We start from the raw sequence: 46,151 nt of genomic DNA on the forward strand, positions 1-46,151 counted from the left end.
GTCAACATCGGCAATCCCGACGGCCCGGCGCTGACGTTCGAGGTCGGCCGCCACCAGGGTTCGGCCGGGCGCCCGCCACTGACGACGTCGATACCGATCTACAACCCGGCCAGCGGGCCGAGCGCCCGGACGCCCCACAGCCAGCCGCAGCAGTTCGGCCAGCACTGGCCGGGTCAGCCGCCCCAGCGGTCGGGGCCGGTCCGCCAGCAGCCGCATCAGCCAGGGATGAGGCCGATCCACCCGCCCAGCGGTCCCCAACCGGTTCATCCCCCGAGCGGGCCGACGCCCATGCAACCGGCCAGCGGCCCGCAGCCGGCGCCGAAGATCTACCGCCCACCCACCGGGCAGATGCCGCAGGCGCCCGCGGCGGAGCCGGAAACCGCCCGCGTCGCGGAGCCCGCGGCCGGCGAGACGGGCCGCGTCGGCGACTCCACCAACATCGCGACGTCGATGATGAAAATCCTGCGGCCGGGCCGCACGTCGGTGGAGTCCATGCCGGGCTCGATCAAGATCGGCCGCGCCAACGACAACGACATCGTCATTCCCGAGGTGTTGGCCTCGCGCCACCACGCCACCCTCGTCCCCACGCCGCACGGCACCGAAATCCGCGACAACCGCAGTATCAACGGCACGTTCGTCAACGGCTCCCGCGTCGAATCCGCGGTGCTGCACGACGGCGACGTCGTCACGATCGGCAACATCGACCTGGTCTTCGCCGGCGGCACGCTGGCGCGCCGGGACGAGACCGCGACCGCGACCCGCACGGGCGGGCTCGACGTCCGCGGGGTGACCTGGACGATCGAGAACAACAAGGTCCTGCTGGACGACATCTCGCTGGGTGCGCAGCCCGGGACGCTCACGGCCGTCATCGGCCCGTCGGGTGCGGGGAAGTCGACGTTCGCCCGGCTGGTGGCCGGCTACACGCACCCGAGCAAGGGCACCGTCTCCTTCGAGGGCCACAATGTGCACGCCGAATACGCCTCCTTGCGCAGCAGGATCGGGATGGTGCCGCAGGACGACGTGGTGCACGGCCAGCTGACCGTGCAGCAGGCCCTGATGTACGCCGCCGAGCTGCGGCTGCCACCCGACACCACCAAGGACGACCGCGCCCAGGTGGTGGCGCGGGTCCTCGAGGAACTCGAGATGACCCAGCACCTGCACACCCGGGTCGACAAGCTGTCCGGCGGCCAGCGCAAGCGCGCCTCGGTGGCGCTGGAGCTGCTGACCGGGCCGTCGCTGCTGATCCTGGACGAGCCGACGTCGGGCCTGGACCCGGCGCTGGACCGGCAGGTCATGACCATGCTGCGGCAGCTGGCCGACGCCGGGCGGGTGGTGCTGGTGGTCACCCACTCGCTGACCTACCTGGACGTGTGCGACCAGGTGCTGTTGCTGGCCCCCGGCGGCAAGACCGCGTTCTGCGGGCCGCCCAGCCAGATCGGCGCGGCCATGGGCACGACGAACTGGGCCGACATTTTCAGCACGGTCGCGGGCGACCCCGACGGCGCCAAGGCGCGTTACCTGGCGCGGACGGGCCCGCCGCCGCCACCGCCGCCCGCCGAGCAACCCGCGGAGATCGGCGATCCGTCGCACACCAGCCTGCTCCGGCAGTTCTCCACGATCGCGCGGCGCCAGGTGCGGTTGATCGTCTCCGACCGCGGCTACTTCGTCTTCTTGGCGCTGCTGCCGTTCATCATGGGCTCGCTGTCGATGTCGGTGCCCGGCGACGTGGGCTTCGGCAAGCCGAACCCGATGGGCGCCGCGCCCACCGAGCCCGGACAGATCCTGGTGTTGCTCAACGTGGGAGCCGTGTTCATGGGGACCGCGCTGACGATTCGGGACCTGATCGGTGAGCGCGCGATCTTCCTGCGCGAGCAGGCGGTTGGCCTGTCCACGTCGGCGTACCTGCTGGCGAAGGTCTTCGTCTACACGGTGTTCGCGGTCATTCAGTCCGCGATCGTCACCGTCATCGCGATCATCGGCAAGGGCGGCCCGACGCAGGGCGCCGTGGCGTTGGGCATCCCCAATCTGGAGCTGTTCGTCGACGTCGCCATGACCACCGTCGCCTCGGCGATGCTCGGGTTGGTGCTGTCGTCGATCGCCAAGTCCAACGAGCAGATCATGCCGTTGCTCGTCGTGGCGGTGATGTCGCAGCTGGTGTTCTCGGGCGGCATGATTCCGGTCACCGATCGCGTCGGGCTGGACCAGATGTCTTGGGCCACACCGGCCAGATGGGGCTTCGCGGCGTCGGCCTCCACCGTCGACCTGCTCACGCTGCAACAGGCGGTGCCGTCCGTGCCGCACGACTCGCATTGGCGACACACGCTCGGCGCGTGGTGGTTCGACATGGGCATGCTGGTGCTGCTCAGCGGCGTCTACCTGGGCTTCGTGCGCTGGAAGATCCGGCTCAGGTCCGGCTGACGGCCCCGCCCGGCATCGGGTGTGCGCCGGCGGCTTTTGGTGTGCGCTCGGGGCGGCGAAATCGCGAAATCCTCGCCCCAGACGCACACTCAAAGCACTGGGCGCACACTCGATGCTTACCTAGGCCCCCTTGCGGACCGCCTGCTCGGCCGCGGCCCGCATCCGGTCCGACAGCTGCAGCAGCGCGTGTTCGCCCACCCCGTTGGGCACCGTATAGGCGAGCTGCCGTAACTCAAGGGCGCAATCGTGCAACTCCTGACGGAGGCGGGTCTCAAGGGTGGGCATGACGTCTTCCTAAGCGAGGGGCCGAGCGAAACTGTCTGCAAAAAATTTTCGCAGCACGGGCCCGCATCCGCGACGGCGGCGAAGCGTTTTTACGGGAGATTGACAGCGTTTTTACATCCGGGTGTTCAGCGGTGAACGTAATCCAACGTGACTCGCAGCAGCGCGGCCCGCCGGTTGATGCCGTCCGGCGAAGCCGTGGTGCCGCCGTCGGTCGTCACGTAGGCGACGCGGCCAGGATCACCGGGGCCGCGCCCCCATGCCGCGCTGGACGGCCCGACGAGGGTTTCGTCGAACGGGTCGCCGGCGATGTGGCGGACCTCGCTGCCGTGCCGCGGCGTCAGCGGCACCCGGTCGATCGTGTTGGCCCGATGCCTTGTGACGTAGGCGAACCCGCCGTCTTCGTCGAGGCAGAAGTCGTCGGCGTTGTCGATGGCGGCGACGAACTGCGGCGGGCCGGCCGGATCGAGGCTGGAGGAATCGACGGGCACCCGCATGAACACCTGCTGCGCGGTGGAGGTGTAGTACAGGTGGCCGGTTTGCGGGCCGTACCGCACCCCGTTGACACCCGGCTGCGGCGGGGGAGGCACGCCGCTGTCCGGGTCGTCGCCCATGGTGTCGTCTGCCAGCCAGACCCGGGCCGTCGCCCCGCGGGCGGCGTCGCTGAGGTCGACGCGCCAGATGAGCCCGGCGAAGCAGTCGGCGATCGCCAAGACGTCGGGCCCGAGGACGCACGCGCCGTTGAGCGCGCGGACGCGCTCGTCGAACGTGAAGACAACCTGCGGCGATATCGGCTCACCGGGCGTCCACGCGGCGAGATCGATTCGCGCCAAATGCGATTCGTGAGTCGTATAGCCCTCGGTGAGGCAGACGATGAACACGTCGGGGGCGACCTCCGCGATCCCTGTGACCGGATGATCGAAGGTGTGCACCAGGACAGGCTCGACCACCTCGTCGGGCCTTGCGGGCGGAACCCACCAGAGTTGTTTGTGCACGACATCCGTGACGAGGATCGACTGGTCGGCGCGCACGGCGAGGTTTTCCGGGAACTGCCCCTGCGGCAAGAACGCGACGGGGGTCAGCGTGACCGCGGGCAACGGGGCAAGGGCCATGCTTACTGCTCCAGGCCTTCGGCGTCGGCCGGGACATCGAAGGCGTTGAGCGTCATACACACCATGGTGAACCAACCCAGCAGGACCGCGACGTCCACGATGCCCGCGTCGCCGAGCAACTCTTTGGCGCGCCGGTACATGCCGAGCGGCACGATGCGCGCGGCGATCAACGCCGATGCGAGCTCGTAGACCACCTGTTCGCGGGGATCGTCGAAAGACGTGGGCAGTCCGGCGATGATCGCTTCGACACGTCGCGGGTCCAGATGCCCGCTGCGTTCGCCGATGATCTCGTGCTCGTAGCTCGCGTAGGCGCTGCGCCAATGGGCGTTGACGACATTGGTCGCGATCTCGATCTCGGCCTTCGTCAACGTCGACTCGCGCTGGAAGTAGGCGCCGGTCGGCACGATCGTCTCGGACAGCCTGGGGTTGGCGAGCCAAATCTTGTGCGGCCCGGGAACCAGCCCCCGCAATTTGCGGGTGACGTCGTAGGCCGCCCTCATCTGAGGCGACATCTCTCCAACCGGTGTTTCGACGAACCGGCCGAACGTGCCGAAATCGGGTGTATCGCTCATGTCCGCCTCCAGGGTCCAGCGTTGCAGTGCGACGAGAAAGCGGTCGTCGTCAAGGCGTCCGCGTCGGGCACGGCCCGAATTGCCCGGCATGACAAGCACTACCCGGCCTGGGTTACAGCCAGTCGAACCGGGCCCACAAACAGTGGGTACGCCGGGCGTGACGTCAGGGCGAAATGCCGCACGGAATTTTGCCGTGGCGTTACGCTGACGCGGCCCCACCGAGGGGTTAGGTTGCCGGAATGGATTTCGAACTCGACGCCGGGCAACGCGCCTGGTTGGCCGAGGTTCGGGACTTCCTCCACCAGAACGTCACCGCCGAATTGCGGGCCGAGCTCGCCGCGCACGATCTGGAGCTGCCCGACGGCGAGGTGGCACGATTTCGCCGCAAGATCGGCGCGAAGGGCTGGTTCGGACTCAACTGGCCGCGCGAGTACGGCGGGCTCGGGTTGGGCGCCGTTCATCAACACCTGCTCATGAGCGAGTTCGAATATTGGGGCGTGCCCGGACCCGACCTGACCGTCACCTCGGTGGCGCCGATGATCATGCGCCACGGCACCGAGCGGAACAAGAACGAATGGCTGCCGCTGATCGCCAAGGGCGAAATGATCTGCGCGGTGGGCTATTCCGAACCCGACGCGGGAACCGACTTGGCCGGCCTGCGCACCCGGGCGACGCTCGACGGCCAGGACTGGGTGATCAACGGCACCAAGATCTGGAACAGCGGGGCGCAGCGCGCCACCCACGAATGGCTGTGCGTGCGAACCGACCCGAACGCGGTGCGGCACAAGGGGATTTCCGTCATCATCGTGCCGATCGACAGCCCCGGCATCGAAATCCGCCCGCTCTACGCGTGGTCGGGCTACCGCACCAACGAGGTGCATTTTCGCGACGTGCGGGTCCCGGTCACCCATCTGATCGGCGAAGTCAATCGGGGCTGGACCTACATCACCGGCGCGCTCGACCTGGAACGTGGCGCGCTGACCAATGCGGGCGATTTGCGCCGCGCCGTCGACGACCTGCATCGCCTCGCGCGAAGGCCCCGGCGCGACGGCACGGTGCCCGCCCACGACCCGGCGCTGCGGCGCCGGCTGGCGCTCGCCGAGGCCGACGTGGAGGTGGCCACCCTGATGGGCTACGAGGCCGCATCGATCCTGGACGGCGGCACCATTCCCACCGTCGAGGTCAGCGTGGAGAAGGTCTTCACCAGCGAGCTGCGCCAGCGCATCGCCGACCTGGCGCTCGATCTGCTCGGCCCCGACGGCCTGCTCGCCCATCGCGGCGAGGACGCGCCGCTGTCCGGCAAGTTCGAACGGCTGTACCGAGCCGCCCCGCTGATGCGTTTCGGCGGGGGCACCAACGAGGTGCTGCGCGACATCATCGCCCAGCGCGGCCACGGAATGCCCTCGTATGGACGTTAGGCCCAGCGCCGAGCGGCGCGAGTTCGCGTCGACGTTGCGCGCGCTGCTCGCGGCGGAGGACACCGTCGGCCTGGCGCGCGGGCTGCGCGAACCCGGAGCCGACCGAACCACCCCGGCCCTCTGGAAGGCGTTGTCCGACGCAGGAATATTCGGGCTTGCCATCGCCGAGCGATACGGCGGCTCCGGGGGCTCCCTGACGGATCTCGCCGTCTTCTATGCGGAGGCGGGTCGCGCCCTGTGCCCGACCACGGTGCACAGCTCCGTGGCGGCCGCGCTGGCGATCGATCGGCTGGCGTCGCCGGAGGCCAAGGCCGAATGGCTGCCGCCGCTGGCAACCGGCAGCGTTCGCGGCACGGCGGCGCTGTGGAGCGCCCGCGACGCCGCGGTCGTCTCGCCGGCGCTGTCGGCCGAACCCGACTCGGGCGGCGGCTGGCGCCTCACCGGGACCGCCGACTACGTCGCCGACGCCGACGTCGCCGACGCCATCGTGGTCTCGGCGGCCGCCCCCGGGCGAACGCTGGTCTTCGCCGTCGCCGCGCACGCGGCCGGGGTGACCGCGGAGCCGCTGGCCATGGCCGGCGGCCACCGGGCGTTCACCGTGCGCTTCCACGACGTGCTCGCCACGGCCGGCGCGCTGCTGGGTGAGGCCGAACCGCCGGCGCTGCGGCGCGTCGCGAACACGGCGGTGGCGCTGGGCTCCGTCGACCTGGTCGGCGTCGGTGAGGCGGTGCTGGACCGCACCGTCGATTACGCGAAGCTGCGTCACCAGTTCGGGCGCCCGATCGCGTCCTTCCAGGCCGCGCAGCACCTGATCGCCAACATGCACATCGCCCTGGCCGCCGCGCGATTGGCGGCGCATTCGGCGGTCTTCTGGCTGGGGCGCGGCCGGCTGGCGAGCAGGGAAACGGCGATCGCGCGCATGCGCGCCGCCACCGCGGCCCGGCTGATCACCCAGGACGCCCACCAATTGCACGGCGGGATGGGCTATGTCACCGAGACCGACCTGCACCTGTGGAGCGAACGGGCGCGGCTGGGCGCGACGCTCGGCGGCGGAGGCGACGTCGCCGCGGCATGGCTGGAAGAAACCTTGGAGGAGAGCGCCGGTGAGTGATGAGTCTTTGATCGACGCCGAATCGGCGGCGCGGGTGGGCACCGTCGCCGCATCGGCCGGCGGCGAGGTGAACCTGCGCGATTGGCAGCGGTGGGCGGCCGCCGTGGGTGACCACAACCCGCTCTGGTTCGATCCGGAATACGCCCGCGCCAACGGGTTTCGCGACATCATCTGCCCCCCGCTTTACCTGCAATACGCCGTCCTCGGCGTCACGCACCTCGACGCGCTGCGGCCCGACGGATCCTCCGGCGCCGTCTCCGGCAGCCTCGCGTTTCCCCGCGCCCCCAAGCGGATGGCCGGCGGCGAGAGCTTCACCTTCCACCTGCCGGCCTACCACCGCGACGAGATCGAAATGATCCGCACCATCGAGTCCATCGTCGAAAAGCAGGGCCGCTCGGGCCGATTCGTCCTGGTGACCTGGCACACGGTCTATCGCAACCAGCACCGCGAGCTGCTCGCCGAAGCCTCGACCTCGATGATCGCCCGTCCCTAGGAGCACGATGACCGACCAGCAGGTGTTCTATGACGACATCGCCGTCGGCGACCACATGCCAACACTGACCGTGACCGTCGACGAGACGCAGCTCTTCTTCTTCAGCGCCGCCACCTACAACGGCCACCGCATCCACTACGACAAAGAGTGGGCCCGCACCGTCGAAGGCTACGACGATGTGTTGGTCCAGGGCCCGCTGCAGGCGGCGCTGCTGGCCCGCGCGATCGGCGACTGGATCGGTGGGCGCGGCCGCCTGGTGTCCTTCTCGGTGCAGAACCGGGCGGTCGCGTATCCCGGCCAGCCGCTGAGCTTCGGTGGCGAGATCACCGGCAAGCGCCTCAGCGAAACCGGCTCGGGGCTGGTGGATCTCGCGATCGCCGGGCGCCGCGACGCCACCGTGCTGATGCCCGGAACCGCGACGGTCGAGCTGCCCCGGCGCGGGACGCCGTCGTGACGGGGCTGCGCGGCGAGGCGGCCATCGTCGGCATCGCCGAGCTGCCCGCCGAAAAGCGGCCGAGCGGGCCGCCCCGGTTCACCCTCGACCAGTACGCGCTGCTGGCGAAGCTGGTCATCGAGGACGCCGGCGTCGACCCGGCACGCGTCAACGGCCTGCTCACCCACGGCGTGGCCGAATCGGCCATGTTCGCGCCCGCCACGCTGTGCGAATACCTGGGTCTGGCCCTGGATTTCGGGGAACGCGTCGACCTGGGCGGAGCCAGCTCGGCGGGAATGGTCTGGCGGGCGGCGGCCGCCGTGGAGCTCGGCATCTGCGACGCGGTGCTGGCGGTGGTGCCCGGGTCGGCGGCGCAGCCGCAATCCGAAAGCCGGCCGCCACCCACCCCGAATTGGTATGGGGCGTCGTCGAACAACTATGGGTCACCCCAGGCCGAATTCGAGATCCCGTACGGCAACGTGGGGCAAAACGCTCCCTACGCCCAGATTGCCCAGCGCTACGCCGCCGAGTTCGGCTACGATCCCGCCGCCGTCGCCAAGATCGCGGTCGACCAGCGCACCAACGCGTGCGCGCATCCCGGCGCGGTCTTCCACGGCACCCCGATCACCGTCGACGACGTCCTCGCCAGCCCGATGATCGCCGACCCGATCCACCTGCTCGAGACGGTGATGCGGGTGCACGGGGGAGCGGGGGTGTTGATCGCCAATCCCGACATCGCCCACCGGGGCCGCCACCGCCCGGTGTGGATCAAGGGCTTCGGGGAGCATATCGCGTTCAAGACCCCCACCTACGCCGAGAACCTGTTGCACACGCCGATCGCCCGCGCCGCCGACCGGGCGTTCGCGATGGCCGGGCTCGGCCGCACCGACGTCGATGTCGCGTCGATCTACGACTGCTACACCATCACGGTGCTGATGAGCCTGGAAGACGCCGGCTTCTGCGCCAAAGGCGAAGGCATGGCCTGGGTTACCGACCACGACCTGACCCACCGCGGCGACTTCCCGCTCAACACCGCCGGTGGCCAATTGTCCTTCGGCCAGGCCGGGATGGCCGGCGGCATGCACCACGTCGTGGACGCGGCCCGCCAGATCATGGGGAGGGCCGGCGACGCGCAGGTGCGCGACTGCCACACCGGGTTCGTCACCGGCAACGGCGGCATCATGAGCGAGCAGGTCGCGCTGCTGATCCGGGGAGACTAGCGGTGATCCCCGAATATCCCGTTCCCGAGCCCACCCCGGTCTCCCGGCCCTTCTGGGACGGCCTGACGGAGCGCCGCATCGTCGTGCAGTACTCGCCGTCGCTGGGGCGTTACGTCTTCTACCCCCGCACCCTCGCCCCGGGGACGTTGGCGGACGACCTGGAGTGGCGCGAAATCGACGGCGCGGGAACGCTGTACACCTACACCGTGGCGCGCCGACCCACCGGGCCGCCGTGGGCGGACGCGGTGCCGCAGCTGCTCGCGGTGGTGCAATGGGATGCCGGGCCACGGATCAGCACCGAGTTGGTGGGCGTCGACGCGGCCGACATTCGAATCGGAATGCGGGTGACGCCGGTGTTCTACGATCTTGACAGCGGAATCACCTTGCTGAAGTACCGGCCGGCTTGACCGGCGCAACGGTGCGGCCGGAGGCGCACATGGACCATGGCATCGACGCCATCGACGACACGGTGCAGGCGATGTTGCGCGACTTGGACGCCGGATTCCCCCGTGTCGAGACGATGACCGGTCCCGAGGCGCGCGCCGCGGTCGCCACGCGACGGGTCCCCGCCACCAACATCGACGACGTCGGCAACACGATCGACCACATTGTCCCGGGCCCCGCCGGCGCCATCCCGGTGCGGATCTACCATCCGCACGGCGACCCGGGACACCGCCCGGGCATCGTGTTCTACCACGGCGGTGGATTCGTCTTCTGCGACATCGAATCCCACGACGGCTTCTGCCGGGCCCTGGCGCGCGGCAGCCAAGCGGTCGTCGTGTCCGTCGCCTATCGGCTGGCACCCGAGCACCCCGCACCCGCGGCCGCGCTCGACGCGTTCGCCGCCTACCGCTGGGTCATCGAACACGCCGACGGCCTGGGCATCGACGCGGCGCGGACGGCGGTGGCCGGCGACAGCGCCGGCGGGAACCTCGCGGCGGTCACCGCGATCCTGTGCCGCGAACGGGGCGTCGCCCGGCCCGCCGCCCAGCTGTTGCTGTACCCGGCCGTCGATCCCTCGTTCGGCACGGACAGCTACCACCGCTACGCCACCGGGTACTTCAACACCCGGGCCGCGATGCAGTGGTATTGGCGTCAATACCTCGGCGGCGAGCGGCTTTTCGACCCGCCCTGGTTGGTGGCGCCGGCGCGCGCGGACAGCTTCGCCGACCTCCCGGCCGCGGTGGTCGTGACCGCCGGCCTGGACCCGTTGCACAGCGAGGGATGCGAGTACGCGCGCCGCCTGCACACCGCGGGCGTGCGAGTCGTGCACCGCGATTTTCCCGGATTGTTCCACGGCTTCATGACGATTCAGTCGTTCCCGCCGGCCACCTCGGCGCGCGAACTGGTGTGGGGCGACCTGCGGGAGTTGCTGGACCTCGCCCGGTGCGAGGCGACATGACCGACACGGACGTCGTCGTCATCGGCGCGGGATTCGCCGGGCTCTATGCCGTGCACCGGGCCGTCTCGGCGGGCCTGTCGGTGGTCGGCATCGAGTCGGCCCCCGACGTGGGTGGCACCTGGTACTGGAACCGGTACCCGGGCGCGCGGTGCGACGTCGAAAGCGTCGACTATTCCTACTCGTTCGACGAAGCGTTGCAGCAGAGCTGGACGTGGAGCGAACGTTTCGCCGCGCAGCCGGAGATCCTCGCCTACCTGCGCCACGTGGCCGACCGGTTCGATCTGCGCCGGCACTACCGGTTCGGCGTCGACGTGACCGGGGCCGAATTCGACCGGGCGGCGGGCGGCTGGCGGGTTCATGCCCGTGATGGTTCGGGGAGCGGCGAGACGCACACCGCGCAGTTTTTGGTGTGCGCGACGGGCTGCCTGTCGGCGGTGAACCGCCCGGACATCCCCGGCGTCGACGATTTCGCCGGAGAGGTGTACTTCACGGCGGCGTGGCCCCGGGAGGACCCCGACCTGCGCGGCAAGCGGGTGGGGGTGATCGGCACGGGTTCGTCTGGCATTCAAGCGGTTCCGGTCATCGCCGGCCAGGCCGAGCGGCTCGTGGTGTTCCAGCGCTCGGCGAACTACAGCATCCCGATGCCCAACCGCCCCTGGTCGGCCGAAGAACAGCTGCGGATCCGGGAGGAGTACCCGGAGCGACGCCGGATGTCGGCCTATGCGTCCGCGGGCACGCCGCACGGCACGTATCACAAGAAGGCGCTCGACGCCGACCCCGACGAGCGGGTCGAAGCCCTGTGGCGGCGCTGGCGCGAGGGCGGGGTGCTGTTCGCCAAGACCTTCCCCGACCAGAATTCCGACCAGGCCGCCAACGACATCGCGCGGGAGTTCGCGGAGGAGCGCATCCGCGAGCTCGTCCACGATCCGGTCGTCGCCGCGGACCTCATACCGGTCGACCACCCGATCGGGACGAAGCGAATCTGCACCGACGCCGGCTATTACGCGACCTTCAACCGCGACAACGTCCGGTTGGTGAACCTGCGCCGCGAGCCCATCGACGCGATCGTCCCCGAGGGCGTGCGAACCGGTGCGGCGACCTATCCCTGCGACGTCCTGGTCTTCGCGACGGGATTCGACGCGCTGACCGGCGCACTGACCCGCATCGACCCGAGCGGGCCCCGGGGAGACCGGCTGCGCGACATCTGGGCCGACGGTCCCGTGACATTCCTCGGCCTCATGGTCCCGGGCCTGCCGAACCTGTTCACCATCAGCGGGCCCGGCAGCCCGTCGGTGCTGGCCAACATGGTGCTGCACGCCGAGGTGCAGGTCGACTGGGTGATCGAGCTGATGTTGACGGCACGCCGGCTCGGCCTCAGCGAGGTGGAGCCACGTCGCGACGCCGCCGAGGCCTGGACACAGCACGTCGCACAGGCCGCCGAGCAGACGCTGTTCCCCAAGGCGGCGTCCTCCTGGTACCTGGGCGCCAACATCGAGGGCAAGAAACGCGTATTCATGCCCTACACAGGGGGATTCGGCACGTACCGCCGGCATTGCGAGGCGGTGGCCGAGCAGAACTACGCCGGATTGGTCCTGACCGCGCGATGAGCCAACCGGGACCCGAAACCGTTCAGCAGCTCCTGCGGCGGCGCAGGAACGACGACAGCACCGCGATCGCCCACGGCGAGCGGACCTGGACGTGGCGGCAACACCTGGCCGAGGCCGAGGCCGAGGCCGCCGCGCTGATCCACCTCGCCGACCCCGCGCGTCCGCTGCACGTCGGGGCCCTGCTCACCAACTCGCCGGCGATGCTGCGCGCCATGGCGGCCGCCGCGCTGGGCGGCTACGTGTTGTGCGGCATCAACACCACCCGCCGCGGCGCCGGTCTGCTCGCCGACATCCGGCGCTCCGACTGCCAGCTCCTCCTCGTCGACGGCGAGCACTCGGGGCTTCTGGACGGGTTGGATCTCAACGGAATTCAGGTGATCGACGTCGGGTCACGGCGCTATGCCGACGCGGTGGCCGCGGCGCCGCCACTCGTGGCCCACCGCGAGGTCACCGCCGCCGACACCCTGATGATGATCTTCACGTCCGGCACCAGCGGCGACCCTAAGGCCGTCCGGTTCGCGCACGGGATGGCGATCATGTGCGGGGCCAGCCTGATCTTCCAGTACGACGTCACCGCCGACGACGTCTGCTACCTGGCGATGCCGCTGTTTCACTCCAACGGCATCGCCGCCGGGTGGGCCGTCGCCATCGGCAGCGGCGCCACCATGGTGCCGGCCAAGTTCTCGCCGTCGCGCTTCATCGACGACGTGCGCCGCCACAAGGTGACCTACGTGAACTACGTCGGCAAGCCCCTCGCGCTGATCCTCGCCACCCCCGAACGCCCCGACGATGCCGACACGACGCTGCGGGTCGCGTTCGGCAACGAGGCCACCGATCGCGACATCGACGAATTCGCAAGGCGTTTCGGATGCCGGGTCATCGACAGCTTCGGCTCCAGCGAGTTCGCGGTGATCGTCGTCCGCGAGGACGGCGCCCCGCCGGGGTCGATCGGCAAGCCGTACCCCGGGGTCAGCATCTACAACCCGCGGACGCTGACCGAGTGCGCGGTCGCGCAATTCGACGAACACGGCGCCCTGACCAACCTCGACGACGCGGTCGGCGAACTCGTGAACACCCAGGGCGCGGGCCCGTTCACCGGCTACTACAACGATCCGTCCGCGACGGCGCAGCGCATCCGGCACGGCATGTACTGGTCCGGCGACCTGGCGTACCGCGACGCCGACGGCTGGATCTACCTGGCCGGTCGCACGGCCGACTGGATGCGGGTCGACGGAGAAAACCTGGCCGCGGCGCCCATCGAGCGGGTCCTCGAGCGGCTGCCGCACGTCAGCCAGGTCGCCGTCTACGCCGTGCCCGACGAGCGTGTCGGCGATCAGGTGATGGCGGCGTTCGTGCTGCGCGACGGAACAACCTTGCAGCCCGAGGATTTGGAGAAGTTCCTCGCATCGCAACCCGACCTGTCACCGAAGGCGTGGCCGCGCTATGTGCGCATCAATGACGACCTGCCGGTCACGGCCACCAACAAGATCCTCAAACGGGAGCTGATCGCGGCCGGCGTCGACGCGCAGGGCGGCACGCTGTGGGCGCGCCGGCCGCGCGGCACCAGCTACGCCGTCGAGGCGCCCTAACCGGCCTCGGCCGGAGTGGGGGCCTCGCCGAACCGGGCCAGCACCAGCGTTCCGGACACCGCCACCACGAATCCCAGGACGACCAACCAGCCGAGACCGTCGCGGGCGCTGTCGCCCAGCCACACCACTCCGACGAGCGCGGGGGCGATCGTTTCGCCGACGACCATGGCGGCCACCGTCGTGGTCACCGACCCGCGATGTAGGGCGGAGGTGAGCAACAGGAATCCCGCGGCGCCGCCACCGGCCGCCGCGTAGAGGGCCGGGTTGGTGTAGAAGGCGGCCTTGCTCGGGTCGATCACCTCGATGAGCCGCACCCCGACCTCGACGACGCCGAAGCCGCTCCCGGCGCCGAACCCCAGGGCAAGCGCGCGTTCGCGATCGCGCAGCCGGCCCGCGGCGGCGCCGGCGACGAAGATCGCGGCGACCACGCCGATCAGCCCCCAGCCGAGCCCGGCCGGCGCGCGCCGGAAGTGGCCCGGTCCGGCCGCGCAGGCGAGCGCGGCCAGGCTCACGCAGACCACCCCGACGGCCGTCCACTCGGCCCGCGACAGCCGTGCCGACAGCACCCACGCGGACACGATGCCGGTGACCGCGATGGAGGCGGCCAGCGCCGCGGCGACGACATAGATCGGCACCAAACGCAACGCCAACACCTGGAGCGCAAACCCGAGGACGTCGAGACCGATGCCGGCGATGTAGCGCCACTGCCGCACGGCGCGCATCAGCAGCACGGCGTCGACGCCAGATCTGCTCGCGGCTTCCACCGATCGGGTAGCGACGGCCTGCAACACCGAGGCCGTGCCGTAACAGGTCGAGCAACCCAGCGCGAGCAGGAAGCCGATCAGCACAGGGGAGACAATACGAGACATCGACGGATTCGGCCCCGCCCACGGGGCGCACGAAGGGATTTCTCGGATGAACAGCGTCGAGGGCAAGGTCGTCGCGATCACCGGCGCGAGCAGCGGGATCGGCGAGGCGACCGCGCGGCTGCTGGCCGAGCGGGGCGCCCAGGTGGTCCTGGGCGCTCGCCGCGACGAGCGCCTCGACGACATCGCCCGCGAGATCCGCGCCCGCGGGGGAGGCGCGGTCACGTGTCCGACCGACGTCACGCGCCGCGAGGATCTCGAGCGCCTGGTCGGGACGGCAGCCGACCAATTCGGTCGCCTCGACGTCCTGGTCGGCAACGCCGGGATCAGCAAGATCGGTCCGGTGGCCGACCTGGACGTCGACGGTTGGTCGGCGATGATCGACGTCAATCTGCGCGGGGTGCTACACGGCATCGCGGCGGCCCTGCCGGTCTTTCGTCGCCAAGGTGGCGGCCACTTCGTGACGACCGTGTCGACTGCTGGGCTGAGAATCGTGCCCACCATGGCGGTGTACGGGGCCACAAAGAATGCCGTCAGGACCGTCATGGAAGGGCTGCGTCAGGAGTCGACCGACGGCGTGATCCGGACGACGTCGATATCGCCGGGCTTCGTCGACACCGAACTCGACGGTTCGATCGACGATCCGGCCCTGCGCGACCAAATCCGAAGCACCATGAGCGCCGTCGGGCTGCCGCCGGCGGCGGTCGCGCGCGCCATCGCCTTCGCTATCGAGCAACCCGACGACGTCGAGATCGGTGAGATCGTCATTCGTCCTACGGTCCAGGGCTAGCGCCGTTCGTGCGCGATGCGGCTCACCGCCTCGGCGATCTCCCCGGGGTAGTCCTCCTGCAGAAAGTGCTTGGCGGGCAGGAGGATTGGCTCCGCTACGCCGGTGGCGCGCTGGGCCTGCACGCCGTAACGGCGCCACGGAAGCATCGCGTCGCGCGCGCCCCACACGATTTGCACCGGGTAGGGCGTGTCGCGGACCGAGTCAAGGTAGCGCCGCTCTTTTGCGGCGGTCAGTTCGAAGCCGCGCATGATTTTCAGGAACGCCCGCCCGCCGTCGTCGCCGAAGAGCAGCGGCAACCAGCATGCGAGTTCGGCCGCCGGAACCCGCCGGCTCACCCCGACGAGCCGCATGATCGACGAGAAGGCGCCCGGCACGCGCATCGAGGCCAGCCACGCCTCGCCGACGCCGCGGTGCGCGAAAGGCTCCATCGGCCATGGCCGGTGAAAGGACGACACTTCGAGGATCGTGTTCAACAGCGTCAGCGACGCAACCCGTTCGGGCACCGCGGCGGCCACCTCGAGACCGATCGGGCCGCCGATGTCGTGCAGCACGAGATGGAACCGGTCGAGCTGTAGGGCGTTGATCGCCGAGAGCAGCCAGCGGCCGAGTCCGCTCCAGCTGTAATCGGCATCGGCGGGCCGCCCGGCGAATCCCAGCCCGGGCAGGTCGACCGCGATGCCGCGCAACCCCCTCGCGGCCAACTCCGGGATCACCTTGCGGTAGAGGTAGGCCGACGCGGGAACGCCATGCACACACAGCACCGCCGGCGCATCCCGCGGGCCCCCTTGATGAGCAGAGTCGAGTGCGAACGACGAGATCCCGTCGGCGCTGAACGTGCGACCCGACGATCGGTACCGCTCGAGCAACCGGGCGATCTCGGTGGTGGTCATGCCCCCTAGTCCTACCCTCATGCACGGACGTAACGCGATCCCGATTACGCATGGCCGCGATCAGCGATCGCGATGGGTGGGCGTGTCCGTCACTGCTCGGAGGTGATGTGCAGGCGCCGCGCGGTGTATTCGGCGTCGGAGATGGCGCCGGCGGCGCGCAGCGCCTCGAGTTCCCTGAAGCGCTCGGAAACCGGCACCGGTGGGTCCGGATACGAAAGCGAGATCGGGTCCGCGGGCCGCCCCGTGTCCTCGGCGCCCCATTCCGCGCCGAGGTTGATGAGTCGCAGCGCGAACAGCACGCCCGCCGCGGTGATCGGCAGGCCGAGGTAGAGCATCCACCCCGAGGACAGGCCGGCTCGGCTCAACGCGAAATAGCGCAACAGCAGCAACACAGCGACCAGCGCCCCGGACAGCAGGATGGCGGCCTTGGTCTTCATTCGCGGGTTCCTCCTTGCGATCCCAGAGTTCGTCTCGCAAGTGGACGACGCGACGGCCGCTACCGATCCCAACTGCGGTACAGGTAGTGCAGCACCAGCGCGGTGACCACCCCGTACCCGAGGTGCGGGATCAGATCGCTGATCCACCCGACGACGCCCCAGGTGCGCGGGTCGGTCACCCCGAGCACGGTCATCGGCCCGTTGGTGCCGATCAGGGCGATCGCCGTCGCGACCAGCGTGGCCGGCAGCAGGCCCGGGCGCCATCCCAGCGCGTAGGCCAGCCCCAGGATCAGGCCCATCCCGATGCCCGCGGCATACCCGGTGAGCGCACCGAGGCCGAGGAGCCGGTTGGCCAGGACGTCGCCGGTTCCCGGCACCGTCACGCCGAACAGCCTCGACATCGCTTCGACGGTACGTTCGGGCGTCGTGCTGGTCGGCCGGCCCCGCACCGCGATGTCCAGGTAGGTGATCACGTCGAGCGCGGTGGTGCCCGCCGCTCCCGCGGCCGCGCCGCTGAGCAGCCCGGGCCAAAGCCCGGCAATCCGCGTGGTCCGCATTCGCGACCGCCTCCCGTGCTGGCAGCTTGCATCGGGTTTGACTAAAGCACCCTGTGTCGCGGTGCGCATCCCGCGACCGCAACTTACAGTTGATAGCCATGACGAATGGCAAAGCCAGGGCGGCCGCGGTATGCGGCGGCGCGGCCCTGGTTTTCGCGGTCGGGTTCGGCACGGTCGGCGCGCAGGCCGGTGCCGGCGCGCCGCTGAGCAGCGCAATGAGCCCTTCGTCGAGTGGGTCGGCAACCGGCGGCGCCGGGGGCGGCGCCATACCCGTGCAGCCGGTCGGCGGGGGCGCCTGCATCGTCGGCCTCAATTGCGGCTGCATCCCGCACCGCACCTGCCCGACGCCGCACGCCCACCCGGGCAACGCCGGCGCCAACCAGCACAACGCTCCGGCCCCGCAGAATCCGTAGCGACTGGAGTTCCCGCCTAAACGGCGATGGGTTTTCCTATCATTCAGGGATGAGCGTCGGTGGGCTGGATACCGTGGGCTCGCCGGCGTTCGCCGATGAGGATGCGGCCCTGTTTCGCGCCGCCGGCTGGTGGTCGGATACGACCCTGTCGGACGCGGTGCGCCGCAACGCCGAATCGGGGCCGGATCGTCGCGCGTACGTCGACGATCTCGGCGCGTCGCTGAGCTGGCGTGAATTCGACGATGCGGCAAGCAAACTGGCGGAGGAACTGGCCGGGATCGGTGTGCGGCGCGGGGATCGGGTCGCGGTGTGGCACCGCGATTCCACCGCCATCCACGTGCTTTTCGTCGCGATCGAACGGTGCGGCGCCGTCGTCGTCGGCATCGGCGCCCGCGCCGGCACCCGCGAGGTCGCCGCGATCCTGAGCAGCTCGCAACCAAAGATCCTGATCAGCGACCCGGAGCGCGGCCCGACCGCGGCGCAGGCGGCCGGCGAAGCCTCGGTGTCCACCCTGATCGTGGACGGTGGTCCCGGCGCGCTGCGACTCGACACGCGCACGCGGCCCAGGGCGTTGGAGGCGGACGCCCAACTGGGACCCGACGACGTCTTTCTCATCAACTCCACCTCCGGGACGACCGGCCTGCCCAAATGCGTCGTGCACACCCAGAACCGATGGCACTACTTCCACCAGAAGGCGGTCGCCAACGGATCGCTGACGCCGGATGACGTCTTCTTGCCGGTGATTCCCACGCCGTTCGGCTTCGGCCTCTGGACCAGCCACACCACCCCGATCTATCTCGGTGCCACCGCGGTGATCATGCAGCGGTTCACCGCCCGCGCGGCGTGCGAGGCGATCGCGCGACACCGGGTGACCGTGTTGTGTTGTGTCAGCACGCAATTGACGATGCTGATGGCCGACCCGGCCAGCCGGGAGCACGACTTGAGTTCGCTGCGCGTCGTTTTCGCCGGCGGCGAGGCGCTGCCGTACCGGCCGGCCGCCGAATTCGAGGAGCTCACCGGCGCGAAGATCCTGCAGTTCTACGGCTCCAACGAGACCGGGATGCTCAGCGCCACCACGCTCGATGACCCACGCGAGCGCCGCCTGCGCACCGGCGGCCGGATCGTTCCGGAAATGGCGGTACGGCTCTTCGACGGGGACCGGGACGTCACCGAGACCGGGCGCGGCCAGCCCGCCTGCCGGGGCCCGGCGACCAGCCTCGGGTATCTCGGCGGCACCGACCACGACAAGCTCTTCACCGCCGACGGCTGGATGCGCATGGGCGACCTCTGCGAGATCGACGCGGAGGGCTACCTGACCGTGACCGGCCGTACCTCCGACTTCATCCTGCGCGGCGGCAAGAACATCAGCGCGACGCAGGTCGAGGACACCGTCTCGACCCACCCCGCGATCGCGGTGGCGGCGGCGGTTGCGATGCCCGATCCGCTGTTCGGCGAAAAGGTTTGTGTCTATACCGAACTCGTCGACTCCGCCACCCTCGACCTGCCCGGCCTCGTCGATCATTTGCTGGCGCTGGGAGTCTCCAAGGAACTGCTGCCCGAACGGCTCATCGTCGTCGATGAACTTCCCCGATCGTCCGGGGGCAAGGTCGCCAAGGGCCTGCTCCGCGAGGATATTCGAGCCAGGATGGAGGCCGATCATGAACGCTCCTGACGCACGGCGGGGTGGTCTCGAGGTGTGGGCGCCGTCGGTGGTGCCCCCGATCGGCGTCGAGCTGTCCGACGAACAGGCGCTGGCCATCGCGTTCCGCCACCTGGCCGCCATCGGGTTCGCGGAGAACATGGCCGGGCACATCACCTGGCAGCCCGACGGCCAAACCGACATGTTCGTCAATCCGTGGGGACTGTGGTGGCAGGAGCTCACCGCCTCGGACATCTGCGTCGTGGACGGCGACGCGCGGGTGGTGCGCGGTCGCTGGGATGTCACCCCGGCCATCCACATTCACACGGAACTGCACCGGGTCCGCGACGACGCCCGGGTGGTCATCCACAATCACCCGTATTACGTGTGCGTGCTGGCCGCGCTGGGCAGGCTCCCCGAACTGGTGCACCAGACCGGTTCGCTGTACCTCGACGACCTGTGCCTCGTCGATACGTACGACGGGGAAATCGACAGCCCCACCCGCGCCGCGGAGCTCGCCGCGCGCATCGGCGGCGCCAACCTCACGATTCTGGCCAACCACGGCGTGATCGCGACCGGCCGCAACCTGCAAGAGGCCGTCTACCGGGCGGCGTCGATCGAGCGGGTATGCAAGCTGGCCTACGACGTCATGCTCACCGGCAAGGACCCGGTGCAGATGAATTGGTCCGACATGGCGGGCATGCAGCGGTCGCTGATCGAACGCGCCGCCGACGTGTACTGGGCGGGGGCGGCGCGGATGACCATCAAGGCGGACCCCGATGTGCTCACCTGAGTGTGAAACGCGGTCGTTGACCGTGCGCGCAGGGCGGCGACACGCCGGGCTGCTGCGCCGCCGGCTCACCCCCAGAGCCGTGGTTGCACACTCGAAAGCCCAGCGCCGCAAGGAGATTGACGAGTGAAATCGATCGATGAGCTGGCCGGTGACCTTAACTTCACCACGGCCAAGACCGGCGAGCAGCGCTCCGTCACATTCCTGCCGGATCCGCCCCGGGCGCCCCGCCGCTACACCGTGATCTCGGTCGACGACCACATCGTCGAGCCGCCGGACACCTTCACCGGGCGGTTGCCGCGCAAGTTCGCCGACCGCGCCCCCAGGGTCGTCGAGACCGGCGACGGGGGACAGACGTGGGTCTACGACGGCCGGGAGTTGCCCAACGTCGGGTTCAACGCCGTGGTCGGGCGGCCCGTCGCGGAGTACGGATTCGAGCCGGTCCGGTTCGACGAGATGCGCAGGGGCGCATGGGATATCCACGAGCGCGTCAAGGACATGGATCTCAACGGCATCTACGCGTCGCTGAACTTCCCGTCCTTCCTGCCGGGCTTCGCCGGCCAGCGGCTGCAACAGGTGACCACGGATCGGGACCTGGCGCTGGCCTCCGTGCGCGCCTGGAACGACTGGCACCTCGAGGTTTGGGCGGGGTCATACCCCGAACGCATCATCCCCTGCCAGTTGCCCTGGCTGCTGGACCCCGAGCTCGGCGCGAAGATGATCCATGAGAACGCCGAACGCGGCTTTCACGCGGTCACGTTCAGCGAGAACCCGGCGATGCTCGGGCTGCCGAGCATTCACTCCGGCCACTGGGACCCGATGATGGCCGCGTGCGCCGAGACGGGCACCGTGGTGAACCTGCACATCGGCTCGTCCGGGTCGTCGCCGTCCACCACCGACGACGCGCCACCTGACGTGCAGGGAGTGCTGTTCTTCGCCTACGCCATCTCGGCCGCGGTCGACTGGCTGTACTCCGGGCTGCCCAGCCGGTTCCCCGATCTGAAAATCTGCCTGTCCGAGGGCGGGATCGGTTGGGTGGCTGGGTTGCTCGACCGCCTCGACCACATGCTCAGCTATCACGCGATGTACGGCACCTGGCAGGCGCTCGGCGAAAGCCTCACTCCCGCGGAGGTATTCACCCGGAACTTCTGGTTCTGCGCGGTGGAGGACAAGTCGTCGTTCGTGCAGCGCGACCGGATCGGCGTGGACAACATCATGCTGGAAGCCGATTACCCGCATTGCGACTCGACCTGGCCACACACCCAGCAGACGATTCACGAACAGATCGGCGATCTCCCGTCGGACGTGATCCGGAAATTCAGCTGGGAGAACGCGTCTCGCCTGTATCGCCACCCGGTGCCGGTCGAGGTTCAACGGGATCCCGAGGCGTTCTGACGCGGCCGTAACCCACCAATACCGAATGGCGGTGTGACGCCGAAGAAATGGCCGGCGCCCCGTCCTGAGCACAATGCGCAAAAGCTCAAAATCGCTTGTTGCGTGGCTATTGCGCACAAGCGAGTCAACGCCGGCGCGGATCCGTAGCTTCGGATGCAACAGGGTGTCGGGAGCCGCTCGACATCGCACCGAGCAGGAGTCCGCCGTGTTCACTGCGCCAGAACTGACTACGGGTACCAACGCTTATCGCGCGACCACCGAAGCGTCTTTACAGCTTTTGGACGCGAAGCGCGAGGGCTACGTCGAGCGCACGGTCATCACGAGCGACGGCGTGCGACTGGCGGTGCGGGACCACAACCCCACCGGTCGCGACCACACCGTGGTCCTGCTGCACGGTCTTTGCCTGACCCAGGCGAGTTGGGAACTGCAGGTTCGCCACCTGAAGCGGCAGTGGGGCAACCGGATACGGATCATCACCTACGATCACCGCGGCCATGGCGCTTCGACCGGTGCGGACATGCACACGTACCGGATCGACCGGCTCGCCGCCGACCTTGCCGACGTCCTGACCATCTTGCGCGTGAACGGTCCGCTCACGCTGGCCGGGCACTCGATGGGCGGCATGACGGCGCTCGCATACCTGGGCCGTCCCGCCGCCGAACGTCCGGTGGAGCCGCAGGGCCTCGTCCTGGTCGCCACCGCCGCGGGCCGGCTCGCCGAGCGAGGACTCGGCCGCCTGCTGGGCAGCCGCGCGACGGAGCTCGTGTTCGACCTTGTGCACCACCTGCCCCGGCGCGCGACGGACAAGGCGATCAAGGGTGTGGTGCGGCCCGTCTTCGACGGTGTGCTCAAGCTTTCCGGTGCCGACCGCGGCGGGGCCGCCGCACTCACGGCCTCCGCCATCCGCTCGGTGTCGTTGACGACCGCGGCCGGATTCCTGCCCAGCCTGAAGCGTTATGACCAGTACGCCGCGCTGGCCTCCATCGTCGCCAACACGATCGTCATCAGCGGGGGAGCGGACAAAACGACCCCGGCCGAGCACGCCCGGGACATCGCCGCGGGCATCCCGGACGCAACCCACCTGCATCGCCCCGGCGCCGGGCACATGCTTCTGGGCGAGCACCCGCGGTGCGTCGGCGCGGCGATCGACCGCGTCATGGGGATGCCGGCGCTGTCCGAACCCAGCCTGGCCAGCTGACGGCCGTCACGCTCCGAAGGCGAAGCGATTGAGCACGTCGTAATTGCCCATCGGGGTGGCGTTGACCAACCGCCACAGCAGCCGCAGCGGCGCCGACGGTATTCGTTGGTAGAGCGCCCCGACTTGGGACCGCTCGAGGAAGCGCAGCCGCGGGTTCCACCGCTCGATCTCGCGCGCGTCGCCGATGCCCCACTTGGTGATGCCCTTGGTGAGCACCTTGGACAGCCGCGGCGCCATCGCCGAGGCGGTGTCGAAGGCGAGCTCGCCGCCGCGGAACCGATCCGTGACGCGTTGCAGCAGCGCGCGCACCTCGGGCCCGGTGAGGTACATCAGCAGGCCCTCCGCGACCATCAGCGTCGGGCGATCGGTGGGCACCTCGTCCAGCCACGCCCCGTCGGTCACCGACGAGCCGATCATCCGGTAACCGTCGGCGTCGTCGTAGAGCTTGCGCCGCAACGCGATCACCTCCGGTTGGTCGACGTCGAACCACCGCACGCTGTCCGGCGGATCCAGCCGGAAGGCCCGGGTGTCCATGCCGCACCCGAGGTGCAGCACGACGGCGTCCGGATGGCGGCGCAGGAAGGCGGCGCTCCAGTCGTCGAACTGTTTGGCGCGCATGGTGACCAGGTACTGGTTGGACCTGGGCCACGAGGCGCGCCGCATCCGGGCCCAGTCGTAGTCGATGCGGCCCACCGCCTCGGCGGCCGCCTTGTCGTCGAGAATCGGTGCCGGCGAACCGCATTCGTACGCCCGCAGGTAAAGGGTGCACAGGTTCGTCCACTCCACCGAACCCCACCGCACCTCGCTGAAGTCGACCATGCCCGTCCGAGTCATCGCTGTTTTCCCTCCCGGTATTCGTTCCACATCCGCATCAGCTGGTCGCGGTAGTCCCGGGTGCAGAACTCGCAGAAATCGCGGAAGTCCTCGACACGCTGCCGCTGCTCGGCGCGGTCCTCTCCCAGCATGGACAGGGCGAAATCGGCGGGCTCGATGCCCAGCCGCATCAGCGACAGCTGCGTTTCCAGGACGCTGGTGAACCCGCCCGGTGTGACCCGGTAGAGGTGTTGCCGGTTCGGGCTCGGCAAGCGCTGCACCATGCCGCCCTCCAGCAGCTGGCGGGCGACCGTGCTGATCGATGCCTTGCTCACCGACAGCGCGGCGGCCAGCTCGGTCAACGACTGCTGGGGCGGATCGCAGATCAGCAGCCACCCGTAGACCCGGCCCATGGTGCGGGTGGCGCCGAGCAGCTCGAAGAACAGCCCGAGGCGGTCGACGAACTCCGACTCTTCCGGTGACATGGGCCTCGATTAGTTCGTTAAGTATGTACTTAACGTAAGCTACACCAATCGTCCGCCGAGGGGAATCGGAATCAGCGACCGATCAGAGTTCGGCTGCCAGCCGGCGCAGGATGTCGGTGGCGGATTCGGCGGTGGCGTGCCGGTACCCGGTGCCCGCCCACAGGTGGACGTACTCGGGTTTGCCTGCCGCGGCGGCCGCCTTGCGCATCCCGGTGGTCAGGTGGTGAATCGCCGGATAGCCCAGCGGCGCCTGGGCTTCGTGGGCGTCGATGAACGCGTTGCGCAGGCCGCGCGCGGGGCGACCGGTGAAGGCCCGGGTGATCACCGTCTCGGTGTATGCGGGGTCGGTCAGGGCCGCCTGGTGGGTGGCCGACGCGCCGCTCTCGGTGGCGCGCAGCAGAACGGTTCCCACGGCGGCCGCCGCGGCGCCCGCCCGGATCACCTCGGCCACGGCGGCCGGGGTGGCGAGCCCACCGGTGGCGATGATCGGCAACCCGACGGTCACCGCCACCTGCTTGACGAGATCGACGATCGGCACCGGCCGCACCGGCCGGCGCGGCGACAGCGTCCCCGAATGGCCACCGGCGGCGGCCGCCTGCACGGCGAGCATGTCGACCCCGGCTTCGTGGGCTTGCGCCGCCTCCTCGGGGGTCGTCACCGTCTGGACCACGACGGTGTCGGCGCGCTGCAGGGCCGAGATGACGTCGCGCGGAGGTATCCCGAAGGTGAACGACACCATCGGCACCGGGGCGTCGAGCAGCAGGGCGATTTTCTCGTCGAACCTGTCGGTGTCCTCGATAGGCTCCGCCGGCAGGGTAACGCCGAACTGGTCGGCGTCCTTTTGAACGATCGCCGCGTAGGTCCGGTAGCTGTCCGGATCGACCGGCAGCGGGTTGGGCGCAAACAGGTTGATGCCGAACGGGTTGCCTTCGGCGCGGGCCTGTTCGAGTTCCGCGGCGACGGCCTCGACGGTCTTGTAGCCGGCCGCCAGCATGCCCAGGGCACCGGCCCGGGTCGCGGCCGACACCATGGCCGGGGTGGTGGGGCCGCCCGACATCGGGGCGGCGACCAGCGGAATGGACATCCCGAACTGTGCCAGCATTCAACGACAATATCCGCGCCGCCGCAGCGTTCCCTCCCGGCGCCGGACCTGACAGGATGCTTCAGCGTGAAGCGACCCAACTTTTTAGTGATCGTGGCGGACGACCTCGGGTTTTCCGATATCGGCGCATTCGGCGGCGAGATCAACACGCCCAACCTGGATCGGCTGGCCTACGCCGGCGTGCGGTTCACCGATTTTCACTCCGCGCCGGCGTGCTCGCCCACCCGCGCGATGCTGTTGACCGGCACCGACCACCACATCGCCGGCATCGGCACCATGCTCGAGGTCGCGGCGCCCGGTTTCCAGGGCGCGCCCGGCTACGAGGGCTACCTGAACGACCGGGTCGTGGCGTTGCCCGAGCTGCTGCGCGACGCCGGATACCTGACGCTGATGTCGGGCAAGTGGCACCTCGGTGGCACCATCGAGACGTCGCCGTGGGCCCGCGGCTTCGAGCGCTCCTTCGCGTTGCTGCCCGCCGGCGCCAGTCACTACGGGCCGGGCGCGGGCGGCGGGTTCTCGCCGGTGGCAACGCTTTACACCGAGGACGACCGCTTCGTCGGCGTCGGCGACGACTTCTATTCGTCCGACTTCTACGCCGACACCCTGCTGCGCTACCTTCGCGAGCGCCCCGCGGAGGATGACCGGCCGTTCTTCGCCTACCTGCCCTTTCAGGCGCCGCACTGGCCGTTGCAGGCGCCGGGCGAATCCATTGCGCCGTATCGCGGCCGCTACGACGACGGCCCGGACGCATTGCGTGAGGCCCGGCTCGACGCGCTCAAGAAACTCGGCCTGTGCCCGCCCGACGTGGTGGCGCATCCGGTGGTCGCCGACGGCGCTCCCGAGTGGGACGACATGACCGACGACGGGCGCGCGCGCTCGGCCCGCAGCATGGAGGTCTACGCCGGGATGGTCGACCGGATGGATCACAACATCGGGCGGGTGATCGACTACCTGGCCGGCACGGGCGAGCTGGACAACACCGTGGTGATCTTCCTGTCCGACAACGGCGCCGAGGGGGCGATGGTCGAGGCGATGCCGCTTCGTGGCGCCGAGATCGTCGCGCAGATCGAAAAGTATTGCGACAACAGCCTGGACAACCTCGGCGGGCCCACCTCGTTCATCTGGTACGGCCCGCGCTGGGCGCAGGCCGCCACGGCGCCGTCGCGCCTGCACAAGGCGTTCACCACCGAGGGCGGGATTCGGGTGGTGGGCTTTGTCACCTGGCCCGGCTTTGCCCGGCAGGCCGAGATCGGCACGGCCTTCACCACCGTGATGGACATCGCCCCGACCGTGCTCGAGCTCGCGGGCGTCACCCATCCCGGCACCGCCTACCGGGGCCGCGCGGTCGAACCCATGCGGGGCCGCTCGCTGATCCCGTATCTGTCGGGCGACAGCGAGCAGGTCCACGGCGACGACACGGGCACCGGCTGGGAGTTGTTCGGCCGCCGCGCGATTCGGCAGGGCGATTGGAAGGCCGTTTATCTCCCCGCGCCGTACGGTCCGGGAGCCTGGCAGCTCTACGACCTCTCCGCCGACCCCGGCGAGATCGACGACCTCGCCGCCTCGCGGCCCGAGAAGCTGGCCGAGCTGCTTGCGCTGTGGGACCGCTACGTCGAGGAAACGGGCGTGATACTCGGCCCCGTCTCGGTGTTCGACGCCGGCGTATAGCTGCCGAGCGCTCACAGGAAACCGCAAGGCGGGTCGGTTATCTTCGGCGGGTATTTGTGACCGTGCCGGTCGGAGGGGTGGGCATGACGTCGGGTATCGAGAAGTCCATCACAGCCGTCGATCTCGACACCATGACGGCGGCGCGAGAGACGCTCGAGGACTACACGCTGCGATTCGCGCCGCGCAGCTACCGCCGGTGGTCCACGGCGGTGGTGGGCATCTCGGCCCTCGGCGGCATCGCCTACCTCGCCGACTTCGCGATCGGCGCGAACATCGGCATCTCCTACGGCACCGGAAACGCCTTGTGCGGCATCGGGATCTTCGCCGTCGTGATCTTTCTGACCGGGTTGCCGCTGGCCTATTACGCCGCGCGGTACAACATCGACTTGGATCTCATCACCCGCGGTAGCGGCTTCGGGTACTACGGCTCGGTGGTCACCAACGTCATCTTCGCGACGTTCACCTTCATCTTCTTCGCGCTCGAGGGCTCCATCATGGCCCAGGGCCTCCAGCTGGGCCTGCACCTGCCGCTGTGGTTGGGCTACGCCTGCTCGACCCTGCTCATCTTCCCGCTGGTGATCTACGGCATGAAAGTCCTTTCCCGGCTGCAGGTTTGGACCACCCCGCTCTGGCTGATCCTGATGGTGGTGCCCTTCGCCTACCTGCTGATCGGCCACCCGGACTCGATCGGCCAATTCTTCGCCTACGGCGGCCGGGCGGGTAACGGCCAAATGAACATCGGCTCAACATTGTTGGCGGCCGGCGTCTGCCTGTCGCTCATCGCCCAGATCGCCGAACAGATCGACTACCTCCGCTTCATGCCGCCCCGGACGCCGGCCAACGCCCGGAGCTGGTGGACCTGGATGCTGCTTGCGGGCCCCGGCTGGGTCGTCTTCGGGGCGGCCAAACAAGTCATCGGCCTGTTCCTCGCCGTCTATCTGATCTCCAACGTCGCGGGCTCGACGCCCATCGCCAACCAGCCGGTCCACCAGTTCCTGCTGATATACCGCAACTTCATGCCCGACTGGCTCGCGCTGACGCTGGCCGTGATCTTGGTGGTGATCAGCCAGATCAAGATCAACGTGACGAACGCCTATTCGGGCTCGCTGGCGTGGACCAATTCGTTCACCCGCGTCACGAAGCACTACCCCGGGCGCGTGGTGTTCCTCGGCGTGAACCTCGTCATCGCGCTGATCCTGATGGAAGCCAACATGTTCGACTTTCTCAACACCATCCTCGGTTTCTACGCCAACTGCGGCATGGCGTGGGTGGTGGCGGTGGCCTCCGATATCGTCTTCAACAAGTACCTGTTGAAGCTGTCGCCGAAGACACCCGAGTTCCGCCGCGGCATGTTGTATGCCATCAACCCGGTTGGCTTCGGTTCGCTGCTGCTGGCGGCGGGGCTGTCGATCATCGCGTTCTTCGGTGGCCTGGGCGCGGCGCTTCGGCCCTACTCGCCGCTGGTCGCGATCGTCCTGGCGCTGGTGATGCCCCCGATCCTCGCCGCCGCGACGAAGGGCAAGTACTACCTGCGGCGCACCAACGACGGGATCGACATGCCGATGTACGACGACGAGGGCAACCCGTCGGGCGAGCAGTTGAAGTGCCATGTGTGCCATCACGACTACGAGCGGCCCGACATGCTGGCGTGCCACACGCACGGTGCGCACGTCTGCTCGCTGTGCTTGTCCACCGACCGGGTGGGCGACCACGTGCTGCCCGCGCTTGGCTGAGCGCCGCCGTATGCTGGGGCGCTGATGGCCGAGACGACCACGTGCGCCATCGTCGGCGGCGGCCCCGCCGGTATGGTCCTGGGGCTGCTCCTGGCGCGGGCCGGTGTGGAGGTCACCCTGCTCGAGAAGCACGGTGACTTCCTGCGCGACTTTCGCGGTGACACGGTGCATCCGACCACCATGCGGTTGCTCGACGAGCTCGGCCTGTGGGAGCGCTTCACCCGGTTGCACTACAGCGAGGTCCGCAAGGCGAAATTCGAAGCCAATGGGCGCTCGGTGACCTACATCGACTTCGAGCGGCTCGGGCGCCTCGGGCAGCCGCACCCCTACATCGCCATGGTGCCGCAATGGGATCTGCTGAATCTGCTCGCCGAGGCCGCCAAAGCCGAGCCCGGCTTCACGTTGCGGATGCGGACCGAGGTCACCGGGTTGCTGCGCGACGGCGGACGGGTCGCCGGGGTGCGCTACGTCGGACCCGACGGCCCCGGTGAATTGCGGGCCGAGTTGACGGTTGCCTGCGACGGCCGGTGGTCGATCGCCCGTCGGGAGGCCGGGCTGCGCACACGCGAGTTCCCGGTGAACTTCGACGTGTGGTGGTTCAGGTTGCCGCGCGACGGCGATCAGGAATTCTCCTTCTTGCCCCGCTTCGCGCCGGGCAAGGGCCTCGGCGTGATCCCGCGCGAGGGCTACAACCAGATCGCGTATCTCGGACCCAAAGGCACGGACGCCCAGCTGCGCGCGCGAGGCATCGAGGCGTTCCGCCGCGACGTCAGTGCCCTGATACCGGAGGCGGCCGAATCGGTGGCGACGCTCACTTCCATGGACGACGTCAAGCACCTCGACGTCCACGTGAATCGGTTGCGTCGCTGGCACATTGACGGGCTGCTCTGCATCGGCGATGCCGCCCACGCGATGTCCCCGCTGGGCGGTGTCGGTATCAACCTGGCGGTCCAGGATGCCGTCGCGGCGGCAACGACATTGGCGGAGCCGCTGAGGCGGCACCGCGTCACCGATCGCGAACTGGCCGCCGTCGGCCGCCGCCGCGTGGTTCCCACCGCGGTGACCCAAGCCGTGCAACGGGTATTGGCGGCCAGGCTGCTCGGGCCGCTGTTGCGCGGCGCTGACCCCACCCCGCCCGCCGCGCTGTTCGCCCTGGTGGAGCGGCTGCCGTGGTTGTCGGTGGTGCCCGCCTATTTCATCGGCGTCGGGGTTCGTCCCGAGCACGCACCGGCTTTCGCCCGTCGCTGATCCGAAGTCTGATATTGCACAGTGCCGACCGGGCCGCCGAGTGTGGGCTCTATGCACGTCAACCGCCTCGAATGCATGCATAGGGCCCACGGTCGAACGGGGGTACAAGCGTGTGGCCGGGTGCTAGCGTCAGGTCCGTGTCTGGACACGGAAAGCCGATCCGGTTCGGGATCCTGGGCGCGGCCAACATCGCGCCCCTGGCGCTCGTCAACCCGGCGAAGGGAAACGACGAGGTCGAGGTGGCCGCCGTCGCGGCGCGCGATGCTTCGCGTGGGCAGGCCTTCGCGGATAAACACGGGATCGCCCGCGTGCACGACAGCTACGACGCGCTGATCGCCGACCCGGACCTCGACGCGATCTACATCCCGCTGCCGAACGGGCTGCACGGCAAGTGGACCCGGGCCGCCGTGGCCGCCGGCAAGCACGTCCTGTGCGAAAAGCCCTTCACCGCCAACGCCGCCGAGGCGCGTGAAATCGCCGAATTGGCAGCGAATTCCGACCGTGTGGTGATGGAGGCATTCCACTATCGCTACCACCCGCTGAGCCGGCGCATCGAGGAGATCATCGCCTCGGGCGAGCTCGGCGAGCTCAAGCGGGTGGAGGCGGCGCTGTGCTTTCCGCTGCCGAAATTCGCCGACATCCGCTACAACTATTCGCTGGCCGGCGGGGCGACGATGGACGCCGGGTGCTACGCGGTGCACATGGTGCGCACTTTCGGCGGCTCCACCCCGGAAGTCGTCTCGGCACAGGCGAAATTGCGCGACCCGCGGGTCGACCGGGCCATGACTGCCGAGGTGAAGTTCGCCGCCGGGCACACGGGCCGGGTGCGCTGCTCGATGTGGTCGTCGAGGCTGCTGGAGATCAGGGCCCGCGTGGTGGGGGAACGCGGCGAGGTGCGGGTGTTGAATCCCGTGCTGCCCCACCTCATCAATCGGCTGAGCGTCCGAACGCCCGCCGGCAGACGCGTGGAGCGGTTCCCGCGCCGCACCTCCTACGCCTACCAGCTCGACGCTTTCGCCGGTGCCGTGCTACGCGGCGAGCCGTTCGAGACGACCCCCGAGGACGCGATCGAGAACATGACCGTCATCGACGCCATCTATGGCGCCGCCGGACTTCCCGTGCGGGAACCAAGCTGAGCTTGCGGTGCGGGCTTTCGTCTGCCCCGCCTGTCGCGGCTTCGCACCGTTCGAGTCGCGGCACTGCCCGACTTGCTCGGCCGAGCTCGGATTGCACCTTCCGAGCCGCAGTCTGGTCGCGACCTCGTCGGGCACGGCCGTCATCGACGGCGACGTCTGGATTGCGTGCACCCGGGCCGCGAGCCTTGGCTGCAACTGGTTGGTTCCCGAGGATCCCGAATGGGGTGGCCCGCAGGGCAGATGCGTGGCCGATTCCCTCGTTCGCCGCGAGCCCGAGGCGGACGACACCATCGCGATGGAAAAGCTGGTACCTACCGGGATCGCCTTGCGGCGGTTGGTCTATCAGCTCATCGACATCGGGCTGCCCGTCGACCCGTACTGGCAGAGACAGGGTGGCGTCGCGTTCGATCTGCTGTCCAGCTACAGCGGCCGCGAGCGGGTGGTGATCGGGCACGCGAACGGGGTGATCAGCATCGATCTGGTCGAGTCACTCGACGCCTACCGCGAGTCGATGCGGGTGCGTCTCGGCGAGCCCTACCGCACCATGCTCGGTCATTTCCGCCACGAGGTGGGGCACTACTACCAGAACATCCTGGTGGAGACCGGCCCCGGCGCCGCGCGTTATCTCGGCGAGTGCCGCGAAATCTTCGGCGACGAGCGCGCTGACTATCAGGGCCAGATCGAGCGGCACTACCAATTCGGCGCCCCGGCGAACTGGACCGATTCCTATATTTCCGAATACGCGACGATGCACCCCTGGGAGGACTTCGCCGAGTGCTTCGCCCATTACCTGCACATCACCGGCACCATCGACACCGCGCGGGAGTCCGGCCTGGTATTGCGCGCGGACGGGGTCCGCTTCTCGATGCCGGGGGATGTCACTCCGCTCTCGTCCTACGAGGACGCCCCGATCGAGCGCTTGCTGGCGGACTGGAAGTGGTTGTCGCTGTGCTTCAATCGGGTGAACACGGCCATGGGCAAGGCTCCGCTCTACCCGTTCGACATTCCCCCGGCCGTGGTCTGCAAGCTGGCGTTCGTGCACAAGGTGATCCGCGAGACGGCACGTGCAGCGAAAGCCGATCGTTAATACCGTCAAGTCGGACGCGAGGAGACTCGGATGTGTCGATGGGTTGGATACCTGGGCAGCCCCATCGCCCCCAGGGAGTTGCTCCACGATCCGCCGCGCTCGCTGATCGAGCAGAGCCGCAGGCACGCGCCGAACATGGAGATCCCCAACGGGGACGGTACGGGCCTGGGCTGGTACGAGCACCGCGACGAGCCGGCGCTGTTCCGCAGCATCACCCCGGCATGGGGCGACGAAAACCTGTTGGAATTGGCGACGGAGATCCGCACCCGGCTGTTTGTCGCCCACGTGCGCGCCGGCACCGGGACCCCGGTGCAGCAGACCAACTGCCACCCGTTCCGTTACCGCAATTGGCTTTTCGTGCACAACGGACACGTCGCCGGATATCAGCGGCTGCGCCGCGACCTGCTACTGGCCGTGCACCCCGACTTATTCGGCAACATAGCGGGATCCACCGATTCGGAGCTGATGTTTCATCTCGCGCTGACGTTCGGCCTGGCGGACGACCCGATCGCCGGGATCGCCCGGATGGCAGGGTTTGTCGAAGCGACCGCCGCGGCCGCCGGCGTGGCCGAGCCGGCGCTCCAGATGACGGTGGGGGTGAGCGACGGCGTGCGCCTGTACGCGGTTCGTTACGCCAGCGGACCGGAGGCGAATACGCTTTTCGTGAGTGAAGATCCGGAGTCGGTGCGGATGCTCTACCCGGCCGAGGAGGCACCACGGCATTTCGCCGACGATTCCCGCGTGGTGGTTTCCGAACCGCTGACGCATCTGCCGGGGATGTGGCGAGAAGTGGCCGCGGGGACCGCGCTGATCATCGGCAGGGACATCGAGGAGCGAGCCTTTCGGCCGATGGCCGCCTGATGCGGGTCAGGAGACTTCGCACAGCAGGCGACGGGCGGCCTCGACGCAGGGGCGGATGCGTTCGATCGGGCTGACACCCTCCAGCGCCAGCGCTCGTCGGGGCACTTCGATTTCGATCACGGTCTCGGCCGGCAGCGCGGAAAGGATGTCGCGCAGCGGCAGTTCGCCCTCGCCGGGAACCATGCGCTCGAACATGGCCTCCTCCATGTAGTTATCCGCACGCGGCTGCAGCGTCGTGTCGTTGATTTGGGCGTAACCGATGATGCCGGGATCGAGGGCCGCGACCTCGGCCGCACCCCCGCCAGATCGCACCAAATGCATCGTGTCGATCAGCAAGCGGAATTCGGGGCGCCCCACGTGCCGCCGGGCGGCCAGCGCGGTCGGCAGGTCGCCGACCGTCAGGCCTGGTACCGGTTCGACGACGGTCTGGATGCCGCGTTGCGCGGCGAGCTCGGTCAGGATCGCGAACTGGTCGAAGCTGCGGCCGAGGTCCGGGTCGAGGCTGACGACGTTGATCCGCGGAACGCCGAGCTCGGCCAGCGCGTCGAGATCGCCTGCGAACGAGCCCATTTCGGCGTCGGGCATGACCAGGAACCCGTCGCCGAGCGAGATCGCCACGCCGCGGTGATCCATGGCGGCCAGCACCTCCCGCCGCAGACTCGGATCCTTCAGCGAGAACGTGGGGAACCCGAGCGGTATTAGGGGCAGCCCCCGCACCACCGCGGACATGTACCGGCAGCCGAGATCCGCGGTGAGTTCCACGAATTCCACTGGCGGGAGGCCGAACCCGCACAGGAAGCCTACGCCGAGCCGGTCCACCTCAGGCGGGCCGCCCCGCCAGTTGGGCCAACTGGTCGGCGGCCTGGGCGGTTTGGGTGGTGAGCGCGATCTTGCCGTACGTCACCTGTTCTTCGATGATCGGCGCTTCCAGCACGACGTCGTCGCGAATGAAGGCCACGTGGTCTTTGAGATGCGCGGCGGTGTACGCCGCCCATGCCGCCGACGACGACGGGTCCATCGTCAGACTCACCTCATAGAAGCCCGATGTCAGCGCCTTGGGCTGGTCCACGCGCGTGAGCGTGAGGCGCATCGCCTCCGGACCCAGCGTGTACACGGTCGTCTTGGCGAGGTCGCAGGTGACCAGAGCGTTGGCCGGCGCGGCGGGCGCGTGCGGATCCGTCGCGGGGCACTTGGCGGGCGGGGCCGGCTGGGACTTTTGCACGGGCCGAACGGGTAACGGCTGGATGCTCGCCGCGGGCGCCGCCGGCGCCGTCGTGGACGTCGTCGTTGTGGGCGAGGCGCTGGTGGTGGACGTGGCGGGCGGGGCGCCGTGCTGCGTCGAGTGGCAGCCACACAGCACGGCGCCGAGCACAAGGACGCTCGTGAGCCTGCGGGTGGTCATCACGCCATTGCACCACACGTTTATCGGAGCAACGGCTGACCCGACGCGGCGATGCGGCTACCTCTTTACCGACACTACGAATATAGAGTAGCGTCACGGTCTGAGAAAACGCGATGGATAAACGACGAAAGCCTAACCCCACCGAGCGCCGCCGCGACCTGTGTGATGCGGCGATTCACCTGTTGGCCCAGGACGGCGCCAAGGGGCTGAGCCACCTCAAGGTCGACCGCCGGGCCGGTGTGCCGGACGGCACCACCTCGTTCTACTTCCGGACCCGATCGGCGCTGCTGCGGGCGGTGGCCGAGCGGCTGGCCGAGCTGGACCTGGCCACCCTGCAGACGGTCGCCGACGACGGCTCCGCCGACCGCCCACACCACCCCTCGCCGTCACGGTTGTCCCAGGTCGTGATCCAGGCCGGCAGCGGACCGCAATTGGTGCGGACGAAGGCCCGCTACGAACTGACGATGCAGGCCGCCCGCGACCCCGCGCTGGCCGCGATCCTGCAGCAGGCCACGGACGGCTTCACCAAGCTGCACCGGGAGATCCTGGTGCAGCTCATGCCCCGCGGCGGAGAGCTGGAACCGGCCGTGGTCGAGGACCTGAGCAATATCACGCTCACCTTCATCAACGGGCTGCTGCTGCGGTTCGCCCACGGCGACCGCATCATCGACAGCCCCGAGCAACTCGACGGGATCCTGACCGCGATCGCGACGGGCCTTCTGAAGAGTTCGGACAAGGGACGGCTGACCCGGACCGGCGACGCCCCGACGGGCCGCCGGCGGGCGGTCGCCTCGGGTTGAGCGCGCCGCCATGTCTCGCCCCGCCGGCTCTTGCCAGGGCACCCGCCGTGTGGTTCTCTACGAGAATAGAGTGATGCGGCATTCACGGGCTTTAAGCGGAATGTACAAATCGACCGGACCGATTCCGGAAATGGCAGCGGCAGGAGAGATTTCGTGACGACGAGCACCGACAGCGACGTCCATTTCGACCCGTACGACGTCGACCTGATCGCCGACCCGTATCCGATGTTCGCCCGCCTGCGCGACGAGGCGCCGCTCTACTACAACGCCGAATACGACTTCTACGCGTTGAGCCGGTACGCCGATGTCACCAAGGCGCTCGTCGACCACGCCACCTTCAGCTCCGCGCGGGGCGCCATCCTCGAGCTCATCAAGGCCAACCTCGAAATCCCCTCGGGGATGCTGATCTTCGAGGACCCGCCGATCCACGACGTTCATCGCAAGCTGTTGTCACGCATGTTCACGCCACGGCGGATCGCGGCGCTCGAGCCCATGATCCGCGAGTTCTGCGCTCAGCTGCTGGATCCCCTGGTGGGGTCGGGGCGATTCGATTTCGTCACCGACCTGGGCGCGCAGATGCCGATGAAGGTCATCAGCTCGCTGCTGGGCATCCCCGACGACGACCAGGAGTACATCCGCGACCGCGGCAACGCCCAGCTCCGCACCGAGGCCGGCAAGCCCATGAGCGCGGCCCAGCACGGCCTGTCGGTGGGCGAGCAATTCGAGGCCTACATCGACTGGCGCGCCGACCATCCGTCCGACGACATCATGACCGAATTGCTCAACGTCGAATTCGTCGACGAAACCGGCACCACGCGGCGGCTGACCCGGGAGGAGATACTGGTCTACCTCAACGTGGTCGCCGGCGCGGGCAACGAGACGACCACGCGGCTGATCGGTTGGGCCGGAAAGGTTCTCGCCGAACACCCGGGCCAGCGTCGCGACCTCGCCGAAAACCCGCAACTCATCCCGCAGGCCATCGAGGAGTTGTTGCGTTACGAGCCGCCCGCGCCGCACGTCTCGCGGTACGTGACCCGCGACGTCAGCCTGCACGACCGGACTGTGCCCGAAGGCAGCGTGCTGATGATGCTGATCGGGTCGGCATGTCGCGACGAGCGCCAATTCGGCCCCGACGCCGCGGAATTCAACATCCATCGGTCGGCCCGCCCGCACCTGACCTTCAGCGTCGGCACCCACTTCTGCCTGGGTTCGGCGCTGGCGCGGCTGGAAGGCCGCGTGGCCCTGGAGGAGATCCTGAAAAGGTTCCCCGAGTGGGAGATCGACCTGACCAAGGCGCAGCTCAGCCCGACCTCGACGGTGCGGGGCTGGGAGTCGATGCCGGCCGTGGTGCCGCGATGACCGGGCGCGTGGCGGGCAAGGTGGCGTTCATCAGCGGCGCGGCCCGGGGCCAGGGCCGCAGCCACGCGGTGCGCCTGGCGCAGGAGGGCGCCGACATCATCGCCGTCGACGTGTGCGGCCCCATCGACAACCTGGCGTATCCGCACTCCACGCCTGACGACCTCGCCGAAACCGCCGATCTGGTGAAGGCGCAGAATCGCCGCATCGTGACCGCGCAGGTCGACGTGCGCGATTACGACGCGCTCAAGGCCGCGGTGGACGGCGGGGTGGAGCAGCTCGGCCGACTCGACATCATCGTCGCGAACGCCGGCATCGGCACCTTCGGCAACAAGCTGCACAAGATCGGCGAGAAGGTCTGGCAGGACATGATCGACGTCAACCTCTCCGGCGTCTGGCACACGGTGAAAGCCGGTGTGCCGCACATCATCGCGGGCGGACGCGGCGGCTCCATCGTGCTGACCGGCTCGGTCGGGTCGCACAAGGCCATGGCCTACACCGGGCATTACATCGCCGCCAAGCACGGCGTGATCGGCCTGATGCGCGCCTTCGCCGTCGAGCTGGGCCAGCACATGATCCGGGTGAACTCGGTGCACCCCAGCCAGGTCAACACGCCGATGACGATGAACGACGTGACGTTTCGGCTGTTTCGGCCGGACCTGGAGAATCCCGGACCCGACGATTTCGCGCCGTTCTCGCAGATGACGCACACGTTGCCGGTGCCCTGGGTGGAGGCCGCGGACATCAGCAACGCCGTCCTGTTCCTCGCCTCCGACGAATCTCGTTATGTCACCGGTGTTTCGCTGCCCGTCGACGCGGGCGCATTGCTCAAATAGCACTCAAATAGCAGAAGTGGAGAAAGACCTCATGCCCGAATACGACTACGAAGAGCTGAAGAAGGAAGCCGAGCAGTACATCAGGTTCGAGAAGGACAAGAAGAACCGGATCGCCTACATCACCTTCGACCGTCCCGACGCGCAGAACGCCACCACCCTGGGGATGCGGCAGAACTACGCCGACCTGATCCACAAGTGCAACGTCGACGACGACGTCAAGGTGGTGGTGATCCGCGGCGAGGGCGAGGATTTCGGCAGCGGCGGGGACCTGCCCGAACAGCGGCCGATGCTGGAGAACCCCGGCCTGCCGCTGCATCACGAGCTCGCGATCAACGACGACGACGTCAAGTACCCGCCGGGCGGCTCGTATCGGTACCTGTCCACCGTCACGGACTTTTACGCGAAGGCCCGCGCCGGCAACCGCCCACTGCAGGAGCTGCGCAAGATCAGCATCATCGAGGCCAAGGGCTACTGCTACGGGTGGCACTTCTACCAGGCGGGCGACGCCGACCTGGTGATCTCCTCCGACGACGCGCTTTTCGGGCACCCGGCCTTCCGCTACGTGGGCTGGGGACCTCGGCTGTGGTGGTGGGCCGAGACGATGGGCCTGCGGAAGTTCTCCGAAATGCTGTTCACCGGGCGGCCGTTCAGCGCCAAGGAGATGTACGACTGCGGCTTCGTCAACAGCGTGGTGCCCCGCGAAAAGCTGGAGGAGGAGACGCTGAAGTACGCGATGGCCTGTTCACGCTCCCGCCCGACGGACACGGTCGCGGTCCAGAAGACGTTCCTGGAGCTCTACAAACAGCACAAGGGCGAATACTTCGGCAGCCTGCTCACCGGGATGGTCGAGGGCATGCTGCCGCTGATCCAAAACGACGCGCAGGAGGTCGATCTCACCGAGGGCACCTTCGAGAAGGGCCTCAACAACGTGGTCAAGGACAACGACCTGAACTTCCCGCCGGAATGGCGCCTCAGCCGTTCGGGCCGAAAGAAGCCCTGATCGCTTTGAGAGGGCGCCCATGCCGGCACTGAGGGGCATCCGGGTCGTCGAGTTGGCCGAAACCGTCGCGGGGGAGTACTGCGGCAAGCTGCTGGCCGATTTCGGCGCCGAGGTGATCAAGGTCGAGTCCGCGGAACGCGGCAGCCCCACCCGCGCCATGGCGCCTATCCTCGCCGACGGGTGCGAGGGCAGCGCGCTGTTCGCCTACCTCAACACGAACAAACGCTCCGTCGTGCTGGACGATGCCGATCGCCTGCACGACCTGATCGGCACCGCGGACGCGGTGATCGAGGACCGCACGGCGGGCTGGTCCGAACGGCAGATGGCGGCGGTGGTCTGCTCGATCACGCCGTTCGGCCGGGACGCGCCCGCGGAGTTCGACAATGCCAAGAGCATCAACGTGTTCCACGCCAGCGGCTGGGGGTACCACACGCCCAGCCACGCCGATCCCGACAGGCCGCCGCTGCAGGGGCCGGGCCGGTTCCTGGTCGACTACGAGGCGGGACTCGACGCGGCCCTGTGTGTCGCGGCGGCGCTGTTCCGGCGCCTGCACACCGGCGAGGGCGAATTCATCGACGTGTCACAGCAGGCCGTGCTGGCCTCCCGTGCCGACTGCATCCTGGGGCGGTTCCTCACCGGCGAGGTTCCCGCCGAGGGGCATCGCGGCGATTACGATCAGGCGGGCCCGGCGGCGTTTTTCGCCTGCGCCGACGGGTTCGTCTATCTCTACATGACCAGCCGCGCCCACTGGCGCGGCGTGCGGGAACTCATGGGGCATCCCGACTGGCTGACCGCATTCGACGACGACTGGCTCGAGTTCTCCGTCACGGCGGAAAAGGTCGCCACGTTCCGGCGGGGATTCGCCGCGTGGGTCCAAGGCTTGGACAAGGAGTCCGCCGCCGACCGGGCGCAGCGGCTGGGGGTGCCGCTGGTCCCCGTCAACGATGCCGCCGACCTGCATCACTTGCCGCAGTACCGCCACCGCCGCTTCTTCCAGCGCGTGCACCATCCGGTGCTGGGGGATGCGGCATACCCCACCGTGCCGTACGCGCTCAGCGCGTCGCCGGCCCGAATCGCCTCCGCCGCACCCGCTCTCGGCCAGCACAGCGCCTCGATCCTGGGCGGGGCCCAGGGGCCGCGCACACCGCCGTCGGTCAAGGAGCCGCAACTCAAGCCGCCCAAGAACCCGCGCGGCGGCCCGCTGGAGGGCGTGCGCGTCGTCGAGCTCACCAAGGTGTGGGCCGGCCCGTACGCGGGCAAGCTGCTGGCGATGCTGGGCGCAGAAGTGATCAAGGTCGAGACGGCGACCGCACCGGAGGAGATGCGGGCCTACGGCGGCACCGACATCAACCACGCCCCCTACTTCCTCAGCATCAACCCCGAAATCCTCAGCGTGGACCTCGATATCAAGTCCGCCGAAGGCATGGCGCGGCTGCGCGAGCTGATCGCCCGCAGCGACATCGTCATCAACAACTTGCGACCGGGCGCCATGGAGCGCCAGGGCTTGGGCTATGAACAACTGGCGGCCATCAAGCCGGACATCATCTCGGTGTCGATCAAGATGTGGGGCAACGACGGACCGCTCGGCCATCAAACCGGCTATGCGCCCTGCTTCGCCGCGCTGGCCGGGCTCGCCTCGCTGGTCGGCTACCCGGGCGGCCCACCGCTCGGGACCAGCATGCGCTATGGGGATTCCACGGTCGGCGCGGCCGCCGCGTACGCCGCCGTGGTGGCGCTGCTGCATCGGGAGCTCAGCGGCGAGGGCCAGTTCGTCGACGTGTCGGCGGTGGAGACCCTGTCGTCGATGATCGGCGACTGCCTGCTGGAGCAAAGCCTCACCGGAAAACGCCTGGGCCCCAACGGCAACGGGCACGCCGACCTGTGCCCGCACGGGTGCTATCCCTGCGCGGACGATTCCTGGGTCACGGTGGCCGTGGCTGACGACGCCGAATGGCGCGCCCTGTGCACCGCGCTCGGCGCCGCGGCGCTTGGCGACGAAGCAAGGTACGCCACCGCGCAGGGGCGACACCGTCACTCCGTCGCGCTCGACGCCGAGCTGGCGCGGCTCACCCGCAGCCACGACGCCGAGGAACTCGCGCGCCTGCTGCGTGCGGCGGGAGTGTCGGCGGGCAAGAGCGCCACCGCGGCGGACGCGATTGCCGATCAACGGTTGTGGGACCGCGGGTTGTATCGCTTCGTCTCCGATCATCGGGAGGGCCAGCGCCCGATACTGGGGCCGTCGTGGCGGATGGCGCGCGCCCCGGCGCGGATCGAGCGCGGCGCCCCGGACCTGGGTGAGGACACTGAGTACGTGCTGCGGGAGATCCTGGGCACCGGGACACCGGCGGGAGGCCAATCATGACGGCGACACTGGCGGGCACGGCGGCGTTGGTGACCGGCGCCAGCAGCGGCATCGGAGCGGCGGCGGCGAAAGCGCTGGCCGCCGAAGGCGCCGCGGTGGCCCTGCTGGCGCGCCGCGCCGACCGGCTCGCCGACCTGAAAAGCGAGATCGAATCCGCCGGGGGCACAGCGCTGGTGGTGACCGCCGATGTCACCGACGCCGCGCAGGTGTCGGCGGCGCTGCAACGAGCCGTCGCCGAGCTGGGCCGGCTTGACACCGTGGTGAACAACGCCGGGCTGATGCGCTCCGGGCCCGCGGCCGAGGCCGACCTGCAGGACTGGGATGACATGGTCGCGGTCAACGTGCGCGGCGTCCTGTATGTCGCCCGGGCGGCGCTCCCACACCTGATCGAGGCGGCCGCCAGCTCGCCGCGCGGCGTCGCCGACCTGGTCACGATCGGATCCACGGGCGGCTGGGTGGCGCGACCGAACACCGCGGTGTATTCGCTGACGAAGTTCGGCGTGAATGCGTTCAGCGAGGGCATCCGCCAGGAGATGCTCGGGAAGCGGGTCCGCGTCGGGATCGTCAGCCCCGGCACCGTCGACACCGAAATCTTCGCGCATCTGGCGGAACCGGCGCGCGCGGCCGTCGAGCGGCAGACCGCCGGCATGGTCAAGCTGCGTCCGGAGGACATCGCCGACGCGGTGCTCTACATGGTGACGCGAGATCGCCGGGTGGCCGTCAACCACATGCTGGTGCGAGCGGCCGAGCAGACGTGGTGATCGGCGACCAGTTCGGCCTTGCTATCCCGGCCGGCCCGGCGGCGTTACGCAGCGGCGGGGTACGGTTTCTCACCGAGGCGTTTCGGGCGTCCGGTGTGCTCGCCGCCGATAACGCCGTCACGAGCGTCACCGGGTTCCGCGAGGTCGGCGGCGGCAGCACCGGACGCAAAGTCGTCCTGTCGGTGGAATACGACAGGCCGCAGCCCGGCCTGCACGCCGACTTGTTCGTCAAGTTCTCCCGCGATCTCGACGATCCGATCCGCGATAGGGGAAGGACCCAGATGGAGCCGGAGGTTCGATTCGCGGCGCTGTCGCGGGTGCCCGGCTTTCCCATCGCCGTACCGGCCGTGCAATTCGCCGACTACCATCGCCCGAGCGGAACCGGCATCCTGATCACCGAGCTAATACCGTTCGGCCGCAACGGGATAGAGCCGCAATACCACAAATGCCTCGACTACGAGCTGCCCGATCCCGTCGAGCACTACCGTGCGCTGCTGACCGCGCTGGGTCGCCTCGCCGGCAGCTACGGATCGGCGACGCTGCCGCGCCGGCTGGCCGCGCACTTCCCGCTCAACGTGCAGGGCGCCACCGTCGGAGAACGAGCACCGCATGACGCCGAGAGGGTGAACCGGCGCCTGGCCCAACTTGCCGACTTCGTCGAAGCTAGGCCCGGGCTGGTACCCGCCAACGTCCGCTCGCGAGAGTTCTTGGGCCGCTTACGCGAAGACGTGTCGCGGGTCGTACGCCACGAGCACGCGGTGATGCGCCAGCTGGCCGCCGACTCCGATTACGTCGCCCTGTGCCACTGGAACGCCAACATCGACAACGCGTGGTTTTGGCGCGATGCCGGCGGAGCCCTGCGCTGCGGCCTGCTGGACTGGGGATGCGTCGGACAGCTGAACATGGGCATGGCCCTGTGGGGAGCCATGTCGGGCGCCGAAACCGACTTGTGGGACGGGCATTTCGGCGAATTGGTAGCGCTGTTCATCGCGGAAGTGCAGCATTGCGGCGGGCCGCGACTCGATCCCGGCCGCTTGCGCCGCCATACTCTGCTCTATGCGGCGGTCATGGGCGTCGCCTGGTTGCTGGACGTGCCGGCGTTGATACACAAGCGATTCGGCGCCGCCGCGCCCGCAAGCCGCACCGATCCGCGGATCAGGAACCACGAAAGCCTGCGTGCGCCGCTGCAGATGATGTCCAACCTGCTGAACCTCTGGGAACGGCACGGCGTCGGCGACCTGCTCGACGCGGCCCTGGCCGAGGAGGACTCCGTCAGCCCGCCGGCAGCTTGAGCACCAAACCGTGAGCGTCATCGTCCTCCCAGGGGAGGCCGCCTCCGGTCGCCCGGGAACCGACGTGATCGGTGACGTACACGCTGTTGCCGCCGGGATCCACCGCCAGGCCCAGTGGGTCGATGAAGGGGGGTGCCCCGCGCAGCTCGATCCAGGTGTCCGAGCCGGGCGGCAATTTCAGCAGGCCTCCGGCGAGCCCGGTGAAGGCGTACAGGTTGCCCGCGGTGTCCACCGCCAGGTCCTGCTCGCCCGAGCTGAAGCCTTTGCCGGAATTGTCGGGGGCCGACGGCAATCGGGTCCACGCGCTGGGTCCGGGCGCCAACTTCAGCACGTACTTGTCCGACTGGCCGCGGTAGCGGCTCTTGCTGAAGCCGGCGTAGACGTTGCCGGCGGCGTCTACCACCACGTCGCCGTCGGGAGCGGCCCCGAGCCCGGAGGTCGGCAGCAGGGTTGAGGTGTGAGCGCCGGCGGGCAGCTTCATTATCCTGCCGTCGCCGTGGTCGACCACGTACACGTTGCCGGCGCCGTCCACCGCGACACCCTCGGGAAATCTCAGCCCTCTGAAGGGCAGCACGGTTTGGGTGCTCGACCCGGCCGCCAACTTGACCACCTGGTTGTGGCAGCTGTCGGCGACGTAGACGTTGCCGGCGGCGTCCACGGCCACCCCGCCGACAGAGGCCTCGATGTTGTTGTCGCACATGTCGAGGCCGGTGAAGGGCAGCACGGTCTGGATGCCTGATCCAGCCGCCAGCTTCAGCACGCGATTGGTGTGCGTGTCGGTGACGTAGACGTTGCCGGCGGCGTCCACCGCCACACCGTGCGGGGCGCGCAGGTCGGTGAACGGCAGCGCGAACGGCCGTTCCCTGTCGGCCTTCAGCTGGTCGGCCTTCAGTTGCTGCTTGTTCCAGATGTTGCTGGCGACAAACATCATCGCGGGGGCGACGACGAACATGACCACGGCAAAGATGACGCCGTAGATCCAAAGTTTGCGTTTGGGCCGAGCCAGCGGTGTGACGGCCGCGGACGCGTCGGGTCCGGCCCTGTCCTCGAGACGCGGTGCGAGGTCGAACTTCTCGACGAGGGTCAGCCAATCCACATCCGAGACGACGAACGCCGGCTCGTCCTCCTGGGCCACCTCGCCGCGCCACGAAAACCGGTAGGTGAGCTTTGTCCTGCCGCTCCAGCTCGCCTGCGGGGGGCCGGCGAAATCCGGACACCCGATGGTCAGCGGTGCGGAATCGGCAACGCGCACAACCAGGACGGGCGAAGTCACCGTGCCCGCGTAAGGCATCGAGCGTGTGCTTGCGCCCGGTGTCGCCGTGACGTGCTCGGGAGAAGCCGAGGCAATGCGCGCATGGCTCGCCACGTCGACCACCGAGATCGCATCGTCGGCAACATCGATCGCCAGGCTCGCCTGCGGCGGGTTGGCATTCAGCCGCAGCGCCGTCGCGGTGTTCTTGAACATCCCCAAAAACGACGACGAATACATTCTCGCGGGGTTCGGGACCAGCAGGCAACGAGTCGGTTGCCCCGGTGCGGGCGCGGGAACGTCCAGCCCCCGCGAACGCCCGACGATCGCGAGGAGATCGTCGAATTCCGCGGCCCCCATCGACGCGTCCACCGCGTCGACGGCCGGTGCCTCCAAGGGCGTTTCGGGGGCGATGCGACGGTCTTGCCCGCCGACGACAAACCGATGGCCGCCACTGTGCAGATGAAGCGCCGCGCCTTTCGAGGTGCCGCCGTACCCCGGCAGAGTCCAATTCCCCAGCCTTGCGTCACCGAAGGGAAAGACGTCGCCCGGCCTCGCGCTGACCGTCAGGCTGGTGTCGCCCACATCGATGAGTACTTTCTTCGCGCGATTGACGCGGCGCTGAAACGCCGCGTATGCGGGCATGGCGAGCAGGAAGAACGCGATGAACACCACGGTGCCGCCGACCGTCATCACGTTGTCGGACCCAACGAGCGCACCAACCAGGAAGAGCGCCATGTACATCGCGCCGAGCGACGCGATGCCCCCGAACATCAGCACGTAGGTGTACTTCATCATCTGCTTGGTGCTGGGCGGGGCGGCGGATGCCACGAATTGCCGCGACGGCGACTGGGCGGCAAAGCGCTTCCGGTCGGCAAGCTGATGCTCCAGATCGGCGATCCGCTTCTCGGCGTCGTCCTGATCGATCAGCGGATCGTCCATCGTGTTCCTTTCGCTACCGCAGGCCGAAAGGTACGGCCGATCACTTGCGAAATTCTTGCCGTCTGCTTCGCTACCGATCCCAATTCCGGGATTTTGTCAGCACATCGTCGCACCAGATGGCGGCGGCCGCGGCAAATCGACGAATGTCGGAAATCCCCTGTGTCACTTTAGTTTCAGTGGTCCCAAGGCGGGCGTTTTTGTCGGTGGGTGTTCGTAGGTTGGGGGCATGGGCGCGAGCAGTCGTGAGGAGATCGTGGAGGTCTTCGACGCGCTCGATCACGCTGTGGACCGCTTGTGCGCGTTGTCCTTTGACGTGTTCACCACCCCGGAACGGTTACGGGCCCTGGAGCGCCTCGAAAAGGTGGCGCGGCGGCTGCGCGCACCCCAGCACGGGTTGATCAACCAACTCGAGGCCCAAGCCAGCAAGGCCGAGTTGGGCGGCACGCTGCGCTCGGCGCTGGCCGACCGGTTACGCATCACCAAAACCGAGGCCGGCCGGCGCGTCGAGGAGGCCGAGGATCTCGGTGAGCGCCGCGCACTGACCGGTGAGCGGCTGGCGCCGCACCTGGCCGCGACTGCCGCCGGCCAACGCCAGGGGTTGATCGGTGACGGGCATATCAAGGTGATCCGCAGCTTTTTCACCCAACTGCCCGCCCACGTCGACGTGTTTACCCGCGCGCACGCCGAAGCCGACCTGGCCGGCAAGGCCCGCGCGTATCGCCCCGACGAGTTAGCCAAATACGCCCAACGCCTCATTGGCGTGCTGCACCCCGATGGGGAGTTCAGCGACGCCGAACGGGCCCGTAAACGCGGCATCACCCTCGGCGCGCAGCAATGCGACGGCATGTCACGCCTCAGCGGGCTGATCACCCCGGAACTGCGGGCCGCCATCGAAGCCCTGCTGGCCAAACTCGCCGCCCCCGGCGCCGGCAACCCCCACGACGACATCCCCGTCGTCGACGACACCCCCGACCAGGAGGCGGCACGACGCGACACCCGTTCCCCAGGCCAGCGCAACCACGACGCATTCCTGACCGCACTGCGCGCCCTGTTCGCCTCCGGCAAGCTCGGCCAACACAACGGGCTACCGGTGTCGATCATCGTGACCACCACGCTCCAAGATCTCGAGGCGGCCACCGGCAGGGCGCTCACCGCCGGCGGCACCCTGGTGCCGATGTCCGATGTGATCCGCTGGGCCGGCCACGCCCACCACTACCTCGCGATCTTCCACAACGCCAAAACCCTGGCGCTGCACCACACCAAACGGATCGCCTCACCCGCGCAACGCCTCGTCCTCTACGCCAAAGAGCGCGGCTGCACCAAACCCGGCTGCGACGCCCCCGCCTACCACAGCCAGGTCCACCACATCAAAGGCTGGACCACCAC

General features: G+C 68.8%; 43 protein-coding genes (1 of these 43 running past the window's edge). 30 read left to right on the forward strand and 13 right to left on the reverse strand.

The features are described from left to right. Positions 1 to 2,418, forward strand: partial view of an FHA domain-containing protein gene (locus AWB89_RS14865; RefSeq protein ID WP_162293317.1) — the 3' portion only. The gene continues 264 nt to the left of window position 1, outside the view; the window shows 2,418 of its 2,682 coding nt (coding positions 265–2,682); the start codon falls outside the window, past its left edge; its stop codon occupies positions 2,416 to 2,418. A gap of 120 nt (positions 2,419 to 2,538) precedes the next feature. Here the strand turns inward: AWB89_RS14865 and AWB89_RS27540 are convergent, their stop codons facing one another. The 3 genes from AWB89_RS27540 to AWB89_RS14875 all read right to left on the reverse strand — a co-directional run bounded on the left by AWB89_RS27540 (position 2,539) and on the right by AWB89_RS14875 (position 4,384). Next, positions 2,539 to 2,703 carry a hypothetical protein gene (locus tag AWB89_RS27540; RefSeq protein ID WP_169716602.1) on the reverse strand — a complete coding sequence of 55 codons (165 nt, stop codon included), beginning with the start codon at positions 2,701 to 2,703 and terminating at the stop codon, positions 2,539 to 2,541. Between the two features lie 125 nt (positions 2,704 to 2,828). Next, entirely contained in the window at positions 2,829 to 3,812 is a 984-nt protein-coding gene (locus tag AWB89_RS14870) for an SMP-30/gluconolactonase/LRE family protein (RefSeq protein WP_085174650.1), read from the reverse strand. A gap of 2 nt (positions 3,813 to 3,814) precedes the next feature. Continuing rightward, positions 3,815 to 4,384, reverse strand: coding sequence for a carboxymuconolactone decarboxylase family protein (locus AWB89_RS14875; RefSeq protein WP_085174719.1), 570 nt, complete (start codon positions 4,382 to 4,384; stop codon positions 3,815 to 3,817). 239 nt (positions 4,385 to 4,623) lie between these two features. On the opposite strand from AWB89_RS14875, the gene AWB89_RS14880 reads away from it, so the two are divergent. The 9 genes from AWB89_RS14880 to fadD1 are packed head-to-tail and all read left to right on the forward strand — an operon-like array spanning position 4,624 to position 13,657. Next, complete coding sequence (locus AWB89_RS14880) at positions 4,624 to 5,802, forward strand: acyl-CoA dehydrogenase family protein (RefSeq protein WP_085174652.1); 1,179 nt, start codon at positions 4,624 to 4,626, stop codon at positions 5,800 to 5,802. Further along, complete coding sequence (locus AWB89_RS14885) at positions 5,792 to 6,913, forward strand: acyl-CoA dehydrogenase family protein (RefSeq protein WP_085174654.1); 1,122 nt, start codon at positions 5,792 to 5,794, stop codon at positions 6,911 to 6,913. The genes AWB89_RS14880 and AWB89_RS14885 overlap by 11 nt, the downstream gene beginning before the upstream one ends. Beyond that, the gene (locus tag AWB89_RS14890) at positions 6,906 to 7,406 is read left to right on the forward strand and encodes a MaoC family dehydratase (protein ID WP_085174656.1); all 501 of its coding nucleotides are present in this window, start codon (positions 6,906 to 6,908) and stop codon (positions 7,404 to 7,406) included. Before AWB89_RS14885 ends, AWB89_RS14890 begins: the two co-directional genes overlap by 8 nt. Before the next feature lie 7 nt (positions 7,407 to 7,413). After that, positions 7,414 to 7,860 (forward strand): MaoC family dehydratase, encoded by a 447-nt coding sequence (locus AWB89_RS14895; RefSeq protein WP_085174658.1) that lies wholly within the window; start codon positions 7,414 to 7,416, stop codon positions 7,858 to 7,860. Continuing rightward, positions 7,857 to 9,059, forward strand: a complete 1,203-nt coding sequence (locus tag AWB89_RS14900; RefSeq protein WP_085174660.1) for a thiolase family protein — start codon at positions 7,857 to 7,859, stop codon at positions 9,057 to 9,059. Before AWB89_RS14895 ends, AWB89_RS14900 begins: the two co-directional genes overlap by 4 nt. A gap of 5 nt (positions 9,060 to 9,064) precedes the next feature. Continuing rightward, on the forward strand, positions 9,065 to 9,466 hold the full coding sequence (locus AWB89_RS14905) for a Zn-ribbon domain-containing OB-fold protein (RefSeq protein ID WP_085174722.1): 402 nt from the start codon (positions 9,065 to 9,067) through the stop codon (positions 9,464 to 9,466). Positions 9,467 to 9,495: 29 nt separating this feature from the next. Beyond that, positions 9,496 to 10,461, forward strand: coding sequence for an alpha/beta hydrolase (locus AWB89_RS14910; RefSeq protein ID WP_085174662.1), 966 nt, complete (start codon positions 9,496 to 9,498; stop codon positions 10,459 to 10,461). Next, entirely contained in the window at positions 10,458 to 12,068 is a 1,611-nt protein-coding gene (locus AWB89_RS14915) for a flavin-containing monooxygenase (RefSeq protein WP_085174664.1), read from the forward strand. Before AWB89_RS14910 ends, AWB89_RS14915 begins: the two co-directional genes overlap by 4 nt. Beyond that, on the forward strand, positions 12,065 to 13,657 hold the full coding sequence (gene fadD1, locus AWB89_RS14920) for a fatty-acid--CoA ligase FadD1 (RefSeq protein ID WP_085174667.1): 1,593 nt from the start codon (positions 12,065 to 12,067) through the stop codon (positions 13,655 to 13,657). Before AWB89_RS14915 ends, fadD1 begins: the two co-directional genes overlap by 4 nt. Here fadD1 and AWB89_RS14925 read toward each other — a convergent pair. Then, a complete protein-coding gene (locus AWB89_RS14925; protein WP_085174669.1) occupies positions 13,654 to 14,526 on the reverse strand; it encodes a DMT family transporter in 873 nt (290 codons plus the stop codon). The genes fadD1 and AWB89_RS14925 overlap by 4 nt on opposite strands. A gap of 46 nt (positions 14,527 to 14,572) precedes the next feature. Between AWB89_RS14925 and AWB89_RS14930 the strand changes: the two genes are divergently transcribed. Then, a complete protein-coding gene (locus tag AWB89_RS14930) occupies positions 14,573 to 15,313 on the forward strand; it encodes an SDR family oxidoreductase (RefSeq protein WP_085100987.1) in 741 nt (246 codons plus the stop codon). Here AWB89_RS14930 and AWB89_RS14935 read toward each other — a convergent pair. The 3 genes from AWB89_RS14935 to AWB89_RS14945 form a co-directional block, all read right to left on the reverse strand. After that, positions 15,310 to 16,203: an alpha/beta fold hydrolase gene (locus AWB89_RS14935; RefSeq protein ID WP_085100984.1), complete on the reverse strand. Its 894-nt coding sequence runs from the start codon at positions 16,201 to 16,203 to the stop codon at positions 15,310 to 15,312. The genes AWB89_RS14930 and AWB89_RS14935 overlap by 4 nt on opposite strands. 89 nt (positions 16,204 to 16,292) lie before the next feature. Then, the gene (locus AWB89_RS14940) at positions 16,293 to 16,640 is read right to left on the reverse strand and encodes an SHOCT domain-containing protein (RefSeq protein WP_085100981.1); all 348 of its coding nucleotides are present in this window, start codon (positions 16,638 to 16,640) and stop codon (positions 16,293 to 16,295) included. A gap of 59 nt (positions 16,641 to 16,699) precedes the next feature. Next, positions 16,700 to 17,197, reverse strand: coding sequence for a hypothetical protein (locus AWB89_RS14945; protein WP_085174671.1), 498 nt, complete (start codon positions 17,195 to 17,197; stop codon positions 16,700 to 16,702). Positions 17,198 to 17,295: 98 nt separating this feature from the next. On the opposite strand from AWB89_RS14945, the gene AWB89_RS14950 reads away from it, so the two are divergent. The 5 genes from AWB89_RS14950 to AWB89_RS14970 all read left to right on the forward strand — a co-directional run bounded on the left by AWB89_RS14950 (position 17,296) and on the right by AWB89_RS14970 (position 22,632). After that, on the forward strand, positions 17,296 to 17,610 hold the full coding sequence (locus tag AWB89_RS14950) for a hypothetical protein (RefSeq protein ID WP_085174673.1): 315 nt from the start codon (positions 17,296 to 17,298) through the stop codon (positions 17,608 to 17,610). 49 nt (positions 17,611 to 17,659) lie between these two features. Beyond that, positions 17,660 to 19,282, forward strand: coding sequence for a class I adenylate-forming enzyme family protein (locus tag AWB89_RS14955; RefSeq protein WP_085174675.1), 1,623 nt, complete (start codon positions 17,660 to 17,662; stop codon positions 19,280 to 19,282). Next, positions 19,269 to 20,042, forward strand: coding sequence for a class II aldolase/adducin family protein (locus tag AWB89_RS14960; protein WP_085174677.1), 774 nt, complete (start codon positions 19,269 to 19,271; stop codon positions 20,040 to 20,042). The genes AWB89_RS14955 and AWB89_RS14960 overlap by 14 nt, the downstream gene beginning before the upstream one ends. 123 nt (positions 20,043 to 20,165) lie before the next feature. After that, positions 20,166 to 21,434, forward strand: coding sequence for an amidohydrolase family protein (locus tag AWB89_RS14965; protein WP_085174679.1), 1,269 nt, complete (start codon positions 20,166 to 20,168; stop codon positions 21,432 to 21,434). 205 nt (positions 21,435 to 21,639) lie between these two features. Beyond that, positions 21,640 to 22,632 carry an alpha/beta fold hydrolase gene (locus AWB89_RS14970; RefSeq protein ID WP_085100963.1) on the forward strand — a complete coding sequence of 331 codons (993 nt, stop codon included), beginning with the start codon at positions 21,640 to 21,642 and terminating at the stop codon, positions 22,630 to 22,632. 6 nt (positions 22,633 to 22,638) lie between these two features. On the opposite strand, the gene AWB89_RS14975 is transcribed toward AWB89_RS14970, so the two are convergent. The 3 genes from AWB89_RS14975 to AWB89_RS14985 form a co-directional block, all read right to left on the reverse strand. Beyond that, entirely contained in the window at positions 22,639 to 23,466 is an 828-nt protein-coding gene (locus AWB89_RS14975; protein WP_085174681.1) for a class I SAM-dependent methyltransferase, read from the reverse strand. After that, positions 23,463 to 23,930, reverse strand: a complete 468-nt coding sequence (locus tag AWB89_RS14980) for a GbsR/MarR family transcriptional regulator (RefSeq protein WP_085100957.1) — start codon at positions 23,928 to 23,930, stop codon at positions 23,463 to 23,465. Before AWB89_RS14980 ends, AWB89_RS14975 begins: the two co-directional genes overlap by 4 nt. An 82-nt stretch (positions 23,931 to 24,012) precedes the next feature. Then, a complete protein-coding gene (locus AWB89_RS14985; protein ID WP_085174683.1) occupies positions 24,013 to 25,032 on the reverse strand; it encodes an NAD(P)H-dependent flavin oxidoreductase in 1,020 nt (339 codons plus the stop codon). Between the two features lie 66 nt (positions 25,033 to 25,098). Here AWB89_RS14985 and AWB89_RS14990 point away from each other — a divergent pair, with 66 nt between their 5' ends. The 6 genes from AWB89_RS14990 to AWB89_RS15015 all read left to right on the forward strand — a co-directional run bounded on the left by AWB89_RS14990 (position 25,099) and on the right by AWB89_RS15015 (position 32,765). Then, complete coding sequence (locus tag AWB89_RS14990) at positions 25,099 to 26,700, forward strand: arylsulfatase (protein ID WP_085174685.1); 1,602 nt, start codon at positions 25,099 to 25,101, stop codon at positions 26,698 to 26,700. 83 nt (positions 26,701 to 26,783) lie between these two features. Next, positions 26,784 to 28,433, forward strand: coding sequence for a purine-cytosine permease family protein (locus tag AWB89_RS14995; RefSeq protein ID WP_085101494.1), 1,650 nt, complete (start codon positions 26,784 to 26,786; stop codon positions 28,431 to 28,433). 24 nt (positions 28,434 to 28,457) lie between these two features. Next, positions 28,458 to 29,681 (forward strand): FAD-dependent oxidoreductase, encoded by a 1,224-nt coding sequence (locus AWB89_RS15000; RefSeq protein ID WP_085174687.1) that lies wholly within the window; start codon positions 28,458 to 28,460, stop codon positions 29,679 to 29,681. Between the two features lie 137 nt (positions 29,682 to 29,818). Further along, complete coding sequence (locus AWB89_RS15005) at positions 29,819 to 30,817, forward strand: Gfo/Idh/MocA family protein (protein ID WP_085174689.1); 999 nt, start codon at positions 29,819 to 29,821, stop codon at positions 30,815 to 30,817. 7 nt (positions 30,818 to 30,824) lie between these two features. Continuing rightward, complete coding sequence (locus tag AWB89_RS15010) at positions 30,825 to 31,904, forward strand: zinc-binding metallopeptidase family protein (RefSeq protein WP_085174724.1); 1,080 nt, start codon at positions 30,825 to 30,827, stop codon at positions 31,902 to 31,904. Positions 31,905 to 31,934: 30 nt separating this feature from the next. After that, positions 31,935 to 32,765 (forward strand): class II glutamine amidotransferase, encoded by an 831-nt coding sequence (locus AWB89_RS15015; RefSeq protein WP_085174691.1) that lies wholly within the window; start codon positions 31,935 to 31,937, stop codon positions 32,763 to 32,765. 6 nt (positions 32,766 to 32,771) lie between these two features. Here the strand turns inward: AWB89_RS15015 and AWB89_RS15020 are convergent, their stop codons facing one another. Together AWB89_RS15020 and AWB89_RS15025 are read right to left on the reverse strand one after the other, a co-directional pair. Further along, entirely contained in the window at positions 32,772 to 33,584 is an 813-nt protein-coding gene (locus AWB89_RS15020) for a sugar phosphate isomerase/epimerase family protein (RefSeq protein WP_241520504.1), read from the reverse strand. 1 nt (position 33,585) lies between these two features. Beyond that, positions 33,586 to 34,167: a SecDF P1 head subdomain-containing protein gene (locus AWB89_RS15025; protein ID WP_169716604.1), complete on the reverse strand. Its 582-nt coding sequence runs from the start codon at positions 34,165 to 34,167 to the stop codon at positions 33,586 to 33,588. 113 nt (positions 34,168 to 34,280) lie between these two features. Between AWB89_RS15025 and AWB89_RS15030 the strand changes: the two genes are divergently transcribed. The 7 genes from AWB89_RS15030 (at position 34,281) to AWB89_RS15060 (ending at position 42,574) form a co-directional block, all read left to right on the forward strand. Beyond that, positions 34,281 to 34,967, forward strand: a complete 687-nt coding sequence (locus AWB89_RS15030; RefSeq protein ID WP_085174693.1) for a TetR/AcrR family transcriptional regulator — start codon at positions 34,281 to 34,283, stop codon at positions 34,965 to 34,967. A 153-nt stretch (positions 34,968 to 35,120) separates the two neighbouring features. Further along, complete coding sequence (locus tag AWB89_RS15035; RefSeq protein WP_085174695.1) at positions 35,121 to 36,326, forward strand: cytochrome P450; 1,206 nt, start codon at positions 35,121 to 35,123, stop codon at positions 36,324 to 36,326. After that, on the forward strand, positions 36,323 to 37,159 hold the full coding sequence (locus tag AWB89_RS15040; protein ID WP_085100934.1) for a mycofactocin-coupled SDR family oxidoreductase: 837 nt from the start codon (positions 36,323 to 36,325) through the stop codon (positions 37,157 to 37,159). Before AWB89_RS15035 ends, AWB89_RS15040 begins: the two co-directional genes overlap by 4 nt. Before the next feature lie 31 nt (positions 37,160 to 37,190). Next, entirely contained in the window at positions 37,191 to 38,159 is a 969-nt protein-coding gene (locus tag AWB89_RS15045; RefSeq protein ID WP_085101486.1) for an enoyl-CoA hydratase/isomerase family protein, read from the forward strand. Positions 38,160 to 38,178: 19 nt separating this feature from the next. Next, entirely contained in the window at positions 38,179 to 40,521 is a 2,343-nt protein-coding gene (locus AWB89_RS15050; RefSeq protein ID WP_085174697.1) for a CaiB/BaiF CoA transferase family protein, read from the forward strand. Next, the gene (locus AWB89_RS15055; RefSeq protein ID WP_085100928.1) at positions 40,518 to 41,282 is read left to right on the forward strand and encodes an SDR family NAD(P)-dependent oxidoreductase; all 765 of its coding nucleotides are present in this window, start codon (positions 40,518 to 40,520) and stop codon (positions 41,280 to 41,282) included. The genes AWB89_RS15050 and AWB89_RS15055 overlap by 4 nt, the downstream gene beginning before the upstream one ends. Continuing rightward, a complete protein-coding gene (locus AWB89_RS15060; protein WP_085174730.1) occupies positions 41,279 to 42,574 on the forward strand; it encodes a hypothetical protein in 1,296 nt (431 codons plus the stop codon). Before AWB89_RS15055 ends, AWB89_RS15060 begins: the two co-directional genes overlap by 4 nt. Here the strand turns inward: AWB89_RS15060 and AWB89_RS15065 are convergent. Beyond that, on the reverse strand, positions 42,555 to 44,765 hold the full coding sequence (locus AWB89_RS15065) for an NHL repeat-containing protein (RefSeq protein WP_085174699.1): 2,211 nt from the start codon (positions 44,763 to 44,765) through the stop codon (positions 42,555 to 42,557). The two genes, AWB89_RS15060 and AWB89_RS15065, sit on opposite strands and share 20 nt — an antisense overlap. Before the next feature lie 226 nt (positions 44,766 to 44,991). Here AWB89_RS15065 and AWB89_RS15070 point away from each other — a divergent pair. Beyond that, on the forward strand, positions 44,992 to 46,151 hold a 1,160-nt coding region (locus AWB89_RS15070), incomplete at its 3' end, for an HNH endonuclease signature motif containing protein (RefSeq protein WP_085174701.1).

The sequence above is a fragment of the Mycobacterium paraense genome (assembly GCF_002101815.1).
GTDB classification, from domain to species: Bacteria; Actinomycetota; Actinomycetes; order Mycobacteriales; family Mycobacteriaceae; genus Mycobacterium; species Mycobacterium paraense.

Bases quoted from the DNA above. Each gene is read 5' to 3' on its own strand.
- AWB89_RS27540 (WP_169716602.1), bottom strand. From the start codon at position 2,703: ATGCCCACCCTTGAGACCCGCCTCCGTCAGGAGTTGCACGATTGCGCC.
- AWB89_RS14870 (WP_085174650.1), bottom strand. From the start codon at position 3,812: ATGGCCCTTGCCCCGTTGCCCGCGGTCACGCTGACCCCCGTCGCGTTC.
- AWB89_RS14875 (WP_085174719.1), bottom strand. From the start codon at position 4,384: ATGAGCGATACACCCGATTTCGGCACGTTCGGCCGGTTCGTCGAAACA.
- AWB89_RS14880 (WP_085174652.1), top strand. From the start codon at position 4,624: ATGGATTTCGAACTCGACGCCGGGCAACGCGCCTGGTTGGCCGAGGTT.
- AWB89_RS14885 (WP_085174654.1), top strand. From the start codon at position 5,792: ATGGACGTTAGGCCCAGCGCCGAGCGGCGCGAGTTCGCGTCGACGTTG.
- AWB89_RS14895 (WP_085174658.1), top strand. From the start codon at position 7,414: ATGACCGACCAGCAGGTGTTCTATGACGACATCGCCGTCGGCGACCAC.
- AWB89_RS14910 (WP_085174662.1), top strand. From the start codon at position 9,496: ATGGACCATGGCATCGACGCCATCGACGACACGGTGCAGGCGATGTTG.
- AWB89_RS14915 (WP_085174664.1), top strand. From the start codon at position 10,458: ATGACCGACACGGACGTCGTCGTCATCGGCGCGGGATTCGCCGGGCTC.
- fadD1 (WP_085174667.1), top strand. From the start codon at position 12,065: ATGAGCCAACCGGGACCCGAAACCGTTCAGCAGCTCCTGCGGCGGCGC.
- AWB89_RS14925 (WP_085174669.1), bottom strand. From the start codon at position 14,526: ATGTCTCGTATTGTCTCCCCTGTGCTGATCGGCTTCCTGCTCGCGCTG.
- AWB89_RS14930 (WP_085100987.1), top strand. From the start codon at position 14,573: ATGAACAGCGTCGAGGGCAAGGTCGTCGCGATCACCGGCGCGAGCAGC.
- AWB89_RS14935 (WP_085100984.1), bottom strand. From the start codon at position 16,203: ATGACCACCACCGAGATCGCCCGGTTGCTCGAGCGGTACCGATCGTCG.
- AWB89_RS14940 (WP_085100981.1), bottom strand. From the start codon at position 16,640: ATGAAGACCAAGGCCGCCATCCTGCTGTCCGGGGCGCTGGTCGCTGTG.
- AWB89_RS14945 (WP_085174671.1), bottom strand. From the start codon at position 17,197: ATGCGGACCACGCGGATTGCCGGGCTTTGGCCCGGGCTGCTCAGCGGC.
- AWB89_RS14950 (WP_085174673.1), top strand. From the start codon at position 17,296: ATGACGAATGGCAAAGCCAGGGCGGCCGCGGTATGCGGCGGCGCGGCC.
- AWB89_RS14955 (WP_085174675.1), top strand. From the start codon at position 17,660: ATGAGCGTCGGTGGGCTGGATACCGTGGGCTCGCCGGCGTTCGCCGAT.
- AWB89_RS14960 (WP_085174677.1), top strand. From the start codon at position 19,269: ATGAACGCTCCTGACGCACGGCGGGGTGGTCTCGAGGTGTGGGCGCCG.
- AWB89_RS14975 (WP_085174681.1), bottom strand. From the start codon at position 23,466: ATGACTCGGACGGGCATGGTCGACTTCAGCGAGGTGCGGTGGGGTTCG.
- AWB89_RS14980 (WP_085100957.1), bottom strand. From the start codon at position 23,930: ATGTCACCGGAAGAGTCGGAGTTCGTCGACCGCCTCGGGCTGTTCTTC.
- AWB89_RS14985 (WP_085174683.1), bottom strand. From the start codon at position 25,032: ATGCTGGCACAGTTCGGGATGTCCATTCCGCTGGTCGCCGCCCCGATG.
- AWB89_RS14995 (WP_085101494.1), top strand. From the start codon at position 26,784: ATGACGTCGGGTATCGAGAAGTCCATCACAGCCGTCGATCTCGACACC.
- AWB89_RS15000 (WP_085174687.1), top strand. From the start codon at position 28,458: ATGGCCGAGACGACCACGTGCGCCATCGTCGGCGGCGGCCCCGCCGGT.
- AWB89_RS15015 (WP_085174691.1), top strand. From the start codon at position 31,935: ATGTGTCGATGGGTTGGATACCTGGGCAGCCCCATCGCCCCCAGGGAG.
- AWB89_RS15025 (WP_169716604.1), bottom strand. From the start codon at position 34,167: ATGACCACCCGCAGGCTCACGAGCGTCCTTGTGCTCGGCGCCGTGCTG.
- AWB89_RS15030 (WP_085174693.1), top strand. From the start codon at position 34,281: ATGGATAAACGACGAAAGCCTAACCCCACCGAGCGCCGCCGCGACCTG.
- AWB89_RS15040 (WP_085100934.1), top strand. From the start codon at position 36,323: ATGACCGGGCGCGTGGCGGGCAAGGTGGCGTTCATCAGCGGCGCGGCC.
- AWB89_RS15045 (WP_085101486.1), top strand. From the start codon at position 37,191: ATGCCCGAATACGACTACGAAGAGCTGAAGAAGGAAGCCGAGCAGTAC.
- AWB89_RS15050 (WP_085174697.1), top strand. From the start codon at position 38,179: ATGCCGGCACTGAGGGGCATCCGGGTCGTCGAGTTGGCCGAAACCGTC.
- AWB89_RS15055 (WP_085100928.1), top strand. From the start codon at position 40,518: ATGACGGCGACACTGGCGGGCACGGCGGCGTTGGTGACCGGCGCCAGC.
- AWB89_RS15065 (WP_085174699.1), bottom strand. From the start codon at position 44,765: ATGGACGATCCGCTGATCGATCAGGACGACGCCGAGAAGCGGATCGCC.